This is a genomic window from Paraglaciecola sp. 25GB23A (assembly GCF_040012495.1).
Taxonomy (GTDB): domain Bacteria; phylum Pseudomonadota; class Gammaproteobacteria; order Enterobacterales; family Alteromonadaceae; genus Paraglaciecola.
On sequence record NZ_JBDYKM010000011.1, the window covers coordinates 1 to 57,671 of the forward strand.

The 57,671-nt window shown below is 42.1% G+C and carries 51 protein-coding genes (1 of these 51 running past the window's edge); 40 read left to right on the top strand and 11 right to left on the bottom strand.

Translation table 11 applies throughout. From position 1 onward, the window contains the following. The first annotated feature begins 211 nt into the window (after positions 1-211). Positions 212-1,480 carry a hypothetical protein gene (locus tag ABKW31_RS14420; RefSeq protein ID WP_348617255.1) on the top strand — a complete coding sequence of 423 codons (1,269 nt, stop codon included), beginning with the start codon at positions 212-214 and terminating at the stop codon, positions 1,478-1,480. A 1,083-nt stretch (positions 1,481-2,563) separates the two neighbouring features. Here the strand turns inward: ABKW31_RS14420 and ABKW31_RS14425 are convergent. Further along, positions 2,564-2,830 (bottom strand): uracil-DNA glycosylase family protein, encoded by a 267-nt coding sequence (locus ABKW31_RS14425; protein WP_348617256.1) that lies wholly within the window; start codon positions 2,828-2,830, stop codon positions 2,564-2,566. Between the two features lie 228 nt (positions 2,831-3,058). Between ABKW31_RS14425 and dnaB the strand changes: the two genes are divergently transcribed. Then, on the top strand, positions 3,059-4,465 hold the full coding sequence (gene dnaB / locus ABKW31_RS14430) for a replicative DNA helicase (RefSeq protein ID WP_348617257.1): 1,407 nt from the start codon (positions 3,059-3,061) through the stop codon (positions 4,463-4,465). A 119-nt stretch (positions 4,466-4,584) separates the two neighbouring features. Here the strand turns inward: dnaB and ABKW31_RS14435 are convergent, their stop codons facing one another. The 3 genes from ABKW31_RS14435 to ABKW31_RS14445 all read right to left on the bottom strand — a co-directional run bounded on the left by ABKW31_RS14435 (position 4,585) and on the right by ABKW31_RS14445 (position 7,081). Continuing rightward, positions 4,585-5,766, bottom strand: a complete 1,182-nt coding sequence (locus tag ABKW31_RS14435) for an OmpA family protein (RefSeq protein ID WP_348617258.1) — start codon at positions 5,764-5,766, stop codon at positions 4,585-4,587. Between the two features lie 359 nt (positions 5,767-6,125). Beyond that, the gene (locus ABKW31_RS14440) at positions 6,126-6,590 is read right to left on the bottom strand and encodes a chemotaxis protein CheX (protein ID WP_348617259.1); all 465 of its coding nucleotides are present in this window, start codon (positions 6,588-6,590) and stop codon (positions 6,126-6,128) included. Positions 6,591-6,646: 56 nt separating this feature from the next. Further along, positions 6,647-7,081, bottom strand: coding sequence for a transcriptional repressor (locus tag ABKW31_RS14445; RefSeq protein WP_348617260.1), 435 nt, complete (start codon positions 7,079-7,081; stop codon positions 6,647-6,649). A 320-nt stretch (positions 7,082-7,401) separates the two neighbouring features. Here ABKW31_RS14445 and nudC point away from each other — a divergent pair, with 320 nt between their 5' ends. Both nudC and hemE read left to right on the top strand, forming a co-directional pair. After that, the gene (gene nudC, locus ABKW31_RS14450) at positions 7,402-8,226 is read left to right on the top strand and encodes an NAD(+) diphosphatase (RefSeq protein WP_348617261.1); all 825 of its coding nucleotides are present in this window, start codon (positions 7,402-7,404) and stop codon (positions 8,224-8,226) included. Positions 8,227-8,469: 243 nt separating this feature from the next. Next, the gene (gene hemE, locus ABKW31_RS14455; protein ID WP_348617262.1) at positions 8,470-9,534 is read left to right on the top strand and encodes a uroporphyrinogen decarboxylase; all 1,065 of its coding nucleotides are present in this window, start codon (positions 8,470-8,472) and stop codon (positions 9,532-9,534) included. Positions 9,535-9,616: 82 nt separating this feature from the next. Here hemE and ABKW31_RS14460 read toward each other — a convergent pair whose 3' ends face one another. Then, positions 9,617-10,393 carry a S1/P1 nuclease gene (locus ABKW31_RS14460; protein WP_348617263.1) on the bottom strand — a complete coding sequence of 259 codons (777 nt, stop codon included), beginning with the start codon at positions 10,391-10,393 and terminating at the stop codon, positions 9,617-9,619. Positions 10,394-10,427: 34 nt separating this feature from the next. Further along, positions 10,428-11,798, bottom strand: a complete 1,371-nt coding sequence (mpl, locus tag ABKW31_RS14465; protein ID WP_348617264.1) for a UDP-N-acetylmuramate:L-alanyl-gamma-D-glutamyl-meso-diaminopimelate ligase — start codon at positions 11,796-11,798, stop codon at positions 10,428-10,430. 243 nt (positions 11,799-12,041) lie between these two features. On the opposite strand from mpl, the gene ABKW31_RS14470 reads away from it, so the two are divergent. The 4 genes from ABKW31_RS14470 (at position 12,042) to ABKW31_RS14485 (ending at position 16,208) form a co-directional block, all read left to right on the top strand. Then, positions 12,042-13,010 (top strand): class 1 fructose-bisphosphatase, encoded by a 969-nt coding sequence (locus ABKW31_RS14470; RefSeq protein WP_348617265.1) that lies wholly within the window; start codon positions 12,042-12,044, stop codon positions 13,008-13,010. A 235-nt stretch (positions 13,011-13,245) separates the two neighbouring features. Next, complete coding sequence (ppa, locus tag ABKW31_RS14475; protein ID WP_348617266.1) at positions 13,246-13,779, top strand: inorganic diphosphatase; 534 nt, start codon at positions 13,246-13,248, stop codon at positions 13,777-13,779. A gap of 218 nt (positions 13,780-13,997) precedes the next feature. Continuing rightward, positions 13,998-14,456 carry a DUF3299 domain-containing protein gene (locus tag ABKW31_RS14480; RefSeq protein ID WP_348617267.1) on the top strand — a complete coding sequence of 153 codons (459 nt, stop codon included), beginning with the start codon at positions 13,998-14,000 and terminating at the stop codon, positions 14,454-14,456. Between the two features lie 132 nt (positions 14,457-14,588). Continuing rightward, positions 14,589-16,208, top strand: coding sequence for a methyl-accepting chemotaxis protein (locus tag ABKW31_RS14485; RefSeq protein ID WP_348617268.1), 1,620 nt, complete (start codon positions 14,589-14,591; stop codon positions 16,206-16,208). Positions 16,209-16,285: 77 nt separating this feature from the next. On the opposite strand, the gene ABKW31_RS14490 is transcribed toward ABKW31_RS14485, so the two are convergent. Together ABKW31_RS14490 and uvrA are read right to left on the bottom strand one after the other, a co-directional pair. After that, the gene (locus tag ABKW31_RS14490) at positions 16,286-16,678 is read right to left on the bottom strand and encodes a thioesterase family protein (RefSeq protein WP_348617269.1); all 393 of its coding nucleotides are present in this window, start codon (positions 16,676-16,678) and stop codon (positions 16,286-16,288) included. Positions 16,679-16,680: 2 nt separating this feature from the next. Continuing rightward, positions 16,681-19,515, bottom strand: coding sequence for an excinuclease ABC subunit UvrA (uvrA, locus tag ABKW31_RS14495; protein WP_348617270.1), 2,835 nt, complete (start codon positions 19,513-19,515; stop codon positions 16,681-16,683). A gap of 198 nt (positions 19,516-19,713) precedes the next feature. Between uvrA and ABKW31_RS14500 the strand changes: the two genes are divergently transcribed. The 5 genes from ABKW31_RS14500 to ABKW31_RS14520 all read left to right on the top strand — a co-directional run bounded on the left by ABKW31_RS14500 (position 19,714) and on the right by ABKW31_RS14520 (position 25,084). Beyond that, positions 19,714-21,057, top strand: a complete 1,344-nt coding sequence (locus tag ABKW31_RS14500) for an MFS transporter (protein ID WP_348617271.1) — start codon at positions 19,714-19,716, stop codon at positions 21,055-21,057. 11 nt (positions 21,058-21,068) lie between these two features. After that, positions 21,069-21,650, top strand: a complete 582-nt coding sequence (locus ABKW31_RS14505) for a single-stranded DNA-binding protein (RefSeq protein WP_348617272.1) — start codon at positions 21,069-21,071, stop codon at positions 21,648-21,650. Positions 21,651-21,876: 226 nt separating this feature from the next. Continuing rightward, positions 21,877-22,608, top strand: coding sequence for a glycosyltransferase family 2 protein (locus tag ABKW31_RS14510; protein ID WP_348617351.1), 732 nt, complete (start codon positions 21,877-21,879; stop codon positions 22,606-22,608). After that, on the top strand, positions 22,589-23,311 hold the full coding sequence (locus ABKW31_RS14515; RefSeq protein WP_348617273.1) for a VTT domain-containing protein: 723 nt from the start codon (positions 22,589-22,591) through the stop codon (positions 23,309-23,311). The genes ABKW31_RS14510 and ABKW31_RS14515 overlap by 20 nt, the downstream gene beginning before the upstream one ends. A gap of 24 nt (positions 23,312-23,335) precedes the next feature. Beyond that, on the top strand, positions 23,336-25,084 hold the full coding sequence (locus tag ABKW31_RS14520) for a glycosyltransferase family 39 protein (RefSeq protein ID WP_348617274.1): 1,749 nt from the start codon (positions 23,336-23,338) through the stop codon (positions 25,082-25,084). Between the two features lie 90 nt (positions 25,085-25,174). Here ABKW31_RS14520 and ABKW31_RS14525 read toward each other — a convergent pair whose 3' ends face one another. Both ABKW31_RS14525 and ABKW31_RS14530 read right to left on the bottom strand, forming a co-directional pair. Beyond that, positions 25,175-26,818 carry a phosphoethanolamine--lipid A transferase gene (locus ABKW31_RS14525; protein ID WP_348617275.1) on the bottom strand — a complete coding sequence of 548 codons (1,644 nt, stop codon included), beginning with the start codon at positions 26,816-26,818 and terminating at the stop codon, positions 25,175-25,177. Positions 26,819-26,912: 94 nt separating this feature from the next. Then, entirely contained in the window at positions 26,913-27,668 is a 756-nt protein-coding gene (locus tag ABKW31_RS14530) for a helix-turn-helix domain-containing protein (protein ID WP_348617352.1), read from the bottom strand. A 377-nt stretch (positions 27,669-28,045) separates the two neighbouring features. Here ABKW31_RS14530 and ABKW31_RS14535 point away from each other — a divergent pair, with 377 nt between their 5' ends. The 26 genes from ABKW31_RS14535 (at position 28,046) to ABKW31_RS14660 (ending at position 56,918) form a co-directional block, all read left to right on the top strand. After that, positions 28,046-28,975, top strand: coding sequence for an MSHA biogenesis protein MshI (locus tag ABKW31_RS14535; protein WP_348617277.1), 930 nt, complete (start codon positions 28,046-28,048; stop codon positions 28,973-28,975). After that, complete coding sequence (locus tag ABKW31_RS14540; protein ID WP_348617278.1) at positions 28,972-29,595, top strand: PilN domain-containing protein; 624 nt, start codon at positions 28,972-28,974, stop codon at positions 29,593-29,595. Before ABKW31_RS14535 ends, ABKW31_RS14540 begins: the two co-directional genes overlap by 4 nt. After that, positions 29,582-30,265 (top strand): type II secretion system protein GspM, encoded by a 684-nt coding sequence (gene gspM / locus ABKW31_RS14545; RefSeq protein ID WP_348617279.1) that lies wholly within the window; start codon positions 29,582-29,584, stop codon positions 30,263-30,265. Before ABKW31_RS14540 ends, gspM begins: the two co-directional genes overlap by 14 nt. Further along, complete coding sequence (locus tag ABKW31_RS14550) at positions 30,266-30,598, top strand: hypothetical protein (protein WP_348617280.1); 333 nt, start codon at positions 30,266-30,268, stop codon at positions 30,596-30,598. Further along, positions 30,588-32,246 carry a pilus (MSHA type) biogenesis protein MshL gene (gene mshL, locus ABKW31_RS14555; protein WP_348617281.1) on the top strand — a complete coding sequence of 553 codons (1,659 nt, stop codon included), beginning with the start codon at positions 30,588-30,590 and terminating at the stop codon, positions 32,244-32,246. The genes ABKW31_RS14550 and mshL overlap by 11 nt, the downstream gene beginning before the upstream one ends. Before the next feature lie 2 nt (positions 32,247-32,248). After that, the gene (locus ABKW31_RS14560) at positions 32,249-33,157 is read left to right on the top strand and encodes an AAA family ATPase (RefSeq protein WP_348617282.1); all 909 of its coding nucleotides are present in this window, start codon (positions 32,249-32,251) and stop codon (positions 33,155-33,157) included. Then, positions 33,154-34,266 (top strand): tetratricopeptide repeat protein, encoded by a 1,113-nt coding sequence (locus tag ABKW31_RS14565; RefSeq protein WP_348617283.1) that lies wholly within the window; start codon positions 33,154-33,156, stop codon positions 34,264-34,266. Before ABKW31_RS14560 ends, ABKW31_RS14565 begins: the two co-directional genes overlap by 4 nt. Then, positions 34,263-36,122, top strand: a complete 1,860-nt coding sequence (locus ABKW31_RS14570) for an ATPase, T2SS/T4P/T4SS family (RefSeq protein ID WP_348617284.1) — start codon at positions 34,263-34,265, stop codon at positions 36,120-36,122. The genes ABKW31_RS14565 and ABKW31_RS14570 overlap by 4 nt, the downstream gene beginning before the upstream one ends. Further along, positions 36,109-37,329 (top strand): type II secretion system F family protein, encoded by a 1,221-nt coding sequence (locus ABKW31_RS14575; protein WP_348617353.1) that lies wholly within the window; start codon positions 36,109-36,111, stop codon positions 37,327-37,329. Before ABKW31_RS14570 ends, ABKW31_RS14575 begins: the two co-directional genes overlap by 14 nt. Before the next feature lie 4 nt (positions 37,330-37,333). Then, positions 37,334-37,858 (top strand): hypothetical protein, encoded by a 525-nt coding sequence (locus ABKW31_RS14580; RefSeq protein ID WP_348617285.1) that lies wholly within the window; start codon positions 37,334-37,336, stop codon positions 37,856-37,858. 36 nt (positions 37,859-37,894) lie between these two features. After that, positions 37,895-38,530: a type II secretion system protein gene (locus tag ABKW31_RS14585; protein ID WP_348617286.1), complete on the top strand. Its 636-nt coding sequence runs from the start codon at positions 37,895-37,897 to the stop codon at positions 38,528-38,530. A gap of 139 nt (positions 38,531-38,669) precedes the next feature. Next, entirely contained in the window at positions 38,670-39,182 is a 513-nt protein-coding gene (locus ABKW31_RS14590) for a prepilin-type N-terminal cleavage/methylation domain-containing protein (protein ID WP_348617287.1), read from the top strand. Positions 39,183-39,277: 95 nt separating this feature from the next. Then, positions 39,278-39,817 (top strand): type II secretion system protein, encoded by a 540-nt coding sequence (locus ABKW31_RS14595; RefSeq protein ID WP_348617288.1) that lies wholly within the window; start codon positions 39,278-39,280, stop codon positions 39,815-39,817. Then, a complete protein-coding gene (locus tag ABKW31_RS14600) occupies positions 39,804-40,379 on the top strand; it encodes a type II secretion system protein (protein ID WP_348617289.1) in 576 nt (191 codons plus the stop codon). Before ABKW31_RS14595 ends, ABKW31_RS14600 begins: the two co-directional genes overlap by 14 nt. After that, positions 40,379-41,257 (top strand): type II secretion system protein, encoded by an 879-nt coding sequence (locus tag ABKW31_RS14605; RefSeq protein WP_348617290.1) that lies wholly within the window; start codon positions 40,379-40,381, stop codon positions 41,255-41,257. Before ABKW31_RS14600 ends, ABKW31_RS14605 begins: the two co-directional genes overlap by 1 nt. Beyond that, positions 41,247-41,672, top strand: a complete 426-nt coding sequence (locus ABKW31_RS14610; protein WP_348617291.1) for an MSHA biogenesis protein MshP — start codon at positions 41,247-41,249, stop codon at positions 41,670-41,672. Before ABKW31_RS14605 ends, ABKW31_RS14610 begins: the two co-directional genes overlap by 11 nt. 56 nt (positions 41,673-41,728) lie before the next feature. Continuing rightward, positions 41,729-45,172, top strand: a complete 3,444-nt coding sequence (locus ABKW31_RS14615; protein ID WP_348617292.1) for a DUF6701 domain-containing protein — start codon at positions 41,729-41,731, stop codon at positions 45,170-45,172. A 287-nt stretch (positions 45,173-45,459) separates the two neighbouring features. Continuing rightward, positions 45,460-46,503, top strand: a complete 1,044-nt coding sequence (locus ABKW31_RS14620; protein ID WP_348617293.1) for a rod shape-determining protein — start codon at positions 45,460-45,462, stop codon at positions 46,501-46,503. A 60-nt stretch (positions 46,504-46,563) separates the two neighbouring features. Continuing rightward, positions 46,564-47,427, top strand: coding sequence for a rod shape-determining protein MreC (gene mreC, locus ABKW31_RS14625; RefSeq protein WP_348617294.1), 864 nt, complete (start codon positions 46,564-46,566; stop codon positions 47,425-47,427). Beyond that, on the top strand, positions 47,427-47,903 hold the full coding sequence (gene mreD, locus ABKW31_RS14630; protein WP_348617295.1) for a rod shape-determining protein MreD: 477 nt from the start codon (positions 47,427-47,429) through the stop codon (positions 47,901-47,903). The genes mreC and mreD overlap by 1 nt, the downstream gene beginning before the upstream one ends. 7 nt (positions 47,904-47,910) lie before the next feature. Continuing rightward, entirely contained in the window at positions 47,911-48,474 is a 564-nt protein-coding gene (locus ABKW31_RS14635) for a Maf family protein (RefSeq protein WP_348617296.1), read from the top strand. Continuing rightward, positions 48,471-49,934: a ribonuclease G gene (rng, locus tag ABKW31_RS14640; RefSeq protein ID WP_348617297.1), complete on the top strand. Its 1,464-nt coding sequence runs from the start codon at positions 48,471-48,473 to the stop codon at positions 49,932-49,934. Before ABKW31_RS14635 ends, rng begins: the two co-directional genes overlap by 4 nt. Positions 49,935-49,952: 18 nt before the next feature. Beyond that, a complete protein-coding gene (locus ABKW31_RS14645) occupies positions 49,953-53,825 on the top strand; it encodes a YhdP family protein (RefSeq protein WP_348617298.1) in 3,873 nt (1,290 codons plus the stop codon). Beyond that, on the top strand, positions 53,818-54,645 hold the full coding sequence (locus ABKW31_RS14650; RefSeq protein WP_348617299.1) for a carbon-nitrogen hydrolase family protein: 828 nt from the start codon (positions 53,818-53,820) through the stop codon (positions 54,643-54,645). The genes ABKW31_RS14645 and ABKW31_RS14650 overlap by 8 nt, the downstream gene beginning before the upstream one ends. Beyond that, complete coding sequence (tldD, locus tag ABKW31_RS14655; RefSeq protein WP_348617300.1) at positions 54,638-56,080, top strand: metalloprotease TldD; 1,443 nt, start codon at positions 54,638-54,640, stop codon at positions 56,078-56,080. The genes ABKW31_RS14650 and tldD overlap by 8 nt, the downstream gene beginning before the upstream one ends. Before the next feature lie 121 nt (positions 56,081-56,201). Then, positions 56,202-56,918 (top strand): DUF4184 family protein, encoded by a 717-nt coding sequence (locus tag ABKW31_RS14660; protein ID WP_348617301.1) that lies wholly within the window; start codon positions 56,202-56,204, stop codon positions 56,916-56,918. 119 nt (positions 56,919-57,037) lie between these two features. Here the strand turns inward: ABKW31_RS14660 and yjgA are convergent, their stop codons facing one another. Beyond that, on the bottom strand, positions 57,038-57,577 hold the full coding sequence (yjgA, locus tag ABKW31_RS14665) for a ribosome biogenesis factor YjgA (RefSeq protein ID WP_348617302.1): 540 nt from the start codon (positions 57,575-57,577) through the stop codon (positions 57,038-57,040). Between the two features lie 79 nt (positions 57,578-57,656). Between yjgA and pmbA the strand changes: the two genes are divergently transcribed. After that, on the top strand, positions 57,657-57,671 hold the start of the coding sequence (gene pmbA, locus ABKW31_RS14670) for a metalloprotease PmbA (RefSeq protein ID WP_348617303.1). Its footprint extends 1,311 nt past the window's final position; the window shows 15 of its 1,326 coding nt (coding positions 1-15); the start codon lies at positions 57,657-57,659; its stop codon lies off the right edge, out of view.

The window sequence follows — 57,671 nt, forward strand, 5'->3', positions numbered from 1 at the left end:
CATTAGGGCTAAGTTACAATCGCGCACCCGTTTCTCTTAATTCAGCGACCCGCGCAAGAATTTAGCATATTCGACTAAGACTTAGTCAAACCTACTAACCTTTTATCGTTAAGCCTTCAGATTGAAGAATAACAATATATTTATCAATAGATTAACTATTGGTATTGGAATTGCTGTTCAGACAAACAACCAAATTTAAAACTGATTACCTATGCTTAAAACATTTATTTTATTTTCTTTCGCATGTGCTTCTTTCACTGCTCACCCCGTATCTCAACGTGATCAAAATTGGATAGAGGATGTTGAATTCCTTGTTGAACATGCACCTAAAGAGCACGTAAATTTTTATAAAAAACACGATGAACAACAGTTTCTGGATGCGGCAATGGCTTTGAAACAAGCGATCCCTGAACTTCAAGACCATCAGATAAAAGTGCGGTTGGCTAGTTTGCTAGCTTTAGCTAAGGATGGTCATTCATTTATCCGCTTTTATCATCCTTTATTTGAAAGCGAATTTGGTAATGGTATGCAGGTTAAACCCATTCCACTGCGCTTTGCAGCATTTGAAGACGGCATTTACGTTGTTGCTACCCATAATGATTTCACACAATATATGGGGGCCAAACTAATAGCAGTGAATGATGCTGATAGCATGAAAGCCATGAGTATTGTCAGCGCCATGTTTCCGATTGAAAATGAAATGAATGTTAAACAATGGGGAGTCTATGCCCTGTCTGCTCCAGAAATTTTGCATGCTTTTGCATTATCAAGCTCACCGCAATCAGCTAACTACACGTTACAGGTAGGTCAGATAAATAAGAAAGTCGATTTAGATAGCATAGATAACTGGCCTCAAGAGCAAAGGGGTATAGTAGTTGACGATAACTGGTATTCATTGTCTGATGAACAGCCGTTATATCTGCAACATTTAGATAGAATGGTTTGGTATACCTATCAACCTGCTAATAACTTGGTATACCTTAAACTCAACGGTTTCACAAAACCGGAACTAGGTAACATTGAGCAACAAGTGGCAGCTGCAATTGCCCTATCAAACGAAAAAATCGGTAGTAAATTAGTAATAGACATTCGCCATAATCCTGGGGGGGAAACTGGTTTAGTGAATGATTTAGTTAAAGCTATCGCTGCCAGTCATGCCAATCAGCAAAAGAATCTCTATGTAATACTCGGTGGTCGCACGTTTTCGGCAGCCCAACTTATGGCCACTGCATTAGAGCAATATACCTACGCAGTGTTTGTAGGTGAGCCTACAGGTATTAATGTTCATTTCTTTGCTAATGCGAGAAACCGCTTTGACTTACCCAATAGTGGCTTAAAAGTCATTGTTTCAACCAAGTTGTGGCAAACCACCAACGCAAATGACGACAGAAAATGGCAAGAACCGGATATTTATGCACCTTTGAGTTTCAGCGATTACTTGCAGCATATAGACCCCTCACTGAATAAAATTCTCAAATAGACTACAAACCCTGAAGATCCGCTTTCTGCTAAAAGCTCTAGTTCAGATGAATGTTGGTGAACGGCAGTAAATGGCACATGGCCGATATTCGACTTCGGGCGTTAAGCCGTTGGGTATTATTAGAGCAGCGTTTGGCCGAAGCTTATCTGACAGCCTTATACAAAGAACTGTTTCTAAATAAAAAGTGCCTATATAGTTAGGGGAAGATCAAAATAAATCTAAGAGAGTAAAATCCATGAAATCGGCTTTTGTATCAATGTCAGAAAGTGTAAATAGAGGTGAGGAATTATATCGACCACATCCCGGCGACGTTTTCAAAAGGCGCTGTCTTTCAAAGACGATACTTAAGCATCGGGAAGTCGCTGATCGGTTATGTATGTCGGCAAGACATTTATCTCGGTTCTTTAATGGGCATGTTACCGTAATAATAGATCTTGCAAGAAAGCTTGAGTCAGTGACTAACATCAGTGCAACTGCTTGGCATTTTTATCAAAATGCCTATGATCTTTACCTGACAGCTGATTGATCTTCCCCTAACAGTGATGACATATCGAAAGAAACGTTTTAGTTACTTCGACAGCACGATGAAAATGCATAAACAAAGCGGCACTGAAAGGCAAAGTGTCGTTGAACTATTTCATGAGCACCGCCGCAAAAAAATATCTGTATACAGATATCGAAATACCTAAGGTTAACCCCATTAAAATTGTGAGAGAAAAATGACGACAAACTTTTTGCTCATAGATAATGCTAATATTATTCACACTTTAACTACTTAAATTAATAAGGGGTTCTTTATAGTGGGTGTTAATGTCTACTTTCTCTGTATAGCCATTGTGCATTTTTCCGCAATTAATCGAACCACAGTATCTTATCTCTGGAGAATAGGAATACTCAAACTCCGTTAGCGTCTGTAATTTATCAACCTTGTTTTTAGCTAAAATTGGTGAGTAAATTTACGCGCAACGGTTGCGTCCTCAAAAAGATTAAAATTTTTCTGAAAAAATGCAAAATCGAATGTTCTTAATAGGTTTAATGTTAAAGCGCAACCAAAAATAGTAAAATTGTATTTGCAATAACTTGTTAACAAAATCCCATGGGTAATATGGCAACTTTTGACTCATCATAAAACGCCTCTTTAGATATACCCATCCAGCGGCGTAACCTATCTCCACTGGCGTCATCAAAAGGCAGTCCAGAGTCATGCGCCTGTCTACCTGGTGCTTGACCTGCAATGAGTATTTTTGCCTGAGGGTGAATTTGCAGAATGGGCTTTATGCCATGTTTTAGATGAGAGGCACATACTTGGCATGCTTGTATCGCATTGTGTAAGGATTCAAACGTCTGCATAGATAAGATGACTCGGCAGTGATTAGGATTAGGTGTGTATTGACACTTTAATTAAATAAAAAATTTATGATTCCTTTTACTTATGCCTCCTTTATCAAGTTACTGCTGTATATGACAATTATGCGCTTTTAGCCCAGAAAATAGAGGATGAGCACTGCCCTGTATCATTCAGACTTAACTTCCACTATTTAGCTTTTTGTCGCATAATCAACGGCCGTTATTAGCCTAATGATCAGCAAATCCGTGAAAGATACCCCGAGAAAAAGCGCCGATCCAAAAGTCGAACGATTAAAAATTCCTCCTCACTCAATTGAGGCCGAGCAGTCTGTGTTGGGAAGTATGCTTATTTCACCAGATGCCTGGGACAAGGTAGCAGAACTGGTTAATGACGAAGACTTTTATAATCGTTCACATCAAATAATATTTCGCGCCATATTGCGATTACTCCGCAAAAGCCAACCAATAGATTTAATCACGGTTTCTGAAGACTTAGAAGAGCTTAACGAACTTGAAGACGCGGGTGGTTTTGCCTATTTAGGTGAGCTCGCGCGCAATACGCCGAGTGCCGCTAACGTAATCGCTTATGCGCAAATTATCAAAGAACGAGCGGTGACTCGAGAATTAATAGGGGTTGCCCACGAGATAGCTGAGGCTGGTTATAATCCCGAAGGTCGCAACAGCGGCGAAATATTGGATATGGCTGAAAGTAAGGTTTTTGAAATTGCCGAAAAACGCACAGGCAAAGACGAAGGCCCCAAAAACATCGAATCTGTGTTGGGTAAAACCATCGATCGTTTAGAAATACTGGTAAAAAGTAATAAAGAGGTTACTGGGGTTTCTACCGGATACACCGATCTAGATAAAAAAACCAGTGGCTTGCAACCCTCTGATTTGATCATTGTGGCCGCACGTCCATCTATGGGTAAAACCACATTTGCAATGAATTTGTGTGAAAACGCCATGTTGCTCGAAACCAAGCCGGTGTTGGTCTTTAGTTTAGAAATGCCTTCGGAACAAATTATGATGAGGATGTTGGCCTCACTTAGTCGGGTAGACCAAACTAAAATTCGTACTGCCCAGCTTAATGATGAAGATTGGGCGCGCATTTCCAACACCATGGCGATGCTGAAAGATAAAGATAATTTATATATTGATGATTCATCGGGATTGACGCCGATGGATGTGCGAACCCGAGCGAGAAAATTAGCCCGTGACCGAGGTGGTATCAGCCTCATCATGATCGACTACTTACAGTTAATGCGCGTGCCCAGTTTAAGTGAAAACCGAACCTTAGAGATAGCGGAAATTTCACGCTCACTTAAGGCCTTGGCTAAAGAACTTGAAGTGCCTGTGGTGGCTTTGTCACAGTTAAACCGTGGTTTGGAGCAACGCGCTGATAAACGCCCAATCAACTCCGATTTACGTGAGTCCGGTTCCATAGAACAAGATGCTGATTTAATTATGTTTATATATCGGGATGAGGTTTACCACGAAGAAAGCACTGACAAAGGTATAGCTGAAATTATAATCGGCAAGCAGCGTAATGGTCCTATAGGCACCAGCCGTCTTACTTTTCAGGGGCAGTTTTCACGTTTTGATAATTATGCGGGCCCCGCAATCGCTGACGATTATTAAGCTTATTGGTAAATATATGGGCAAGTGCCCTGTCAGTTTTACACATCAAAACGTAGTTTTTACATAAAAAAAAGGAGATGCAATGCATCTCCTTTTTGTTTTTAGTCTATTTTAGTGGACTATTTTTCTACTTTAACCCGATTACTAGCTGTTACTTTAGCAGTAATACGACGGTTAAGTGCATTTGCCTGTTTAGTATTAGCGGTATCAAGCAATTGTGTTTCGCCATAACCCACTGCCTTGATGCGTGCAGCGTCAATACCGTATTTGGTAACTAGTAACTTACGCACTGCATCAGCACGTTTTTGTGACAACATCATGTTGTAATCATCGTTACCAGGCGCTGAAGAGTGACCTTCTATAACCGTATCGGTATTAGGATAACGATTCATGAAATCAGCAAAAGTTTGGAAATCTGGATTATTAGGATTACTGATAATTGAGCTATTATTGCCGAAGTTTATACGTAAGTTTTGGCTTACTTCTTCTTCCATAAATACGCTACAACCTACTGCGTCAACTTTATCAGACATTGGCGTGTTAGCACATTTGTCATCTGCATCAGCAACACCGTCGCCATCTTCGTCTGCACCTAATGCACAGCCATTGCTGTCAACTTTTGTTCCAACTGGAGTGTTTGGACATAAATCTAAGCTGTTTAATACGCCGTCTTTATCTTCATCAATATCACATCCTTTGGCATCAACTTGAGTACCTGGTGCAGTATTAGGACACATATCTAAAGTATCGTTAACGCCGTCATTGTCGCTATCTTTAGGCATAGCAGGAGCGCTGTTTCCAAAAGTATAGGCTAAGCCAACTTTAACACCAATATCATTATTGCCGTTTTCGAAATTATTGTAGGCTGCGACTTCTGTAATTACTTTGAGTTTCTCAGCGACAGTCCAATGCTTACCTAAACCAAGATTGTACATGGTATCGCTATCAGCAATTTTGATTTCTTTAACGCCACCAAAAATATACATAGAATCATTTGGTAAGAAATACATCGCGTCAAATCCCAAACGGCTACCAGATTTGTCCTGCCCTAGCGAAGATGCATCGATGTCTAACGATGAATATTCAATTCTCCCTGCCCACTGTGGCAAAAAACGAAAACCGAACTCGGCGCCTAAACCGGTGCCGTCGCTTAAATAATTTGGAAAACCTGATGCTTCTTGGTCGGTAGAGTAATATTCTGCAAAACCTGCAATCCATTTGTCGCCTTGTTGACCTGGATCAGCCAAAGCTTGTGTCGATAACGCTAACAATATACTTGTAGCAATTGATATCTTTTTCATGTGTACGTCCTTCTTAAAGTGTGTTCTGCTTGTAAAAAAATTAAATCATCAATACTTGCTTCATTTGATGAGCGCAACTATTGGGTGTATCAAATAAATAACGGTCTAACCTTTTAGTTTGTTTTTATCGTTTTTTGTGCTCACTTAATAAAGTAGCAAAGCAATTCCACTCTTTCGCTCTTGGGGATAGAGTATATTAATCGCTCAATTTACATTTTATTTATACCTAACTCAAGCTCTGCAGGAAATGTGCCAATACTGCTTTTCAGCTACGAAAATAAAAATTATAAAAAACGCCGCAAAGTATACGCCCTAAGCTTAAAATATACCTTTGTAATTACAATGTTTTTTTCCAGTATTTAATCATTGAAGCACATTTCTAAATACAGATTGCCTGAGATATGACTGAAGGGCAGTATGATTTTTTTGCCGTCGACCTGATGGTCTACCGTGTGATTTTTGCCTGAGACCACCATAGGTGTGGCCATTCCAAACTCAAAGCCTTTCTGACTTAGTTCATTTTTTGCGCCACCACAAATCATATTAGTGATTTCGCCGACCATATCTTTAACATCAGCATTAATGCTGGCGGGCCTTTCGCCTAACATTTTATCCATAATCTCGAGAACTAAATTTTCTTCAAAGGAAATAGATAATGAGCCTTTTATATTTTCACCCACCATACCGATAAGGCCTGATATATCTCCACCTGCCTTGTCATCACTTTTTCGTTTTGGTTTGCCAGGTTTAAGTTCTATTTGTGCCATAGTACTCATAACGTTAATTAAGGCACTGATAAAAGGGTTAATAAATTCAGCGTTCATAGCTCACAAATTCCTTACTGATGGGCGAATGGTTGGATGATGATATACAGATGACTTTATTTGCATGAAATGCACAAACCATGCGCTTCGATAGTTTGCTTGATAACATTAAATCCAACGGACTGTGCTTGTTTGTTGAGAGTTTCTTTAAGACCTTCTGATTGAATTTCTTGTACTTCACCGCAGCTGTCACAAATCAAAAATTGCACAGGATGGTTACAGTCAAAATGATGGCAAGCCACAAATGCATTGGTTGATTCCAGCTTATGAACCAAACCAAACTCAAGCAAAAAATCTAAGGTTCGGTACACAGTAGCGGGTTTGGCGCCAGGTTCACTGAGTTTCAGCGAGTCTAATAATTCGTAAGCCCCAATAGCTCCTTCTTGTTGCAACAATAGCGCATAAACTTTCTCACGGAGAGAGGTAAATCTTGCGCCTTTTTTCTCGCAAAAAACGCGCGCTTTATTTACATGCACTTCAATACTGGCCACAAACTATTCCTAAGGTGTTAACCGCTAAATAATACCACTTTTTTGCTAAAAAATTACTCATTTTTGTTGTGTGCACACTGCTATTTATTAGTTAAGTACTAATAATATAGTTTGAGCTTCTAAAAATATGTTGCAAATAAAAGACAGCCAATTGACTAGTCTATTAAAAACAGCCCCGTTTGTGGCTGAATACTATACATGCACATCCTTGCATAAATGTCTCAAATTGCATACAGCATTATTGCGATAATTATTAAGACCTAATTAACCCTTTTTTAATTTGTGTTAATCTTGCGCCCTAAAAATAGAAGAGCGCAGTTATGGTAGAGCAAAACATTAGGATACAAGCAGATCAACTGGCTATTTGGTTGATTATTATAGGTGACAAAGTAGTTCAACTTATCCATCAACCGGGCTATCTAAAAAGTGCGTGGCAGGATTTATCTTTTGTGCATGCCTACCAAGAACAAATAGTGAAAATTGGTGACTATGAAGACCATGCCTGTTTTCTTATCGATATGGGTAATGAGCAAATTGATAGTGACGCCATTGAATTGATCAGTTTACGGTCGATATTAATGCAAGTCGAAAAACCTTTTTTTGGTATCGCCGCTCGGGCCTGGCAAGTTGCCTTATTTATGCGCACCCATCGTTTTTGTGGTCAATGTGGCACCACTATGCAACAGATTGATTGGGAAATGGCAATGCATTGCTCACGTTGCAATCATCGTTGCTATCCGCGAATTTCGCCCTGTATTATTGTAGCCATTAGACATAAAAACAAATTATTGTTAGCGCAAGGTAAACCGCACCAATCAAGACAAATGTATTCAACCTTAGCCGGGTTTGTTGAAAGTGGCGAGACACTAGAGGAGGCGGTACACCGCGAAGTCATGGAAGAAGTAGGCGTTAAAGTCACCAATTTGCGTTATTTTGACAGTCAACCCTGGCCTTTTCCTCATTCATTGATGGTAGGATTTTTAGCGGATTTTGCTGGTGGAGACATTGTTGTTGATGGCCATGAAATCATAGATGCTCAATGGTTTGATATTGATGCTTTACCCCTTACTCCTCCTACTTTGTCTATTGCAGGACAACTAATTCAACGTACTATAGAAGAAATCAAGCAGGATCAATCGAGCTAGATTAGTTAAATTTCAAGCAATAAAAAACCCCACAAAGTGTGGGGTTTGAAAATACTAGCGTCTTGGTCTCGTCAACGAGATTCTTAGTTTTGTAATGCTTTCGCAACACTTTTATAACAAGGTCCAACCAGTAATGCAAGTTTTTAGCAAATTTAACCAAGATAAGCCTGTTTAAACCAGTCAAAGTCGCTACAATATTGCCTTTTTACTGCTTTTTAGCAGATCGTTCCGGTAGAGGATTCAATGCAAAAATTACAAAATGATCGATATTTAAGAGCCTTATTACGCCAGCCGGTGGATGTCACTCCGGTTTGGATGATGCGTCAGGCTGGTCGATATTTACCAGAATATAAAGCAACACGAGCAGAAGCGGGGGACTTTATGTCTCTGTGTAAAAATGCAGAGCTTGCCTGTGAAGTCACTTTACAACCGCTGCGTCGTTTTGACTTAGATGCCGCTATTCTTTTTTCTGATATTTTAACTATTCCGGATGCAATGGGACTTGGTTTGTATTTTGAAAATGGTGAAGGACCAAAATTTGAACGGCCGCTTACATCACTGGCCGAAATTAAAAAACTAGGCATACCCGATCCAGAAGTAGAATTGGCTTATGTCATGAATGCGGTACGCACTATTCGTAAGAACCTAAAGGGTAGTGTGCCATTAATTGGATTTTCTGGCAGTCCGTGGACCTTAGCTACCTACATGGTAGAAGGTGGTTCAAGTAAAGCTTTCACTAAAATTAAAAAAATGGCTTTTAGTGAGCCTCAGGCCTTGCACTTGTTACTGGATAAATTGGCGGATTCAGTCATTTTGTATTTAAATGCCCAAATTGCTGCAGGTGCCCAATCGGTGATGGTATTTGATACTTGGGGTGGGGTATTGTCTGGTCGAGACTATAAGGAGTTTTCGCTCCAGTACATGCATAAAATTGTTGACGGATTGACCCGTGAAAATGATGGTAGGAAAGTGCCTGTAACCCTATTTACTAAAAATGCAGGTTTATGGCTTGAATCTATTGCCGCTACAGGTTGTGACGCAGTTGGTATCGATTGGACGGTTGATATGGCTGATGCTAAACAACGAATTGGTCATAAAGTAGCGCTGCAAGGCAATATGGACCCTTCAATGTTATATGCCCCATCTGAACGTATCGAACAAGAAGTACAGCTTATCTTAAATGGCTTTGGCACAGGCGATGGCCATGTATTTAACTTAGGCCATGGTATTCATCTTGATGTACCACCAGAAAATGCCAAAGTGTTTGTTGACGCTGTACATCGCTTAAGTCGTCCATTTCATCTGTAAATTAGTCATAAGACTTTACCTGCTTGGCGATTAAAGCAGGTAAAGTTAGCTGTATTAATGGTCTGATTTTATCGAGAGTTGTTTATTTAAACACTTGATTTAAATAAGCGGCAATACGCACCCCACCCATTTGTAAACGCTGTTGCACAGTCGGCATTTGTTGATACAAATAGTCCCACGACAGTTTGTTGCTGCTCGGATATATGGTGTCTCTAATGGCACCACTTTCTTTTATCCATACTTGTGGATCAGCGACTAACCACTCTTTGGCTTGCTGGGTTGAAATTTTTCTACTAAGTATTGTTGTCCATTCAGTGTAAGACAATTCTCGCCTGTCAATTAATTCAGAATCCCATACACGATGAAGGTTTGAATCTTGCCAGAAAAACTCAAGTTTGACATCGTTGCCGCCTTTGTCAGTGCCATTGCCAACATGCAATGGTTGATGTAAATCACCGATAATATGCACAATAAAACGCAGGGCTAACTGTTTATCCGCTAAGCTGGCCTGTGGGTCTTTCAGACTTGCAGTAAATTGGCTTAAGGCGGTTAATGCATCACCTTCTTCAGGAGCACCGACTTCTTGATAGGTCTTATTCGCAGGTACGGTGACATAGTGCCAAGGATTGGCGGTCTTTTTCCAAAACTCACTAGGGTCCGCACGCATTTCGTCGGGGTAAGTCGATGCCTCGGCTAAATCTTCGTTAACCAATATTTGTGAAATGGCTTGTTGAGCTTGCGGTGTAAGATACTGCTCTGCAATTGCCCCTGTGACACGATGACCGTTTTGGCCCCAAGCCACTGCTTGGCCACTTAAAGCGATTGAAGCGATAGCGATAACAATAGTTTTTATTTTCATAGTTTTTCTTAATGTTAGATTGTCGATTAATGGTTTAGTTTTGCGCAGTGGCCACTGGCGTTTCTGCTAATTTGTCTAATAATAACTGGTGAATGCCACCAAAACTGCCGTTGCTCATCACCACAATATGATCACCTGGCTTAGCATAAGCAACAATAGATTTTACTAATTTATCTAAGTCTTTATACAACAAAGCAGTTATATTACTTTGCGCGAGTAAGGCTTCCATTGACCAGTTTAAATTGCTCGGCTCAAATATAAATACTTGGTCAGCCGCTGACCAAGACTGAGCTAAGCTGTCTTTGTGCACGCCCAACTTCATCGTGTTTGAACGCGGCTCCAACACAGCGAGTATTCGCTGTTGCCCCACTTTTGCACGCAAACCTTTCAAGGTGGTTTCTATTGCGGTCGGATGGTGGGCAAAATCATCGTACAGAGTAATACCATTAATCTGTGCTTTTAGTTCCATGCGTCTTTTGACATTAATAAACTGCCCCAACGCGTCTAACGCAATCGAGGTGGGCACGCCTACATGATGGGCCGCAGCAATCGCCATAATTCCATTATTTATATTATGTTGACCGAGTAAATTCCAACACACTTTGCCTTGCAGTTCACCTTTCAAAAATACTTCGAATTCACTGCCATCGTCTGCCACATGACCTAATTGCCAATCTTTTCCAGTCATTTGCACGGGCGTCCAGCAACCCATATCCAATACCCGAATAAGGTTTTCATCTGTTTGTGGAATTAACACTAAACCATTATTAGGTACGGTTCGCAGCAAGTGATGAAACTGTTTTTGAATATCTGCAAGACTGTCGAAAATATCCGCATGATCAAATTCTAAGTTATTGAGCACAACGGTACGTGGATGGTAGTGAACAAATTTCGAACGTTTATCGAAAAAAGCACTATCGTATTCATCCGCTTCAATAACAAAAAACGGACTTGCACCTAAGCGTGCCGATACGGCAAAATTTTGCGGAATGCCACCAATTAAAAATCCGGGATGCATGTCAGAGTATTCTAAGATCCACGCTAACATGCTGGCCGTTGTTGTTTTGCCATGAGTACCCGCCACGGCCAATACCCAGCGGTCTTTTAGCACATTTTCAAGCAACCATTGAGGGCCACTGACATAGGGAATATTGCGATCCAATACATATTCTACTGCGGTATTGCCTCTTGATAGCGCATTACCAATAACCACTAAATCAGGTTGGGGTGTAAACTGATCAGTGGAAAAACCTTCCGTCAGATGTATACCCAGCGATTCTAGTTGTGTGCTCATCGGCGGATAAACGTTAGTATCGCTGCCGGTAACATTATGTCCAAGAGCTTTGGCGATTGCCGCAATTCCGCCCATAAAAGTGCCACAAATGCCGAGGATATGAATATGCATAATTTAACGAATCAATTTTAAGTTTAGGCTAAGACTATCAGAACAGCAGGCTACAACCCAATCACTAGTTGGAAATTAATTTGCTGTAAATAAGAATTTTAACTTTATACATTCAATTTTTTCGGTATTGTTAACAGCGTTTTTTGCTTATACCCGTTATGATCGAAAAAAACTGACAGCACTCAAAATAATAATAAGCTGATCTACCTCTACCCTACATTTTTAAAAAGGTATACACACACTATGAAACGTTTGAACTCTCAACTTCAGGATGATGGGGCTCCTATGGAGCTAATTCTGCTAATCAGAACTTTATTGGCGGGCTGCAAAGAAATTGCTTTTAGGGTAAGTCAAGGAGCACTAGCAGGTGTTCTAGGCTCTACTTTGAGTGAAAATGTTCAGGGAGAAACTCAGAAAAAACTAGATGTCATTTCTAATCAAATTCTTAAAGATATTCTAAAAGATTCTGGTTATGTCAAAGCGATTTCTTCAGAAGAAGAAGATGATGTAGTGGCATGTAATCCTGACGGCAAATATTTGGTGAGTTTTGATCCCCTTGATGGTTCATCAAACACGGATATCAATAGCTTGATTGGGACTATCTTTTCTATTAGTCATGCCCCGCAATGGATGAAACCCGACGACCCCTCAGCTTTTTTACAGCCGGGCACTCAAAGTGTTGCTGCCGGTTATGTATTGTATGGCCCTTCTGCGATGTTAGCTATGACCACTGGACGCGGCACCCACCTTTACACGCTTGATAAGACCCATGGTGGTTTCCTGCTGACTAAGGCTAATGTGAAAGTGCCCGAACAAACCAGCGAATTCGCGATTAATACCTCGAATCAGCGCCATTGGGAAGAGCCGATTCAGCGTTACGTCAGTGATCTAATTGCAGGCGAAGATGGCCCACGCGGCAAAGATTATAATATGCGTTGGGTTGCCGCCATGGTGGGTGATATCCATCGAGTATTGAGTCGTGGTGGTATTTTTCTTTATCCTTTTGATAAACGAAATCCGGAAAAACCTGGAAAGTTGCGCCTGTTATATGAAGCTAATCCAATGGCATTTTTGATGGAACAAGCAGGTGGATTAGCTGATACAGGCACGGGACGTATAATGGAAGTCATGCCTACTGAGATTCATCAACGAGTTCCGGTATTGTTAGGTTCAAAAGAAGAAGTTGAAGCCTGTCTAAACTATTATAAGTAGTCTAAAAAGAGACTCGTGGCAAGACGACGATTGAGCTTGTATTTGTCACGAGCTATTAGATTGGAATGATATTGCTTTTTGACTATTGATATAAAAAGATGTGTTGTTGCACAAAAGTGCTTTAAAACTTCGATGAATTGGCGATTTGCGACACAATATTTATGACTTGTCATTTCATCTTCATGCTCTAGCCTTTATAATCCGGCGAAATTCAAAGTAAAATATAGGAAATAATATGAGTTTAAATGACGTACCTGCAGGTAAAAATTTGCCTGATGAAGTCAATGTTATCATTGAGATACCAGCCCATTCTGACCCAGTAAAATACGAAGTAGATAAAGACAGCGGCGCTATTTTTGTTGATCGGTTTATGGCTACTTGTATGCATTACCCAACCAACTATGGTTATATCAATAACACCTTGTCAGAAGATGGTGACCCTGCTGACGTATTAGTCATGTCGCCGTTTCCCCTGTTAGCCGGCTGTGTCATTAAGTGTCGCCCTGTGGGCGTATTAAAAATGACCGACGAATCAGGTACAGATGCTAAAATTTTGGCAGTACCTGTTGATAAATTATCTACGATTTACCGCGGCATTACTGATATTGATCAAGTACCTGAATTAACCAGACAGCAGATTCAACATTTTTTTGAACATTACAAAGACCTTGAACCTAACAAATGGGTTAAAATTGATGGCTGGGAAGATGCAGCATCAGCGAAAGCAGAAATTATTGATAGTGTTAAGCGCTACGAAGCTAACAAATAACAGTAATGTTTGAGTGCCTTATAAAGCCGACGTTTGTCGGCTTTTTTGTTGGATCTAAGTTATTCTCAAGCTCACCTTGTAAGGTATTTTACCTTGCGACTAAATTTACTGTATGCTCTATCCTTATTATCTCTACACTCAGCCAATCATAGGCAATGAGGTCGATTTAACTTTATTGGCTTGCTCGGCAATATTCAAAATTAAAAGTGCAATAAAAAATGAAAAAAATCTTAATTTTAATCTACTTTTTGACTGTTAGTGTTCAAGCAGAAACGTTAGAGCTGTTTTGGGAAGACATGATCCCTAAAGATTATATTGCTCCTCAGCAGCAAGTCAGTCACGATGGCAGCATGGTACAACAAAATTTAGATGCGCCAGTTGTTAGGTCGCTAAACGGTAAAGTGGTTAAAATTCCCGGATTTATTGTGCCCTTGGAGGGCGATAATGAACTGACCCGTGAATTTTTACTTGTTCCTTATTTTGGTGCTTGTATTCATGTGCCCCCTCCGCCCCCTAACCAGATAGTCTATGTGAAGTTTTCAGGCGGGGTGCCGATAGATAACTTATATGATGCTGTTTGGGTCACGGGCACGCTTTCCACCGATGGATGGGAGGGCGAAATAGCCAATGTTGGTTATAGTCTAACTGGCATAAGCGTAACGCCATATGACGGATAAAAACCTTAATTAAATATTATTACAGCGATATTTTGAGTTGCCTTGAACGGAATTCTGGCGATATTTGGTTTTGTGGTATAGCTTGTTTATAAACAGTTTTTTAATAGTTTGATATTACAAAAAGGTAGCTCGATGAATTTCTTAACCAAGATGTCTATAGCGCAAAAGTTATTTCTCATTCCAATTATTGGGACGGTTGGTTTTCTGCTTTACTTGGGGATCACTACGATTACTGGTTTGAGGAACGTCGAACTACTAGACGACATCATTGAAGTGCAATACCCCGCTTTAGATGCGACCAATAGTGCTTTAGTTAAAATTGAGAAGGTACGAGATACCTTAAGTAGTGCAGCGATTACTGGCGATGAAGACGCACTCGATACAGCCAAAACTATTGCCAATGATACTGAAGCTTTACTTAAAAAAATTCAGTCAATTAATCCTAATTTGGCCAGTGAAGCCAATAGAATTATAGAATTATTTGACCGCTATTTTGAATTTGCCTTTGGTATTTCCGAATCTATGGTCAATCAAACGGCTGACATGTCTAAATTGGGCCAAAGTTCAGTGCGTATGAATGATAATTATGCAGAAGTGGCGAAAGCACTTACTGCTTTTCGCGAAGCACGAATTAATGCCTTTCAAAACGGAATTAACGCTTCTAAAGACAGTGGTACAAACCTAATTACGGTAGGCGTAATTATGGCAGTGTCTATTATCATATTGCTATTTGCTACCGCCATTCCTATCGTAACGGGTTTACGAGGTAGTGTTGCACAGGTAGTGAGTTCACTGAAAGACATAGCCCAAGAAGATGGTGATTTAACTGTGCGGCTGGTGACTAAAAATCAAGATGAAATTGGTGACTTAGTTTATTGGTTCAACCAATTTATGGAAAAATTACAAGGTGTTGTCAAAGACATCGTTAATGCTTCATTACCTCTTTCTGAATTAGCCCAAAATTTAAATCAACTGACCGATGATACTAACAAGACTATTGATGTGCAGCAGCGCGCAGCAGGTGAAGCTAAACGTGCCGTAGATGATATGACTGCTAGCGTAAGTGCTGTTGCGACCAGTGCGGCTGAAGCAGCGAGTGCTGCCGGCGACGCTTCTTCTGCCGCTGATAATGGACAACTAGTAGTAAATCATACTGTGCAAAGTATTCGTCAACTGGCCGAAAATGTTGAAGAAACGGCTGAAGTGATCAGAAAATTAGAATCAGACTCAAATCAGGTCGGTGTGGTGCTGGATGTTATTAAAGGTATTGCAGAACAAACTAACCTGTTGGCCTTAAACGCCGCCATTGAAGCGGCAAGGGCGGGAGAACAAGGCCGCGGTTTTGCTGTGGTAGCAGACGAAGTACGTACCTTAGCTTCGCGTACACAACAATCGACAGAGCAAATTCAAAAAACTATTGAGCAGCTGCAAAATGCCGCACGTTCTGCCGTGAATGTTATGTCTAAAGGCACAGAGCAAGCTACCAACAGTGTTGAAACCGCTAATAAAGCGGGTCAAAGTCTGTCGGTTATTACTGAGACCATAAGTCGAATTACCCGAATGAATGACCAAATTGCTCATTCAACTGGCGAACAACAATCAGTTGCTAAAACCATCAGTACCAATGTGGATGAAATTCATCAACGCACGGTTGAAACGTCTAATAGCTCGGCAAAATTAGCATCTGTTAGTAGTGAGTTGGCACAGTTGGCGCAACATCTAGAAGCGATTACTAAGCAGTTCAAAGTTTAAAGATAATTGACTGTTAGTTTTACAAAAAAGCCGCTTTACAAAGCGGCTTTCTATTGAGGGTTGGTTAGCGCTAATAATTACTCTTTTGGATGCTGTAGTAACTGGTTTTTAACCGCCTCATTTATCCGCTTGGAACTGGATGTAGCGAAATCAAAGTGGACTAAGGTGGTTGTGCCCGAAGCGCAGCATTGTGAGTTTTGCCATAATTCTTGATAAACATCAAAGGAGCTGTTGCCTATACGACTTATATAGGTGCGCACTTCAACCCCATGACCGTAAAAAATTTGCTGTAAAAAATCAACCTTATAGCTGGCCAAAATTAAAGGCCAGTTTTTCAAATCTAATTGTGGATTAAACATGCGAAAAATCGGTTCGCGCGCAGTTTCAAACCACTGCACTAACACCGTATTACTGACGTGGGCTAAGGCATCAGTTTCACAAAATCGAACTTTAAATGATTCACTTAACATAATTACGGCTCCTTAAATAATAAGGGCTTTAAGAAACGTGCGGTATGCGAAGCCTCAACCTGACAAATATCTTCAGGCGTACCTTGAGCGACAATTTGACCGCCACCTGAACCTCCTTCAGGCCCTAAGTCCAGAACCCAGTCTGCAGTTTTAATGACATCTAAATTATGTTCGATCACAACGACAGTATTGCCGTGGTCACGCAGTCTATGCAAGACAGCGAGTAATTGTTTGATATCGTGAAAATGTAAACCCGTGGTTGGTTCATCTAGAATATACAATGTTTGACCTGTATCGCGCTTGGATAATTCCTTGGCGAGTTTAACCCGTTGCGCTTCGCCACCCGACAAGGTCGTCGCCGCTTGTCCTAGGCGCACATAAGACAAACCTACATCGATCAGTGTTTGTAGTTTGCGAGCAATAGCGGGAATGGCATCAAAGAAAGGTCTGGCTTCTTCAATCGTCATATTAAGTATCTGATGAATGTTCATGCCCTTGTATTGAATTTCTAAAGTTTCGCGGTTGTAGCGTTTGCCTTTACATACATCACATGGCACATAAACATCGGGTAAAAAGTGCATTTCGACTTTAATTACGCCATCACCTTGGCAGGCTTCACAGCGACCACCTTTGACGTTAAAGCTAAATCGACCTGCTTGATACCCCCGCGAACGAGATTCGTGGGTACCGGCAAATAATTCGCGAACCGGTGTGAAGATCCCTGCATAAGTGGCAGGATTAGACCGCGGTGTACGACCAATTGGACTTTGGTCAATGTCGACCACCTTATCCAAATATTGCATACCATCAATGCTCAAATATGGCGCAGGTTCACCCGTTGTCGCGCCATTTAATTCACGATGAGCAATGCGATAAAAGGTGTCATTAATCAGGGTTGATTTACCTGAGCCCGATACCCCTGTGACACAGGTCATTAAACCAATAGGCGCCCTAAAGGTTACATTTTTTAAATTATTACCACTTGCTCCCACCAATTCGATCCATTTGCTTTGGTCGATAGGTGTTCTTTTGCTCGGTATCTCAATACGTTCACGGCCAGATAAATACTTACCGGTCAGTGAATGCTCACTATTCTTAATGTCTTCTATAGTGCCTTGAGCGACAATTTGTCCGCCATGCACACCGGCACCAGGACCAATGTCGAGTACAAAGTCTGCCGCTCGAATCGCATCTTCATCGTGTTCAACCACGATCACGGTATTGCCCAAGTCACGCAAATGAATCAAGGTTTGTAGGAGTCGTTCATTGTCCCGTTGATGCAAGCCAATAGAGGGCTCATCTAAGACATACATAACGCCGACTAATCCTGCTCCTATTTGACTGGCCAAACGGATCCGCTGTGCTTCACCGCCGGAAAGAGTGTCGGCACTGCGTGATAAGGATAAATAATTGAGGCCTACGTTGACCAAAAAGGTGAGTCTGTCGTTGATCTCTTTAAATATTTTCTCAGCAATTTGCTCACGGCTGCCGGTTAAGCTGACATTTGCAAAAAATGCAACGGCATCAGCAATCGACATGTCAGTGATAGTGGGCAAAGGGGTATCACCAATAAAAACGTTTCTGGCCTCTAAACGCAAACGTGTACCACCGCAACTGGTGCAGCTTTGTTGACTTAAATATTTAGCTAGCTCGTCACGAACGGCGTTAGATTCAGTTTCTTTATATCGACGCTCCATATTAGGAATAATCCCTTCGAAGGGATGTTTGCGTTCCATGATATCGCCGCGATCATTGATGTATTTGAATTTCAGTGACGTGCCTTTGCTGCCATACAAAATTAAATCTTGGGCTTTTGCATCAAGCTCTTTGTAGGGTTTAGTTAGATCAAATTTATAATGGTCGGCTACCGCTTGTAGCATTTGAAAATAATAATAACTGCGTTTATCCCATCCGCGGATGGCTCCGCCTGATAAACTCAATTCATCATTAGCTAGGATACGTTGTGGATCGAAAAATTGCTTGGTACCTAAACCATCACATGTTTGGCATGCGCCCGCGGGGTTATTAAATGAAAACAAACGTGGCTCAAGTTCCGCCATACTATAACCACATTTTGGGCAAGCAAAATTAGACGAAAAAACCAGTTCTTGTTTACTGGGCTCGTCCATAAAAGCCACCTTCGCCGTGCCAGCCGATAGGTTGAGTGCGGTTTCAAATGATTCAGCCAGACGCAATTTTAGGTCTTCTCTGACTTTAAACCGGTCTACAACCACTTCAATGGTGTGTTTTTTATGTAAGTCTAAAGGCGGAGGATCGGTTAAATCACAGACCTCGCCGTCTATCCGTGCACGAATAAACCCTTGTGCGGATAAATTCTCCAGGGTCTTAACATGCTCACCTTTGCGGTCTTGTATGACTGGAGCCAACAACATCAATTTAGTCTCTGGCTCCATTTCTAGGACCCGGTCGACCATTTGACTAATAGTTTGCGCGTTTAAAGGTAGATGGTGATCAGGGCAACGAGGTTCACCAACGCGGGCATAGAGCAAACGCAAATAATCATAAATTTCGGTGATCGTCCCAACCGTCGAGCGCGGATTATGGGAAGTTGACTTCTGCTCGATAGAAATGGCTGGTGATAGCCCTTCAATATGATCGACGTCAGGTTTTTCCATCATCGACAAAAACTGTCTGGCATAGGCTGACAGTGATTCTACATATCGACGTTGGCCTTCCGCATATAAAGTATCAAAGGCGAGGGAAGACTTACCGGAGCCTGACAACCCGGTGATAACAGTCAATTTGTCTCGAGGAATATCTAAACTTATGTTTTTCAGATTGTGGGTGCGAGCACCACGAACTTCAATTCTGTCCATTTCTAACCAAGTTTGAGAGCAAAAGAGTAGTATTACATACTCTGCAAAACAGCTCTATGCCCAGTGTGATTATCTTTTACTGACTATTAAGTTTAGCCCCTTAAGCTTATTTTCGGCTATCGGTAAAGCCTCAAGTTATGCTAGAATCTCATGCCCAAATTACGCTTAATTTATCACTTAAACTGAATAGTAATTACTTTGAATTCAATTGAACTTCGCGCGGCATTTTCGCTCGCTTTTATCTATGTGCTGCGCATGCTTGGGCTATTTATGATTATGCCTGTCATGGCAGTGGCTGCGCGTGAATATCCTGATTATTCTGCTATGTTGGTGGGCTTGGCCATCGGAGGTTATGGCTTGACCCAAGCATTGTTACAAATACCCATGGGCGTGCTATCCGATAAGATCGGTCGAAAACCAATTATTATTTTTGGTTTATTGATGTTCGCCATAGGCAGTTTAGTTGCGGCTTTTGCAGATACCTTAGTATGGGTAGTCATTGGTCGTTTTTTGCAAGGCGCCGGGGCTATTGCGGGTGCGATCATGGCTTTAGCTGGTGATTTAAGTCGTGAAAAACAGCGACCTAAAGTCATGGCTATTATTGGTGTCGCCATCGGTTTTTCATTTTATATAGCCCTATTACTGGGGCCAACCATCGCTAATATTTATGGTTTAAAGGGCATATTCTTAGCAACTGGTGTGCTTGCCATTCTGTGTGTTTTTATGGTGTTGTGGGTTGTGCCAAACGCCAAGCATGTCGCACCCAAAGGCGACACACTGCCGGTTATTAAAGATATTAAGGTATTGTTGGCCCATCCACAGTTGATCCGTCTTGATATGAGCGTGTTGATTTTACACATGCTTATTACCCTGCTGTTTGTGCATATTCCGAAGTTTTTTGTGGCTCTTAATTGGCCTTTATCTTTGCATTGGCAGTTATATCTTGTGGTCCTTTTAGTTTCTATTGTTGGACTGGCGCTCATGATGGCCGCAGCTCGCAAAATTAATCAAGTAAGCTTGTTGATGGCTAGCGTTTTTGGCCTAGGCTTAGTGTTTGCTATGCTCAGTATTGAACATAGCTCCTTGCTATGGTTATTGGTTTTAGTCAGCCTGTTTTTTACCTGTTTTAACTACCTTGAAGCAAATTTCCCTGCCCTTGTTTCTAACATTGCACCAGCAGGTAAAAAAGGCTCAGCGATGGGGATTTATGCCAGTTGTCAGTTTTTTGGGGCATTTTTAGGCGGAGTATCTTCATCGATGATTAGCCAGTACTTTGGCTCTCAGTGGGTATTTGCGCTCGCAGCGGTGTTATGTGTGCTTTGGCTGTATTTAATCAAAGGTTTGCATAGTACACAGCGCTTAAAACGTTATACACTTAAGACTACTAGCCACAACGCCGAGCACACTCTAGGACAACTGAGTGACTTAGATGGTGTTGAAGATGCTAATTTTATACCCAGTGAAGGGGTAATTTACATTAAAGTGGATGGGCAAAAATTTGATATTCAGCGGGCTCGCGAGTCCCTGAATTTAGAAGAATAAGAGGAGTAAAAATGGCAACTAAAGGTGTAAATAAAGTAATTTTAGTCGGCAATTTAGGACAAGATCCTGAAGTCCGCTATATGCCAAACGGTAATGCAGTAGCAAATTTGAGCTTGGCCACCAGTGAAAGTTGGAAAGATCAAGCTGGACAATTACAAGAGCGTACTGAATGGCATAGAATTACCATGTATCGAAAATTGGCTGAAATAGCCGGTGAGTACCTGCGCAAAGGTTCACAAATTTATATTGAAGGAAAACTGCAAACTCGCAAGTGGCAAGACCAACAAGGTCAAGACCGTTACACGACCGAAATCATTGCTGATCAGTTGCAAATGTTAGGCAGTAAAGGCGGGCAAAGTGGCGGCCAATCTGAGGGTGGTTTCCAAGGGCAACCGCGTCAAGCACCCCAGTCTAATTCAGGTAATCAGGGCGGTTATAATCAAGGCCAGCCGAGCTATCAGAAAATGCCTAATCAAGGTGGCACTAATCAAGCTGCGCCTAATCAAGGCTTTAATCAAGCGCCAGCTGGGCAGAAAAATCAGCCGCCCATGGTTGAACCTGATTTTGATTTTGACGATGATATTCCCTTCTAGGCTCTGCCTAGAATGTAGCACGAATGATAAAGCCTCTAATTTATAGAGGCTTTTTGCTGTCTAATTCAGGCAGTTTTATGGCTATAGTTTTGACCATGCCAGATGCCGTTATTTACAGCTTTTATTGCTTGAATAAACGTGCGTAGTGATTTAATGATGACTTAAGTTTTCTTAAGTATTCTGTAGATTAATATAAAATTTAGAGCAAACAATGATTAAAAAGACGGTGGATGTTTCGGTTGTTATCCCGGCCAAAAACGAAGAGGAAAATGTCGCTCCAGTGATTAAAGCTATAGTGGCGGCATTGAGTAACAAAGTTTCCTTTGAAATTGTTTATGTGGATGATGGCAGTGATGATAACACCTACGCTGAACTGCAACGTTTAATGAGCCAAGGCATCGAACAAATTTACCCGGTTAAACATCGTTTTTCAGTGGGTCAAAGCACCGCTATTCACACTGGTGTCAAAATGTCGCGAGGTCAGCTAATAGTAACGCTTGATGCTGATGGGCAAAATGATCCCGCTGATATACCTAAATTGCTTGAACAAGCCATGTTACAACCGCTTGGGAGCGACTTTTGTATTGCTGGTTATCGAAAAAATCGCAAAGACACAAGTTGGAAGCGATTTCAGTCAAAAATTGCCAATAAAGTACGTAGCACATTATTACATGATGGCACCCCTGATACAGGCTGCGGCTTAAAAGTGTTTCCAAAAACCACTTTTATGAAATTACCTTATTTTAATCATATGCATCGCTTTTTACCTGCTTTAGTGCGCCGTTTGGGCGGTAAAATAGTTGTTGTCGAAGTCAACCATCTAGACCGTCAACATGGAGTATCTAAATACAATATGTTGGGTCGTTTAGGTGTGGGTCTAATTGATATGTTTGGTGTGATGTGGCTACAGCGCAGAGTAAAAATAGCTGAGGTAGTCAGTGTCGACCAAGATCACTAACACCCGACTGTTTGCTGCACCTTGGTTTAAGAGCAGTCTCATTCTTCTGCTAGTTTGTGCCTTGGTGGGTTTTCTTGTCAGCTTACTGCCCTATAACGAAGTGCTCAATAAAAACTGGGTTGACGTGCATATACGTAATAGTGGTATTACCGGCATGGTGATATTTCTATTAATTGGAGCGGGAGCTACCGCCCTTGGCGCTCCGCGGCAGATGGTTGCGTTTTTAGGCGGTTATGCCTTTGGATTTATAGCGGGTTGTTTATTGGCGACTCTGGCCACGGCGATAAGTTGCTTAGTCACTTTTAGTTTTTCACGTCAATTGGGCCGTCGTTTTATTCAACAACGTTTTGCGCGCAGAATTCAGCGTATTGACCGATTTTTGCATCACGATCCCTTAACCAAGACTATCGTGATTCGCTTATTACCTGTGGGTAACAACTTAGTGACTAACCTTATCGCTGGGGTTACCCATGTAAGAACTGCGCCCTTTGTCATTGGCTCCTTTATCGGTTATCTCCCGCAAATGGCGATTTTTGCTTTAATGGGTAAAGGCATAGTGGTGCTCTCAGCATGGAAAATTATCTTAAGTGTCGTGCTTTTTATCATTTCAGCAGTGTTGAGTCTGCGTCTGTATAAACAATATAAAGCTGCGCGTTTATTGGATGATGAATCCGTTGAAAGCGTTGCAGACTCGTCTGTTTAATAAATCTGAGGTCCACTTAAACTAATGAATTTGAAATCTACCAAGCCATCGTTGTTTTCGTTTAATTCAGACTTTGGTCATGATCATGTAAGCAACTTATATTGTTTGTTTGGCCTAGCCATATTGATGATTTTTATCGGTTTGGGCCTTAGAGATCCTTGGCCTGCTGATGAACCCCGTTTTGCCCAAATTGCCATGGAAATGGTGCATTCGGGGCAATGGTTTTTCCCAAGCCGAGGCGGTGAATTATATCCAGATAAACCCCCTATCTTCATGTGGTCGATAGCCCTGTTTTATTGGTTAACGGGTTCAATCAATATTGCATTTCTATTACCTTCGGCCTTATCTGGCCTGGTCACTGTTTATTTAGTTTACAGTCTGGGTCGCAAGTTGTGGACTAATCAAATTGGCTTTTATGCTGCATTGTTACTGATATTCAGTGTGCAGTTTACTCTTCAGGCAAAAACCGCTCAGATCGATGCCATGGTATGTATGTGGATCACCCTAGGTTGTTACGGTTTGGTGCGCTTCTTACTCATCGATGGTCTATGGCGCTGGTATTATATGGCCTGGTTTTTTATGGGAATTGGCGTTATCACCAAAGGTGTCGGTTTTTTGCCGCTGCTGATGTTACTGCCTTTTGCCTTATTACGTGGATTTAAAGTCCAAAACTGCCAAACCGGTGCGCCAAACATAGTAGGGCGTTGGCAGTGGGCCTTAGGTCCAGTTGTGATGCTACTTGCTATATGCTTGTGGTTTTTGCCGATGTTATTATTAGTTGAACATAGCCAAAATCCCTTGTTTGAAACCTATCGCGACAATATACTTTTTAAACAAACGGTCAAACGATATGCGGACTCATGGCATCATATCAAACCGTTTTATTATTATGTGAGCTCGGTAATACCGGTGTTTTGGTTACCTATCAGTGTATTGCTGCCTTGGTTAGTTGTGCATTGGAAACGGGCGAGTAAAGCGGGTGACTATCGCATTATTTTGCCTCTGGTATGGATAGTATTAGTCATCGTATTTTTTAGTATCAGCCCAGGCAAAAGAGGGGTTTACATCCTACCGGCTCTGCCTATGTTGGCTTTGATCAGCGCCCCCTATTTATTGGCGATACTTAAAAATAAATGGCCTAGTCGTATTTTATGGTTACTTGTGGGTTTGCTCTCCTTGCTGATGACTTTTTTGGCTATTGCGGGGTGGCTTGAGGTTAAAGCGAGTGTCAAACTTGTCGAACAATATCAAATTGAACCTTGGGGCTTTTTAGCTACTATTGGCCTAGCAGGGTTGGCTGTTTTTGTTATCACCTGGTGGAAAAAAGCGCAGATTAAGTTGCTGGCTTGGCCCTTATTTATTGCTGTTTTGTGGTTAGTGTATAGTACGTGGGGATATACCTTACTCGGAGAAGTAAAAACTCCAAAATCGGTGTTTGCAGAAATGTCTCAACTTATTCCAGATGATGCGCAATTAGGTTTAGTGGATTTTTCTGAACAATTTATCTTGTTTTCTCCCTACCCTATTACCCATTTTGGATACCACACCGATAATGATGAGCAGCTCAAAGCGGCGTGGCAGTGGCAAGCTGAGGATGCAAAAAATTATATTCTGATTAATGAAGCCTTGATCAGTCAATGTTTTGATAGCACACAAGCCTTAGACGCGGGTTATGCCCATCGTGTTCATTGGGTCTTGTTGGGGCCAAATAGTCGGCTACCACAATGCGACATGCCGAATGAAGTGGTCAGGCAATATCACTACAGCAATTAAACTTATTTGAAAGACGTCCTGAGCGGCATTACTGCCGCTTTTACCTTTTGTCTATGCCCGCCAATAAACAAGATTAAGCAGTTACAAGCCCTACTGAGCTTGTTTGAATTTGACCAAATTCGGTGCAGAGTTAAATTTCACATCTGTTTGAATGTCAAACAAAGAGATCAAGGTCTTAGCTAAGGCATCATGGGAATTAGCCTGTGTTGCCAACTCCCGAGTTTGCGTTAAATCAATGTTCGATCCATCATCACTCCACAATATGATTGGCACATGTGTCTGACTATCAGGCGCAAAGGCATAGGGCAATCCGTGTAAATAGATGCCGTTTTCACCCATTGATTCCCCATGATCACTGACATATAACATGCTGGTCTGAAAATCATCTGTATTGGCTTGCAGCAGCTCAATAATTTTTGTTAAAAAATAATCGGTATAAACAATGGTATTGTCGTAGGCATTTATAATTTCTTGATCGCTACAGCTTGATAGTTCAGCTGTTTGACATGCTGGGGTAAATTTCTCGAATTCTTTGGGATAGCGCTTGTAATAAGAGGGTCCATGACTGCCCATTTGATGTAATACAATAAATATATCTTTAGGCTGACGATTAATAAAATTCTGTAAGTCACCTAACATTCTGGTATCGCGACATTCATTTTCACATTCTGCATTTTTGTCTGCTGTCCTAAAATCTTCAAATAATTGCCGAATAGCCACACCTTTCGAGTCAGAATTATTATCACGCCACAACACACTTACGCCGGCCTTAGCGATAATATCAAGGGTATTTTGCGTGTAAGAAGCAGAGTCAATATCAAAGTCATCTTTTGCTAACAAAGAAAACATACAAGGCACTGAAATAGCGGTTGAAGTACCACAGGAACTAATCTGACTATAAGTAACAACGTTTGCCTGCTGACTTAACAGTGGGTTTGTCTCTCTAACATAGCCATTCAGGCTTAAATGATCTGCTCTTGCCGTTTCGCCAACCACCATAATAACTAATTTTTTACTTTTACTGTCTGGTGGTAACAAAGCATTGTCAGTCAGAATCACATAATCCTGTGGTCCTGTATTCTTAAACTGGCTGGCCATATATTTGCCGCCCGAATAAATAGCTTGAATAGGATTGATGTAATAACGCAGCTCTTTATGCTCACGAATGAAGCTAGTAAACTGAGCGCTGTATATGGCGATACACATGATAATCAGTAACAATGAAATACCCAAAGAAGCCGCCACAGATTTGAGCTTAACTAGCCATTTAGCTGAACCTAGTGTTGCCTTAATAGGCATCAGGCTCAGTATGACGATAGGCACAATCGCTAACAGCGTTAGTCGGAACAACAAATTCAAAGTCAATAAATCAGAGGCTTCAGCCATATTCGTTTGTAAGCTATTACGGATCATCTCTACGTCTATCACTATGCCAAACTTATCGGAAAAATAGCCGCATATTGCACTCAGTATCATCATCACGGCCACTGACCACTTCAGTGGCAATAGCAGGTAAATAATGCTGGTTATCAGAATGTTTAAGGCAAAAATAATCACCATAAGCGCAGATAAAAAGCCGAAATTATTATTAATTTCATATTCTTGAGCAAAATGCTCAATAAAACTGAAATTACTGGTGGCTGTAATAAAGAAGCTAGCCACTAAAATAAACATTAGAGGCGCGAAAGTCACACTGCGTAGCGGTGCTATTATCGAACGTTGGATGAAAGACATTGAATTTACTACTATTTGTTACGGAAGACTTTTGTTGAGCTTAAACTAATTGTTTTGTCTTAAGACAAGCTTAATAGATGCTTTAACTTGTCTGCTACTCAGCATCTTTATACAAGTTGTCACGTAATTGTGAAGGTAAGGTGCCAAACAGAGCTTTAAACTGTCGACTAAAATAACTGTGCTCCGAAAAACCGCAGCGATAGGCGACTTCAACAATTGGCAATTTTGTTTCAATAAGTAGACGTCGGGCATTTTCTAAGCGAATTTCATTAATAAATTGTTTGGGCGTTTTTAATAAATATTTCTTAAAACGCCGCTCCAATGCACTCACCGATAAAAAGGCAGATTGCGCTAATTGCTTGATACAAATATCTTTATGAAAGTTTTCTCGTACAAACTCAACCGGCGCTTTAATCGCATCTATGCTGGAAAGAACCTGTGAGGTGCGATTCATTAATTGGGTAAAACCGTAGGAACCAACGATATGCTGATTTTGATCATATAAGGGACGTTTAGAGGTAGAAAACCAGGCAAAATCACCTGTTTTCAGCATATTCAGTTCGATCCTGTCGCTAATAACCTGACCATTCATAACACTTTGATCATCATTGATAAATTGTTTAGCGATGTGGGGCGGGAAAAAAGCCATGTCTGTTTTGCCTAATACTTGCTGGAGTGAATGCCAGCCTATATGTTGCACAAACTTATTATTGGCATACAGGATCCGACTCTCTGCATCTTTAATCCAAAATATGATATCCGGTAATAAGTCGAACATCTGCAATATTTGGTTAATGCCCAATATTGCTTGCAGATCAGCTTGCTTATCTGGGGGGAGTTTCTCGTCCATCGTCTTGTTAATTTCTCTTATTCGAATACGCCGAATAGTTGGCATCGCTTTGCATTCAGTAAACCACTCATCACTAGGTTGGTTCAAGTCTCTTATACTTGTTACTCTAGCCTCATGGTTGTTATTGTGTGGGGAGTTTGCTGTGTAATAGCGGCTAGGTAAACGCAAAGTATAGCGAGTTTATTTTTAGCCTAAGCCGATAAAACACTGATCTGTATATATTATTAATAGCCGGGGTAATAGTGATGCAAGGCTGAAAATACGCTACCGATAATCTCAATACTAAGCTCGGAAACGATTTCTAAATAACTGATATAACTGGTACTTTTTCAATAACTTTGCTGTAATGATAAAAAAGTCAGGAACAAGCAAATCAAATGCAAATAGGGTGGCGAGAATATATTAAACGCCGGTTCACAAAAGCCTCTTCGTACCACAGTGTGGGTATAGAATACGGTATTAATGAGCTACATATTGCTACTCTGCAGCGTTTGAATGGTGAATTGACTTGGGTAAAACAACATAAGATTATTGGCGCTGATTGGGCCGCCCAGCTCAGCATTTATGTTAAACAACAGCATCTTGAAAACACTCAATGTTATGTCAGCCTATCCTTAGCCAAATATCAATTGCTGCAACTTGATAAACCGCAAGTACTCGCTAGCGAAATTACCCAAGCCTTACAATGGACAGTTAAAGAGCAGTTGGCCACAGACGAAGAGTTAGCCATTGACTACTTTGACTTACCTGCGGCGCCAGCCAATGCCAAAAAACTCAATGTCGTTGCTTTGGGTAAACAGGAGTTACGGCTGCTGCGTGATGCGGTGCTCGGCGCTGGTTTGCAACTTGCAGGCATTACCATAGAAGAACTATCAAATTGTAATTTGCTGGAGGCCAATGATCAGGCTGCTATTGTGCTGTATCAAAATGTGGGTGAGCAAATTAGTCTTAACATCGTAAAAAATGGCTTATTATACTTTTCGCGTCGTTTACGAGGTTATGAAAACTTAGCGAGTTTCTCGGCGCAAGAACTACAATTAGGTATCGCAGATAATCTGGCCTTAGAAATTCAGCGCTCGATGGATTATTTCGAAAGCCAATTGCGCCAAGCACCGATAAAACAGGTTTATTTATCACTTGATACTCTCTATCAAGCAGAGCTAACTGAATTGATTAAAGCATTAATATTTATCAATGTGAGCGACTTGAAGCCATCGATAAAACACAAAGAGGATTTGATTTTTTCAACTCAGGTTTATGCCAGCATCGGCGCAGCAATGGAAAATGTCAGTGAGATTGCTCGATGAAAACCAAGGTCAATTTATATTCGGCAGAATTTCAACCGACATTACGGTTGTTGTCTGTAGGTATTCTTTTGTCAAGTTGGTTACTGATGGTCGTGGTTTTACTGACATTCTGGGCGGTTAAGCTAAATCAGCAACAAACGCTCACAGACCAGCTTAATAAACTTAATCAGCAAAATGAAGAACAATCTACCTTAGTGGCCACCTTGCAAACGGGTTTGGCTAACCGTCAATCCGATCCATTATTGTTGCAAGAGGTGAATAAAAAAGTTTCAGAGTTGGGAGTAAAAAATCGGGTATTGCAGGAGCTGCAAGGTCAAGAAGACCTCAAAACTAATGGCTTTTCTACTCTTATGCTTGATTTGGCCAATCACCATCAAACGGGCCTGTGGTTAACGCAAGTTTCACTTGATGGCCATCAAGTTAAGTTAGTCGGTAAGACGCTTGATTCGTCCTTGGTGCCCTCTTGGATTAATAGCCTTGGCACGACCGCCTATTTCAAAGGACAAGAATTTGCCGAAACCCGATTGTTTCGAGATGCAGAACAACAATTACACTTTAGTCTTTCCAGCTCACCTAGCGAGGGCGCATTAGTGACAGAGGGAGGGAATGGGCGTGAATAATACCTTGCACAGCGAATTCGCCAAACTAAATACAAAGTTTGACGCTATTACCTCCCGCGAACAAATTATGGTACTTATCTGCGGTTTTATGCTGCTGGCTATTGTGTTGCATATGCTGTTGCTTGAGCCACAGTTGCTGAGTAATAACGCGTTAAAAGAAAATATTCAACGCAGCCAGAATGAGTCTCAATCACTGCTGCAACAAACCCAAGAGCTCAGTCAAGCCTTGCAGCTCGACCCTAACTTGTCAGTTAACACTCGTATCGCTGAACTGCAATTGCACATTATGCGAGTAGAACAACAGTTAGCGCTGTATACCGCCAATTTGGTTCCCGCTAATCAAATGCCCCGTATGTTGGAAAATGTGTTAGCCAGCTCAAGCGGTTTAAAAGTGATTAGTTTGCAATCCATTCCTCCTACCCCAGTGTTAAAAGTCAAAGAAAATGACTCTGTTGAACAAAACGCTGCAGGGGGCCTATATCGGCATGGTGTTAAGCTCATTGTTGAAGGACAATATTTTGATATTCAACGTTACTTAGCCAAACTTGAAGCACTTGACTGGCAATTTTATTGGAAAAAATTTGATTACAAAGTCAGTGAGTACCCTTTAGCCGTGGTTGAATTAGAAATATATACATTAAGTACTAATAAGGCATTCATAGGTGTATAAATGATAAAAATAGTCTGTCTTATGGTCTTACTCACTTTTCATTGTGGGGTGAGTGCGCAAGTCTTACCTGACCCAACTCGTCCTCAAGAAGCTAATAGTGCCGCCCGCAGCAGTGGGCAAGTTGATTCATTGTTGCTCTCAGCCATTTTTATCAGTGAACAGTCAAAACAGGCAATTATTAATAATAAAAGCTTTGTGGAAGGGCAGATAATTCAGGGCTTTACCATTTTCTCAATAGCCAAAAATAGGGTGGAATTGCGCGGTCCAGAGGGGCATAAAATTCTTCAGCTTATTAATAATGATATTAAAAAAGATGCTAACGATGATTTCTAAAATAATAGTTTTATTGGTATTGAGTGCAGCATTGGCTGCCTGCCAAAGTCCCCAAAAGTCTACGCAATCGAGTATTGCGATGGATTCGGCACTGGCTGAGTATCAAGCGCCAAAGATAGATAAAAGCCAAGAGCTAAGTGCCTTACCAGAAGCAGTTAGCCAAGCGTTGTTGCCAGATGTGGCAAGTGGCGATAATCCACTGTTTGGTCAAAGCAAATATGATATTAATGCCCAGCAAATTGATGCGGCCACCTTTTTTGCAGGCATAGTAAAAGATACGCCCTACAGCGTCGCCGTTCATCCTGATGTTACTGGCTCCATCTCGTTAGACCTAAAACAAGTGGCTTTAGACGAGGTGTTTGAACTGGTTTCAGAAATGTACGGTTATCAAATTGAACGGAAACAAAATATTTATCGCATTTATCCTGCAGGGTTGCGGACAGAGACGTTTGCGGTTAATTATTTATTGATGAAGCGCGATGGTATTACTCAAACCAGTATTACCTCTGGCGGTGTGTCTCAACAACAAGGCAATAATAGCAGTAGTTCGCAAAATAATTTTTCCGGCAACTCCAGTGGCAATAACAACAGCAGTAATAACAGTAATAACCTAAATGGCAGCAACAATGCCAATGGCACCAATATATCCACTCGGACTGAAACGGACTTTTGGACTGAATTATTGACCACGCTAAAGTCAATGATCGGTATTGCTGAGGGTAAAACCGTAACGGTTACTCCTCAAGCAGGCCTTGTTACGGTTAGAGCTATGCCCGATGAAATCCGGGCGATTAAGCATTTTTTACAGGTTTCTGAAGAGATTATTCAGCGCCAAGTGATACTCGAGGCGCGCATCATAGAAGTTTCCTTAAGTGATGGGTATCAACAAGGCATTAATTGGGGACAAATACTGGCCAATGTGGGCAGCACTGAGTTTCAGTACTCAACGTCTTCAGGCAGCATTGGCGACAATATTAGTGCTGCGTTAGGCAATATCACCAGTCTGTCTTTTGTTAATAAAGACTTTTCGGGTGTCCTGTCATTATTAGCAACCCAAGGCAATGTGCAGGTTTTATCAAGCCCTAGGGTGACGGCCGTTAATAATCAAAAAGCGGTGATTAAAGTGGGCGATGATGAATATTTTGTCACCGACGTATCAAGCCAAAGCACTATCTCCGCGAGTACCACCTCTGTCGTACCGAATATTGAATTGACCCCCTTCTTTTCTGGCATTGCCCTCGATGTTACCCCGCAGATCGATAAAGACGGTGTGGTTCTGTTGCATGTGCATCCTTCAGTCATTGAAACGCAAGAACAAGAAAAAATAGTGACGCTAAATCAAGAGCAATATATTTTGCCTTTAGCGCAAAGTAATATTCGTGAGTCTGACACTATTATCCGCGCCCGTTCAGGCGAAATTGTGGTGATAGGCGGTTTAATGCAGTCGATGATTACCGATTCAGAATCGAAAACCCCGCTACTAGGTGATATTCCATTTTTCGGAAACTTATTTAAATCGATAAAACAGACCGAGGTAAAAAAAGAGTTAGTTATTTTGCTAAAACCAACCGTGGTTGATGCCCAAACATGGCGAAATCAGTTACAACGTAGCCGCGACCAAATGGCCGATTGGTTGCACGTGGAGTAACTATGTACCTTTACCATTTTGGTATTAAAGAGCTGCCCTTTACCTTAACGCCAAATACGAGTTACTTTTTTGGCTTGCCGAGTCATAAAGAGGCGCTCAATGTACTGATGACGGCACTTAAATGTGGCGAGGGTTTTATAAAAGTGACGGGCGAAGTGGGCACAGGTAAAACCCTGATTTGTCGCAAGTTACTGAACGAACTTCCTCAGCATTTTGTTGCGGCTTATATCCCTAATCCTTGTTTGACACCCACTGAGTTGCGCCGCTCTGTGGCCAGCGAACTCAATGTTGAATTGACGGCCTTGGCCGATCAACAAGAATTTACTCAGCGTATTCAACAACGTTTAATCGATATTCATCGGCAAAACCGCTCCGCGGTATTAATTATTGATGAAGCCCAGGCTTTGCCCATCGAAAGTATCGAAGCGCTGCGCTTGATGACCAATTTAGAAACGGAATCTCGTAAGCTTTTACAAGTGGTGTTATTTGGTCAACCTGAACTGGATGAAAAGTTGGCTTTGCCTGAATTACGTCAGCTTAAACAACGTGTGACGTTTTCCTATGTTTTACGCTTAATGGACGCTGATCAAGTGTATCAATATGTCAGGCACAGGATGTTCGTCGCCGGGTACCGCGGCGCTGAAATTTTTTCCAAGAAAAATTGTAAATTGCTATTTAAGGCCAGTAAAGGTACTCCGCGAATTGTCAACGTGTTATGCCATAAAAGCCTGATGTTGGCTTATGGAGAAGGGCAGCAACAGGTTAGTTCAAGGCAAATCAATGCCGCTATAGTTGATACTGAAGCCGCCTACCTGAGCTCGTCACTAATGTTAAAAATTAGCTTAGGCCTTTGTTTGCTGAGTGTATTATCGGCAGCTCTTTATTACGCTTATCAAAGGTTTTATTTATGAGTGTAGTCAATAAAATGCTGCAAGACTTAGAGGCTCGCCAGGCAAGTGATACCTCGGTGTCTGCTGATTATCAAGCACCTCAGCGTCGAGTCCATTGGTGGTGGATACTCAGTTTATGTCTGTTAGTTGTGCTGGCTGGTGCTTACTGGTTATTAAACAGCAGTGGTTCTCTTTTGAAGTCATCGCAGCCTATATCTGCTGATACGGCCGAGCAAAACGTCGGCCAAGAGACTCAAGCTCCAAGTAAACCAATGTTAGTGGCTGCCAGCGGTTCGCAGCTTGAACAGGTTCAATCTGCAGAGCAAAATACTTCACTGAATGTGCCTACCCAGCGAATTGGTGATAAGCAAGCCAATACTATTTTGGTCTCAGACGTAAACCAAGCAAACGACTTCGAGGAAACCTTACCCTCGGCATTGGGTTTACCTGCCGAAACTCAACTGGTTGCAGTAGCTGCACCCCCAGCCCCTAAAGTTGCAGCGATTGATCCCGTGTCAGCGCCATCGGTATTTAGCATGCAAAGTAGTAGTCAGGCTAATCAGACGGCGAGTTTACGGGCCAATATAAAAGATGCCTTAGCCAACAATAATGATGCCTTAGCCATTACATTATTAAGCACTTTGCTTGAGCAGGAGCCAAATAATCTTAGCTTGTTGAAAAAGCTCGCTTCATTGCTCTTTGCTAATAATCAGCGGCAAAGAGCAACAACCTTATTGCAATCTAGTATTCAACAAAATTCACGGCGTGGCGATCTTCGACTGATGTTGGCCCGCTTATATGTGCAACAACAACAATCACCCAGCGCGTGGACATTACTTAATGAAATAGAGCCTGAACAACATATTGAAATTGATTATTGGGCTTATCGCGCAAACCTAGCACAACAATTAGGCCATTATTTACTTGCCAAACGTGATTATATTGCCTTGACTCAAGCACAGGCATATCAAGCAAGATGGTGGCTCGGCTTGGGTATTACACAAGAAAAATTAGGTGCACAAAGCCTAGCTAAAGAGGCTTACCAAAAGGCCTTAAGTTTGGCTCAATTCGATGCCCCAGTAAGCGATTTTATTGAACAAAGGCTGCAAATATTGGTGGGTAGGCCATGAACCCAAAAACTAAGATCCGCTTAGGCGATTTATTGGTTCAACAAGGCATTATTACTGAACAGCAGTTGATGCAAACCTTAGCGACGCAAAAAGAGTCCGGTCGCAAGCTTGGGTATGTACTAATAGAACAAGGATTTGTTACTGAAGCGCAATTAGTGAGTTTTTTGTCACAGCACCTGAAGGTGCCCTTGGTGGATATCAGCCAATACAATGTGTCGGTTAGCGCAGTTAATAAGTTGCCAGAAGTGCAAGCTCGCCGCCATCGCGCCCTAGTGTTAGATGACAAAGGAGATCATTTTCTGGTCGGCATGAGTGACCCCGCTGACTTGGCTGGGGTAGACGTATTGTCTGGCCTATTGCACAAACCCATCAAAGTTGCGGTTGTTAGCGACAGTCAGTTATTAGATGCCTACGATACCTATTATCGGCGCACTGAAGAAATTGCTTCTTTTGCTCAAGAATTGGCAGAAGAATATCAAGAAGGGTCTGAATTCGAAATAGACAGCGGCATTGGTGATGAGCAAGATACTGCTGTAGCGCGTTTACTCCAATCTATTTTTGAAGATGCGGTACAAACCAAAGCTTCAGATATTCACATTGAGCCAGATGAAAATCTGTTGCGCATACGCATGCGTGTGGATGGAGTGTTGCAAGAAAACGTTATTCAAGAAAAAAACGTGGCGTCGGCCTTGGTGCTGCGGCTTAAATTAATGTCTGGCTTAGATATTTCAGAAAAGCGCCTACCACAGGACGGTCGTACCAGCATCAGAATTAAAGGGCATACTATTGATGTGCGGGTGTCCACCATGCCTATTCAAAATGGCGAATCAGTGGTTATGCGTTTGCTTGATCAATCTGCTGGTTTGTTGACCTTAGATCAAACGGGCATGCCGCCCAGTATATTGAGACGTTTTCGTAGTTTATTGAAACACCCTCATGGCATGATTTTGGTGACCGGTCCAACAGGCTCAGGTAAAACCACAACCTTATATGGAGCCTTAAGCGAACTAAATCAGGCCTCTACTAAAATTATTACCGTGGAAGATCCAGTAGAGTATCGGTTACCACGTATTAATCAGGTGCAAACTAATAACAAGATTGGCTTGAGCTTTGCCAGTGTGTTGCGCACTACCTTACGCCAAGATCCTGACATTATTATGGTCGGCGAGATGCGTGATCAAGAAACCGCCGAAATAGGTCTACGGGGGGCCTTAACTGGCCACCTTGTACTGTCAACATTACATACTAACGACGCTGTCAGCAGTGCAGTGCGTTTGCTGGATATGGGCGCACCAGGTTATTTGGTAGCAAGCTCACTTAGAGCCATTGTGGCACAGCGTTTAGTGCGTAAAATTTGTGAAAACTGTAAAGTTCCTTATCAGCCCCATGCTGAAGAGTTATTGTGGTTAAAAAGTATTGATCCCTTGCTTGGTGAGGTGAATTTTTATCATGGCAAGGGGTGTTCAAGTTGTGGAAAGTCAGGTTACAAAGGCAGGTTAGGCGTCTTTGAATTACTCGAAATGAGTGAAAGCATGATGAATGCCCTAAAAGTTAACGATACGGTATTGTTTGCTGATGTAGCCAAGCAAAGTCCTGGATTTGTGCCTCTGGCAAAAGTCGCCCTAACGTATGCAAAAATGGCGATCACAACCATAGAAGAAGTACTCAAACTGATTGAATTAGTATTAGACGAGCGTAGTTTGAGTGATGCTCATGGTGCTGATTTACCCTTGGAACAAGAATTGGCAGCTGCTAGTAAAGCTAAGACATTAAGTTCGCCTACTTTCTCAAATGAATTTTCTTTTGAGCTTGAGCCGCAGGCAAAGCTAAGTGATGGCGAAAATGGCCCAGTTTAGTTACAAGGCGCGCAAACCTGGGGGGGAGTTAACCACTGGTGTATTGGAAGCAACTGATGCAGCTTCTGTTGCTCAAATTTTAGTTGGCCGCAGTGTTATACCTTTGGAAATAAGTGAATTTTCTGCCCAAAAAGTCAACAAACCTGAAGGCGTAAATTTTTTAACTCCGCAGGTCAAACTCGATGATTTAGTTATTTTTGCTCGGCAGATGTATTCTTTGGCAAAATCGGGTATCCCGATATTACGCGCAGTTAAGGGCTTAGCTGACACCTGTGGTTCTAAACGCATGGCTATTGCATTGCAAGATGTCGCCAGCCAGTTAGAGCGCGGGCGCACACTATCGAGTGCCATGCATAAACACAAAAGTATCTTTAGTCAGCTTTTTGTTAGCATTGTGCATGTGGGTGAGAACACCGGTAAGTTAGACGATGCATTTTTGCAACTATCATTTTATTTAGAACGAGAGCAAGAAACACGCAAACAAATAAAAGCAGCAACACGCTATCCGCTATTTGTTATTTTTGCCATTGTTATCGCGATGGTGATTATGAATATCGTGGTCATTCCAATTTTTGCCGATATGTTCACCTCACTTGGCGCAGAACTGCCATTAATGACGCGGGTGTTATTAGCCTCTTCCCATTTTTTTGTGACGCAATGGGCTTATATATTAGTGGGAATTATCGCCAGTATTTATTTTATACGGCGTTATTTGCAAACCCCACAAGGCCAGTATAAATGGGACAAACTTAAACTGCGTTTACCCATTGTCGGCAGCATTTTTGAACGCACTCTGTTAGGACGTTTTTCCCGCAGTTTTTCCATGATGTTAGTGGCAGGCGTGCCCCTCACTAGCGCGTTGAATTTGGTGGCTGAGGCGGTCAATAACTCTTACATGGCAGCGCGTATAATTGCTATGCGTAAAAATATTGAAAAAGGCGAGAGTTTGTCGCGAGTTGCTGCCAGCAGTACCTTATTTACTCCACTCGTTTTGCAGATGATCAACGTGGGTGAAGAAACGGGGCGTGTAGACGAGCTATTAGCAGAGGCCGCTGACTTTTATGAGCGAGAGGTGGATTACGATTTGAAAAGCTTAACAGCCAAAATTGAACCGGTACTCATTTCACTGGTTGCAGGTATGGTATTGGTGCTCGCACTTGGTATATTTACTCCAATGTGGGATATGATGGGGGCTATAAAGGGCTAAGTTTATGCAGAAAAATCAAGCCACAGAAGAGCGTAATCGTTCAGTGTTTTTTAATCTCAGTGTCATTGTCATATTTGTCGCCTTGATGCTAAGTTTTATTTTGTATTTTTATAAAACATCACCGAGTATTAAACGGGTGAATTTAGACAATTTGGCCAATAGTTTTGCGACTAGTGTTAATAGCGCACATTGGCAGTGGCAGGCTCAAGGACGACCTGAAATTATTATTATGAGTACCTTTGCACCTCGATTAGATGACGAAAAGACCTTAGTTGAGGTAGATAAACATCCTGTTTTTATGAGTGCAAATGGATGGCCTAAAGCGGCGCAAAGTGGCAAAGGTTGTGAAGATATTTGGAATATGGTGCTTAATATTCCCCTAGATAGTGACGGGTTTAGAGTCATTGCTGAGTTTTATGACGGGGTAAGACTTAGCGGTGATGTCGAACAAAGTCGTTGTCGCTATCGCCTGTCTAGTGGCTCGTACTTTGAATACAAAGTATTTACCGGCGAAGTAATCAAAAATTAGCCAGCGACACATAAATATACTCAATAAGAGGTTTAAATGAATAATAAACAGACTCGACAACCCACATTCAATCTATCGAGAATGCCTCAGGTCCAAGGTTTTACCTTAATTGAGTTAGTGATTGTGGTGGTTATTTTAGGCTTATTGGCGGCCACCGCTCTCCCTAGGTTACTGGATGTCACCAAAGATGCGGAAGATGCCACAGTTGATGGGGTCGCGGGTGGTTTTGCATCTGCAGTAGGTTTAGTGCGTGCGCAATGGGAATTAGAAGGTCGACCGCAAGAGAACAACGGTACCAACTCTACCTTTGTCACCATTAACAGCATTCAAATTGGGATTGACAAAGATACGGGTTATCCCACTGGTCAACTCGATACTGATAGTAGCAGTGAAGACAATCAGTTGAGTACCTTAGATTGCGAAAGTATCTTTAATTTAATAATGCAAAGCGCTCCAACGATTTCGTCAGATTGGAACGATCGTCCATTTAAAAACTATCGTTATTTTACCAATCTTCGAGCAGGTAGCGGTTCTGGTGGCAATGACGTGTGTTATTACTACTTAACCCAAACGATCAAGAATCAAAACAATGAACCTGTAGATAACCTAAGTGGCAATGGTTTTATCTATGACCCAAGGATCGGTCAAGTCATCGTATATAGTAATAATTAGGCCCAGTTACACTTAATTATACATACCTTGTTATGGTATTGACTCACAATACTCACTAGCGCCAACAATGAGTTTAGTGTTATAAACTACTGATATGTTTCAAAAATAAAATTTAAAATCATCCATTGAGGACAGTAACATGCAACAACAAAAAGGTTTTACATTAATCGAATTAATTATTGTGATTGTCATTTTAGGTATATTAGCGGTCACCGCAGCACCTAAATTTCTCGATATTCAAAAAGATGCTAAAGCCAGTACAGTAAAAGCGGTAGAAGGAGCCATTGGTTCTCTTAACTCTATCGTATACGGTAAATCCTTGATTGCCGGACAAACAGGTGCAACGGGTACGGTCACAATTAGTGGCGTTGACTATGCTACGGTTTATGGTTATTTAGCGCCTTCTGTGGACTTAACCGCACTAGTGGATGTTGATGCTGACATGTTTCCTGCATTTGAAGCGGGCGGAGGAGCTGCAGCAACGGGTAGACCACTGGCTGGCACCTCGACCCTGCGTTTTTATAACTTTGTGGATACGACTTTTAGTTATGGTTCCCCGGCTGCTGATACCGGCTGTTTAGTTATTTACAAAGCTTCTACAGGTCCTAATGTACCCGCTACCGTAACGTCATATACTGGTGAATGTAACTAATTTATTTGCTGTTACCCAAACTAGTTTTAAGGCCATTAATGTTGTATTAGTGGCCTTTATTTTTTGGGCAACAATAAACATATCTGAGCATGAAAATGAATAATAGTCATAAGACTCAACGAGGTTTTAGTTTATTAGAGCTGATTATTATGATTGTATTATTAGGTATTCTCGCCGTTACCATTGGTAGTCGCTTCAATGGCACACGGGGTTTTGCTGAGTTTGCCTACCAAAGTAAACTGGTGTCCAGTTTACGCACTATGCAAACTCGGGGCATGCAAGATACCCGCAGGGGCTTTTGTTTTAAGCTTAATTTTACCACCTTACCATCGGCGTTTGGGCCGCCCACGACTGAGTATAATACCTCAGATAGTAGTGCTTCGTGCGCCAACACTGTTGACTATGGACTCGCTAACAGCTTATCCACTTCTGCTACTGAAATGCTCGAGCAAAATGTCACGATTTCTTCTGTCCTTGATGCAACAACCGCCATTACTGCGATTGGTTTCGATAATTTAGGACGGCCCTTAACCAGTGCAAATAACTGCAGTAGTGGTTGTCGAATCGAGTTAAGCGGTGAACAAGTTGTTGCAGTTTGTGTGGAAGCTCAAGGTTTTATTCATGTTTGCCCATAAACAGACTCTGGCTAAGGGTTTTACCCTTATCGAACTGATTATTGGCATTGTCGTGTTTGCCGTGGCCTTGAGTCTATTTGCTTCATTGATAAAGCCACTCGCCACTCGGAGTGTTGAGCCGATCTTACAAGTTAAAGCGGCAGAATTAGCCCAATCACTGATGAACGAAATTTTTGCTAAGTCCTTTGATCAACAATCTAACCGCAGTGGCGGATTAGTGCGATGCAACGAGTTAGCGAATCCCTGCACTACCAGTAATAATTTAGGGCCAGATAACGAGTCGCGAGATAGTTACAATGACGTAGACGACTATCACGGTCTTGATCAGAGTGGTATTGCAATCTTAGATGCTAACGCCAACGTTATCGAAATTGATGGTCAGTCTTTTTACGCTGGTTTTAGAGCGCAAGTCAGGGTTTACTATGACGATAATATGGATGGTATTGATGATGCTATAGCGGGTGGTTCAGCTTATATTGGCAACACTAAGTTAATTCAAATTACGATTATCACCCCCAATGGCGAGCCTATAATATTTACTGGCCTGCGGAGTAATTATTGATGCAATATCAGCAGACCAATAAACTGTCCAATGGATTTACCTTGATCGAGTTAATAACGGTAATCGTGGTATTGGGCATTGTGTCTGTAGGGGTTTCCGGTTTTTTGCGCAGTGGACTGCAAATCTATAGCGATGCAAATGAGCGGGATCAATTATTAAGCCAATCGCGTTTTGTGATTGAAAGAGTGAGCCGCGAATTACGTGCGGCGATACCCAACAGTGTGCGCTTGCAATATTCGGCCAGTGCGGGTACCCAATGTTTGGAGTTTGTGCCCGCTTTATGGGCTTCCTACTACACCACCCTGCCTGTTATTCCCAGCACGGCAACCTTAGCCCGCGTAGTAGAACTTGCCGACAATGCTAATCAATACGCTTGGCAAGCGGGTGATTCCACTTTTGTTTACCCAACGTCGAACCAAGATGTGTACGGCAGTAATTCGTTGAAACGTCAGACCATTTTGGCCTGCAGTGATGATATGGATGCCGATGAAGACGGCAATCCTGATGGTGATGGTGACTGTAATACTGCCGATAGTACGAGTCATATTGCAGAGCTAGAGATCAGTGGCGCTTTTGCCGATTCGTCGCCTGCTTCTAGAATGTATTTTGCCCGCAATACCGTTAGTTTCTGTGCCCGCAATGGCAGTATTTTTCGCTACCAAGATAACATCAACAATAACCAAACCTTATATCAAGTGGGGGGAGATTTACTGGGGCAAAACCTGCACAACAATCTTACCCTGAGTAATGAGTTGCCTTTTCGTATCAGTGGGCCAACGTTAAATCGAAGTGCCTTGATACAGCTACGTTTAGCTTTTGAATTGCAGGGTGAAATCGTTAATTACAATACTGAGGTACATATTCCTAATGTACCCTAAACATCAACGCGCTCAACAAAGAGGCAGTATGTTAGTGATGGCCCTGTTTGTCATCGTCGTGCTGGCTTTTTTAGGCCTAAGTCTCAATAAAATTTTAGCCAGTTCGGCAGATGCCATTGTGCATGAAGTGCTTGGACAAAGGGCGCTCAATGCGGCAAAAGCAGGGATAGAGTGTCAAATAGCTGCAAATTTACCTATCAGCGCAGCGACGGCCCCCTATTGTAGTTCACCGACAAATTTTAGTTTTAACACCTTAGCGGGACTAGAAAACTGCCACTACACAAGCTCGTCGAACAGTAAGGTAATTCGAGATGGGATCTTAATTCAAACCTACTACCAAATTAGTAGTACTGGGCAATGTGTGGTTGGTGATATTGTGGTGAGCCGCACGGTGTATGTCGATCTGATGTTATAGGCATGGTCCAAGCGCATTCTCTAGGGTATGACCACATGCAATTCAAGGTAGCTCTGATGAAAAAAACTCTCTTCTTAATCACGATGCTGTGGTGTGGCTTGTCAATAGCAGGAGGCTTATCTGGAAACCTCACTGCAGATAATAGATTCGATGTTTACCTCAGTACTGACGATAGTGTGCAAGGCCTTTATATTGGTAGCGGCAGCAATTGGCGGAAAACCTATAATTTTAGTTACGACTTAATTGATGGGCAAGACTATTTCTTGCACATTGTGGCTGAAGATCAAGGCGGAATAGCTGGCTTTCTTGGGCAATTTAATCTCACCAGCGAACATTTATTTAGTAACAAACAAACCACTATTTATACTACACCAGAGCATTGGAAAGTCAGTAAAACCGGTTGGAGTAACTATGTAAACGCAGCTAAGGTCAATGGTAATAATGGTGTTAGTCCTTGGGGAACCCGCCCTTCTATCTCTGCCAATGCCACTTGGATTTGGTCTCAAGATGCCTACAATGACAATAAAGTTTATTTGTCATTGGCTATTATTGCTCAGGTTCCAGCCCCTAATGGGGGGCAATGTGAATCGGTGTTCTCCAACGGTGCTACAACCCATAGTGCCACTGGAAAAATTGACTTCGGCTACAACGCCCAACTGTTGGGTGCTGCAAACAATGTTCTAACTACCTCGAAGATTACCAGTAACAAGGGATCCAATAAAAAAACCTGCAGTACTCGTAATTGTGTCGCATCGGGTGGGCAATCTGCTGTGATTAATGTCAGCAGCTTTGTCAGTCGCAGCAGCACAGACAATGTGGTTATTGGCTATCAGGGCAGCGCTTCTATTGGTGTAAGTCCTTATCCTAGTAATAGTTATGCCCAGATCAATCCAAATTACGCCTCTGAGGCGAGGATTACTTTTTCCACTAATCACCGTGAATATTTTGTAGATACCCTTATTTTAGCTTACAAAAATACGCTTTATTTGCAAGGAGGGAGCGTTTATTGGATTAATCGTCTTGTTACGTCCAGCCAATCCCAAATCATTGTCAATGGCAGTGGTACAGCTATTGTCTATGTTAATCAAGCCCTTGCTTTTCCTTCCCCCGGCTTAATCAATTCACCCGCGGTCAATACCAGCGGTGTCGCCAGTAAATTAGTTCTGTATGCCTTTAATGATGTCTCCTTTAACAATCAAACAACTTTTAGCGGCAGTTTATACAGTCGAGGCGATATTACACTGGGGTCGGCGAGTTATGCCTTTGGTGCAATTAGCGCAAACAACATTACCTTGGGCAGTGAGTCCACCATTAATTACCAAGCATCAGCGGTGGCTAACACTAATTACGCCGGTTTGTGTTCATTCACTGATGCGGTGGACCATTTTCGCCTAGAGCATGATGGTCAAGGCCTGACTTGTGAGGCTGAACCCTTTATCGTTAAAGCCTGTGCCGATGCTAATTGCACTAGTTTATATCAGCAGCCGAGCACACTGACTTTAATGCCTGGTGCGATTGAGGGCGGCAATACGCTGACTTTTACCGGCTCTAGGGCTGTTAATTTGTCGATTGCCACAGCAGGAAATTATACATTGAGTAAAACCTTACCTTCAGATGCGGCTAATTTAAGATGTTTTGTGGGTGCCACTGAAACCTGCGATATAGGTTTTGTTGACGCAGGATTTGAATTTGTCGGTGCCACAGTGAGTGAGAAATTATTACCTGATCAGCTGGCAGAAACAGCCTTTACTAAGGTGCAATTGCGTGCGGTCCAAAATAACAATGGGGTATGTCAAGCAGCGTTAAGCGGTAACAAAACGATTACCTTTGGCTATGACTGTGACTCCCCTAATACTTGCTTAACAAGCTTGGCTGGTATCGCTATAACCAACGCCAACGGTGAAAACACAGGCGCTCTTAATCTTGTCTTTGATAGTGTTGGTTTAGCTTCATTATCTAGCTTGAATTACGCTGATGCCGGCCGCTTGAAACTCAGTGCCCAAACGAGCTTAAATAATGGCCAGATCCTACGTGGGATAGGATTGATTGATGTCTATCCAGCTTATTTGCAAAGTCAAGTCTCACCACTTTCCCTTGTAGCCAGTGATATTAATGATTCAGGTAAATACACCGCAGGGCAAACTTTTGAAATACTGATTGGTGCTTATGGGTATGCAGGCAATTTGCTACCAAACTATCAGGCTGAGGGGCTGCAACTTGAAGTGCAGCGTTTGGCGCCTATAGCCGCAGGTACCTCAGATGGCCAGCTTAAATATGCCAGTGCTGGCTTTGTCAATAGTTCGACGTCCCCAGGTTTATTAAGCAGTACTGGGTCTTTAACCTTCATTGGCGGACAGTATCGATACAGCGGCGCTTATTACAGCGAAACAGGTCAAATTTCCTTGGCTGCTCATGATAGTAGTTATTTGGGTAATCGCATCCCCAGCTATGCCTCGTTGGTGTTAGATCCCTTTATACCCGCTTATTATCAAGTGGCACCCATGCTTCCGCTGCCCGCTTTGGAAGATGTGCAAGCCAGTTTCACCTATATTGGTCAGGTTAATTCGTTTGCGCACAACCCTCAATTTGACATCATCGCCAAAAATGCCCTTGAGCAAACTACCTTGAACTATGACTCCTTAGAATGGAATTTAAAGCCGAGTCTTGCGGATGTTAACGATCAGAATAAACTTACTTATCTTGATAAAAGTATTTATAGCGGTGATGTGAGCGTTTTTAAGGGGAGCGCGCCTCTGCTAAGTGATGACAATAATTACGATGGTACTGTACATTTAGTCTTGCCAGATGCCACCATTCGCTACAACAAAGTCGATGTAAATAACACCATGTTTGCGCTGACGGACCCCTTCAGTGCGGTCTTTGATATTGTTTTTTACTCCCCATTTTTTACCGATAGCAATGGCGTCTGTTTCCGCGACGATGCATTAGACCCAAGCTGTAATGATTTCATTTTTAGTGATGTAGGTGGTGCTAATTTGCGTTTCGGACGATTTAAACTCAACAGCGCTTATGGACCCGAAACTGAGCCTCTAACTGTCGGGTTTGCAGCACAATACTACCGAGCCGGAAGATGGTTAACTAATAGTCTAGACAATGAAACCCTTATTGATTTTAGTCAAGCAAACGCTCAACTCATTTTAAGTAAAAGAGGTGCTACCTCAGCCAATGATCTAAGTGGATCATTTGCTCCTATTACTAGCGACGGCGCTTTATTGATGGGAGTACCCGATAGCCTCAATGATTTTTATTTTAGTGCGCCTGGCCAGACGGGCGAAGTCTTATTGCAACTTAATCCGCAAACTGAGCCATTATTGTGGCCTAGTTATCTGAATTTCGATTGGAATGGTGATGGTCTCATTTGTAATCAGACTAGTGTTTGTGGCAATGCATACCCAATAGATTATCCCAGTGCCATTATTAGTTTTGGTCAATTTAGGGGCAATGATCGGGTCATTCAATGGCGTGAATTATTTAATTAAACGAAAGCTTCTGCTTTAATTTTTAATGTTTAGGGTAAAAAATAACTCTATTTAAGTCATTTATACCCAGAGTGCACCTGAGTACCAAGTAAAGCCCTGTTAGCACTTCGCTGCTTATTATTTAAGCAATTTGGAGTCAAGTTTTCACTTATTGCAAAAAAGTCACCAATATATTGCGCTAAACCCTGTTTTTTGCGCTTTTGTTTTACCTGTTTGCTTGCCCAATCAGGGGCCTGTTGGTAAAGTTGCTGATTATCTCTCTCACCAACTAGGATGCGGTTTCTTCCATGTTCAAAAAGCTTCGAGGAATGTTTTCCAACGATTTATCAATCGACCTCGGCACAGCCAATACGCTGATTTATATTAAAGACAAAGGTATCGTCTTAAATGAGCCTTCGGTTGTGGCAATTCGTCAAGAAAGAGCAGGGGGCCCAAAAACTGTTGCGGCCGTAGGGACCGAGGCCAAACGTATGTTGGGTAGAACCCCAGGTAACATAAAAGCGATCCGTCCGATGAAAGATGGGGTTATCGCAGATTTTTATGTGACCGAAAAAATGCTGCAGCATTTTATTAAACAAGTCCATGACAATAATTTTTTACGCCCCAGCCCACGTGTTTTAGTATGTGTACCTTGTGGTTCTACCCAAGTAGAGCGCCGTGCTATTCGTGAATCTGCCTTAGGCGCCGGTGCACGTGAAGTGTTTCTGATTGATGAGCCCATGGCTGCAGCAATCGGCGCAGGTTTACCGGTTTCAGAAGCAACGGGTTCGATGGTGGTAGATATCGGTGGTGGTACCACTGAAGTGGCCATTATTTCACTCAATGGTATTGTTTATTCCTCATCGGTACGTATCGGCGGTGACAAATTTGACGAAGCGATTATCTCGTATATTCGTCGTAACTTTGGCTCACTGATCGGTGAAGCAACAGCTGAGCGTATTAAACATGAAATCGGTGCGGCTTATCCGGCTGAAGAAGTGAAAGAAATCGAAGTCCGTGGTCGCAACTTGGCTGAAGGTGTACCGCGCAGTTTTACCCTTAATAGCAATGAAATTCTTGAGGCCTTGCAAGAACCCTTAACCGGTATTGTTTCAGCGGTTATGGTCGCACTTGAACAATCTCCACCTGAATTGGCTTCTGATATTTCTGAACGTGGCATGGTTTTAACCGGTGGTGGCGCTTTATTAAAAGATTTAGATCGATTATTAATGGAAGAGACTGGTATTCCTGTTGTCATAGCAGATGACCCCTTAACATGTGTAGCCAGAGGTGGTGGTAAAGCCTTTGAGATGATTGACTTACACGGGGGCGATTTGTTTAGCTACGAATAAACATTGATCTAAGGTGGCTTGAAAGCCAATACATTCAAGTCACCTCACTGGCATTACTTTATGAATCCAATTTTTTCTACTGGTCCCTCGCTGTTAAATAGACTCGCTCTTGGCTTGATTTTATCCGTATCGCTTATTATTTTTGATCATAAATTTAATGGTTTTGGTACCACTAGGGTCTACCTCAATTCTCTGGTTAGCCCTTTGCAATATTTAGCTAATTTGCCAGGTGAATTAATCAATGCCAGCCTGACACGTTTGAGCTCCCATGAACAATTATTAGATGAAAATGCTCAACTGACCCTGCAAGCCACCTTAATGAGTCAAGAGTTACAAAGGATGGCATTTTTAAAAGAAGAAAATATTCGTTTACGTAGATTACTAAATTCACCTTCAAAACAGAATACTCGTAAAGAAGTGGCCGAATTAATGGCAGTCGATAATAATCCTTATAGCCATCAAATTGTGATTAATAAAGGCGCACTAAATGGTGTCTATGAAGGACAAGCCGTATTAGATGAGAAGGGTGTGGTTGGACAAATAATGCAGGTGAGTTCAACCAATAGCCGCGTATTATTGATTGCTGATATCACTCACGCTATTCCAGTGCGTGTGGCACGTAATAATTTGCGGCTGGTAGTTTCAGGTTCGGGTAGCTTAGACGAGTTACATATTCAACATGTCTCCCATAGTGCAGATTTACAAGTGGGCGATTTACTGCTGTCTTCTGGTTTAGGCAGAGTGTTTCCTGAGGGCTACCCTGTGGCTGAAATCACCTCTATTGTGCGTGATGAAACCCGACCTTTTGCCATTGTCAGAGCTAAACCGGTGGCTCAACTTGACCGTCTAAAATATCTACTTCTGTTGTGGCCGGAAGAGCCGAACAGCAATGCGCAACCAAGCTCTGAGGAGGATCAGCCCTAATGCAATTCAGAGCCTACCTAATCACTTTCAGTTTAATTTGTGCTTTGGTGCTACAAATTATGCCGATGCCTGCCTCGGTTGATTTATATCGACCTGAATGGGTGCTATTGGTCCTCAGTTATTGGACCCTGGCTTTACCCCACAGAGTGAACATTGGAGTGGCGTTTATTAACGGTCTAGTACTTGATATCTTGTTAGGCTCAAGTCTTGGTGTACATAGCTTTGCAATGTGTGTGAGTATTTACGTACTGGCTGCCAACTATCAACGTTTACGTAATTATTCAGTCTGGCAACAGGCTATCGTCATCGGCGTTACTTCAGCCTTTTATAACTTAATTGTTTTTTGGCTACAGCATCTATTAACTGACGTGTATTTTTTGTTTACCTACATGTGGCCGGTTGTTAGTTCAATGGTCATTTGGCCTTGGCTATTTTGGTTGTTGCGTAAATTGCGGCGCCAAATGCGTTTAAGTTAAGCCCGCGATGTTATTACTCGCCTCACAATCACCACGACGAGCAGAATTGTTAAAGCAAATGGGGCTGGTGTTTCAAACAATGCCAGTCGACTTGGATGAAACAATCTTGAGCAACGAAGCCCCTTTGGATTATGTCAGACGCCTAGCCTGTGGCAAATCGGCTTTAGGCTGGCAAAAGTCAGGGCAAAATATGCCAGTACTCGGTGCTGATACTGTAGTGGTGATTAATCACTTGGTCTTAGGTAAACCTCAAGATAAAGCCGATGCTCAGCGAATGTTAAGGTTACTGTCTGATAATATTCATCATGTTTACACGGGTGTTGCATTAACCACAGGCGAAGGCCAAGTTTATTGTGTGGTAAAAACCCAAGTAAAATTTGCCGCTTTGTCAGTCCAACAAATTGACGATTATTGGCACAGCGGTGAGCCCGTTGATAAAGCAGGCAGTTATGCTATTCAGGGTCTCGGTGGGCAATTTGTAGAGAATATTCAAGGTAGTTATAGCGCCGTTGTGGGTTTGCCACTTTTTGAAACTCGCCAATTACTAAATAAAATAGGGTATCAGCCATGAGCGCAGAATTACTGATCAATGTGACACCATCTGAATCTCGTGTCGCTTTAATCGAAAATGGCATATTGCAAGAAATTCATATTGAACGTCATACTAAACGCGGTCTGGTAGGTAATATCTATCGTGGTAAGGTCAGTCGAGTATTACCTGGTATGCAAGCCGCCTTTGTTGATATAGGTCTGGACAAAGCTGCGTTTCTGCATGCTTCAGATATCGCTATTCATAGCGAAGTCGAAGAAGAAGTAGCCAGTAGCCATCTGCCTAAAAAAGATATCCGAGATCTAGTCAGGGATGGTCAAAATATTGTGGTGCAAGTGGTTAAAGATCAAATTGGCACCAAAGGCGCACGTCTTACCACTGACATTACGATTCCGTCACGTTATTTAGTGTTTATGCCAAGTGTGACTCATGTGGGTGTATCGCAACGCATTGAAGATGAGCAAGAGCGTGAACGTTTAAAATCGTTGGTGCAGTGTTTTTGCAGTGAAAATGGTGGGTTTATTCTGCGCACAGCCGCCGAAGGGGTAAAAGAACAAGAGCTGGTCCAAGATGCCGACTTTTTGCGGCGTTTGTGGGAAAAGATTCGTTCTCGTATGAAAAATAAATCCCATATTTTGTATGAAGATTTGCCGCTAGCTCGCCGTGTATTGCGCGACTTCGTCGGCACGACTCTCGACCGTATTCGTATCGACTCTAAATTATCCTTGCAAGAGCTACAATTGTTTACCAAGGAGTATGTACCAGAGTTAAATCGTTTACTGGAATACTATCCGGGTGACCGCCCGATTTTTGATTTGTACGATGTAGAAAATGAATGTCAGCGTTCTTTAGAGCGCCGAGTTGATTTGAAGTCTGGTGGCTATTTGATAATCGATCAGACAGAAGCCATGACCACTATAGATATCAATACCGGTGCTTTTGTTGGCCATCGTAACCTTGAAGAAACCATATTCAATACTAATATCGAAGCGACTTTAGCCATCGCCCGTCAGCTACGTTTGCGTAATTTGGGCGGCATGATTTTAATCGATTTTATTGATATGACCGACCAAGACCACCAGCGCCGAGTGATGCATAGTTTAGAAGCTGCTACTGCTAAAGATCGGGCAAAAATTAATATTCATGGCTTTACTGCTCTTGGTCTCATTGAGATGACGCGTAAAAGAACGCGAGAAAGTTTGGAACATATACTGTGTGGTGAGTGTCCAGTATGTAAGGGCCGCGGTTCGATCAAAACCGTTGAAACTGTATGTTTTGAAATAATGCGTGAAATTGTCCGGGTTAATCGCGCTTATGAGGCTGATAAATTTGTGGTTTATGCTTCACCTGCCGTGGCTGAAGCCTTGTTGGGTGAAGAATCTCATATGTTGGCTGAACTAGAAGTTTTTGTCACAAAACAAATTAAGGTACATACTGAATTGTTATATAACCAAGATCAATTTGACGTCGTAATGATGTGAGGAAAGCAAACCAGCGTAATGTCTAAGCCTTCATTTTATATTGCCTACATAGTCAGAAAAATCTGGGCGCTATTTGCTTTGAGCTTGGTGCTGGTCGCTGTTGCGCTGAGTTTGTTGCGTTTTTCGCTGCCTTACTTAGATCAACAAAAGCAGTTTTTAGAAAACTATCTTAGCCAACAATTTGAAACAGAATTGAAGATTGGTAGCATCTCAGCTAAATGGCAAGGTACAGGCCCAGCCATCGTTTTAAAGGATGTAGTCTTAGTTCAAGATGCTGAATCGCCGGTACAACTGGATATTGCTGAAACAGTGATTGAGATAGATTTTTGGAACTCGATTTTACAAAGGCAATTTCAGTCTAATAAGTTTGATTTACAAGGCATGCGTATCACCCTTAACTTGGGCTCCCTAAGGCAAGAAAACAGTGACTATCCCATTGTTGCTGCCCTCGAAAAACTGTTTCTGCAACAACTTCAGTCTTTCTCTATCAGTAACAGTAGCTTCTTATTGATCACGCCTAATGACACGCAAACTGTGCTCATTGACCAAGTCTCGTGGATAAACAAGAATGATCGACATCAAGGCAAAGGCCAGTTACAAGTAGAAGAAATCGCCAGTAACTCGGCATCCTTTATTCTCGATTTATACGGTCAAGAAGATGAATTGTCCGGTACATTTTTTGCCAAAGGTGAAGAGTTGGATTTATCACCTTGGATCAATCAATGGCTTAAAACATCGTATACCTTAACTGAAAGTCGTGGCAGTTTTGTGATGTGGGCGAGCATTGCACAAAAATCCCTAAGCTCGATTCAGCTTGATGTGTCAAATAGTCGTTTTAGTTGGGCAGTCGACGATAAGATTGTGCGAGCTGCGGTCTTGGGCGGGCAAATGAATGCTGCACCTGATGCGAGCGGCTGGGTGATGAATCTAGATAACTTTTCATTGCAGATTAACGATCAATTATCGAGTACCAATTGGTTAACTCGACTAGATAAAAATGGCAATGTCAGTATCACCAATGCAGAACCTATAGACTTAAGTCCCTACGTGGCCCTCATGCCCTTGCTGATGGACCCCAGTGCCAGTGAACTCATAAATAAATTACAACCTATGGCTAGACTCGATTTGATCCAGTTAGGTCTTAGCTTAAGTGATGGCGTAAACGTATCTGCGGCTATAAGCGACATTTCCTGGCAACCATTACAGGCAATCCCGGGCGTTGCAGAGGCCCGCGCGGACATACTCTGGTCCAATAACAATGGCAAAATTAGTCTACAAAGCAGTGATAATACTTTGGCTGTTGATAGCCATTTGCCGCAAAACATTGATTACGCCGATCTATCCGCAACACTATTTTTAGAAACCAGCCAAACCGGCCTAATCATTAGTAGCGATGATGCTGTGTTACGCAGCAAAGAATTGGTGATCACACCGCAATTTTACTTTCGCAGTCAGGACCAGTTTTTGGCTATTAGTGCCAATGTCGCCGAAATGGATGTAGCCAATTTAGCCCACTATTATCCTGCAGAATTAATGGGTGTCGATACCCAGGCTTATTTAAGTTCGGCGCTTAAAACAGGGACAGTTAAAGGCGCTCAAGTTTTATGGTCTGGGCAATTAGATCAGTTTCCGTTTACCCAGCAACAAGGTGTTTTTCAGGCCAGTGTTGATATTCAAAATGGCAAACTGAAGTTTGGTTCGGATTGGCCGGCTTTAACTGAACTCGATATTAATTTGTTATTTGAAAATGAAGGTCTGTGGATGTCCAGCCAACATGGCAAGCTCATGGATGTTGAATTAGCTGGCTTACATGCGGCCATTCCATCATTGTCGAAAGGCGCAGTGCTGACCATCGATGCCAAAGGCTTAGCAAGTGGTAAACAAGTACGCGATCTAATGGCGCAAAGTAGTCTGGCTGATAGTCTGGGTAAGGCCCTGCAGCAAGTTCAAATTGAAAACCAACTTGAAGCGAGTTTGAATTTAGTGATCCCCTTGGCCGAACCCGATGTGGTCGCCAGCGGCAAGGTTAAACTGGCTGACAGCAAGGTAACTATTGCCAGTTTAGGTTTGCAGTTAGATCATGCCAAAGGAGAAGTCAGTTTTGTTAACGACAAGGTTAAATTCAGTAATTTAAGTGCAAAATTATTAGGACAGCCAGTCTCGGTTTCATTTAATGGCGAGCAGCAAAGTCAACACTACCAAGCAGATATTAAGTTGAAGGGCGATTGGCAGGCAGAGCAGTTGTTAGCCTCTGTATACCCCAAAATGACGCCCTATTTGAAGGGGAAAAGCCAATGGTCAATCGATGTTGCTTTGTCATTGCCTGCAGATGGTTACGAATACACTGCAGTTTTAAGTTCTGACTTAGTCAATTTGAACTCTTCATTTCCTGCTCCGTTCAACAAAAGTGCTGAACAAAAACGCCCACTAAGTGTTGAAGTTAAGGGCAATATGCAAGCCAGCACGGTAAAAGCCACTCTTGGCAATGACATTACCTTTAATGGCAATTTGCCCCATGAGAGTATGCAGTTTTCTCGCGCCCATCTGTCTATTGGAGAGTCTGATATGGTCGGGATGGGTCTTGGCTTTAGTATTTCAGCCAAAGTTGAGCAGCTTGATAGCAGTGCTTGGTATCAAGCCATTGCGCATTTGCTATCTGACAGCAGCGATAGCGAAAATAAACCGACAATTATAGACGCGCCTAAACGTATCTATATCAGTGCAGACAGTGCATTGTTGGCAGGGCAAAAGTTAACAAATTTAGAACTGGTAGCCAAAAACACCAGCGACAGTTGGTTATTTGATATCAATGCCAAAGAAACGAGAATGGAAGTCGCTTTGTATAAAGATTGGTTGGCGCAGGGCATCAATATTAACGCTGATTTCATCGATATCCCTACTTGGCAATCAATGGAGCCTGTAACTGAGCAGGATGCTAAATCTGACTTTAACCCTAATCGTTTTCCGCCCATAAATTTCTCATGCAAACGCTGTAGTATTCTAAATAATCAACTAGGTAAAGTGGATTTTGTGTTGGCTCGCTCTGCCAGTGGTATGCATATTGAAAGCCTTCGACTTAACAACGACCACGGTTTGTTGTATGCCGAAGGAGATTGGTTTATCAATCAAGGCCAAAGTAGTACGCGTTTTAAAGGTGAATTTAGTAGTTCAGATTTTGGTGCCTTACTTAAGGGTTTCCAGTTTAACTCCGGCATTAAAGACTCCAAAGCCAGCGCTAAGTTTGATTTAAGTTGGCAGCAAGCTCCTCACGAATTCAATTACGCTAGCTTGAGTGGTGAGATGGACTGGCGTTTGACCGATGGCTATTTAACCGAAATCACCGACAAAGGCTCGCGAATTTTCAGCATCTTAAGTCTGGATTCCTTGGTTAGAAAACTTAAACTAGATTTTAGAGATGTATTTGCTAAAGGATTTTTCTACGAAAAAATGACTGGCTCATTTCAAATCCAAAACGGTGTGGTGGAAACTCGAGATACCTTTGTTGATGGTGGTGCAGGCGAAATTAATATGCTCGGTTTTACTGATTTGAATAACCAAGAGTTAAATTATCAGATTTCTTTTGTGCCAAACGTAACATCCAGTTTACCGGTTATCGTGGCATGGATGGTTAATCCAGCAACCGCTCTGGCGGCTTTAGCCCTCGATCAAGTATTAACCTCAGCCAAGGTGATCTCAAATATTAAATTTTCTTTAACTGGCACCTTTGACGAGCCTGTGATTGAAGAATTGGGCAGAGATAGTAAAGAAATCACTTTACCGGCTCGTATTACTCCGTCAGATGTCGAAGTTAACCCTAAACTGCAAGGCAGTAGTGTTGATAGTCAACCTGTGGGCTTGCAAATTATCACAGAGGAGTTAATCAGTGGCTAAATTAGTTGCACTGCAAATGACCTCAAGTCCGGTGGTAGCAGACAATATTAAGTTTGTTGAGCAACAGCTTCAGCAGTTAAGCGTGAGTGAAGCTACCCTGGTGGTTTTGCCAGAGTGTTTTGCCTGTTTTGGCGGCGGTGACAAAGCACAATTAGCCGTTGCAGAAACACCTAATGATGGGCCTGTACAAACACAATTATGTGATTTGGCTCGTCAATACAAGGTCTGGCTGGTGGCCGGCAGTTTTCCACTTAAAAGTGCAACTGTTAATAAATTTACCGCCTCTTGTTTACTGATTGATGACCACGGTCAGATTCAAGCTGAATATCAAAAAATTCATTTATTTGATGTTCAGGTGGCCGATAATACGGGAAGCTATTTAGAGTCTCGCAGCACTGAAGCAGGTAAACACTTAGCCGTGATTGATACCCCTTTTGGCAAGTTGGGTTTAGCCATTTGTTACGATATTCGTTTTGCCGGCATGTTTCAGGCCATGAATCAATTGGCTCAGCTTGACGTATTAGCGTTGCCAGCTGCCTTTACTTATCAGACTGGGCGTGCTCATTGGCAGGCTTTGATCACCGCTCGTGCCATTGAAAATCAGTGTTATATCGTCGCCGCCAACCAAAGTGGTGAACATGCCAATAAGCGACAAACCTATGGTCACTCCAGTATTATTTCGCCATGGGGCGAGACCTTGGCGCAATTGACTACGGAAACAGGTACAATTAGCGCAAATATAGACACTCAGGCTTTGGCCACTATTCGTCGCAATATGCCTATTGCCCAACATAATCAATTCAGGAGTTACCTTGTCTAACTTGGTAGAAGCAAACTTACTTGACGCCTCAAATCTAAATCGTTCATCACTGTCTTCAGCGTTAGATATTATTTATCAGCACGACAATGATTTTGCCGATCTGTATTTTCAATCTAGCCAACACGAAACTTGGGCGCTTGAAGACGGCATTATTAAAGAGGGTAGCTATAACATCGAACGTGGTGTTGGTGTGCGCGCAGTCAGTGGCGAAAAAACCGGTTTTGCATATTCCGATGATATTTCGCCTGAGGCTTTAATTAAAGCAGCAACCGCAGCGCGTTCCATTACCGCCAGCGGTGGTCGACATAAGGTCGCGCCGCTCAACGAAATTAAAATCGATCCGCGCTATTACCAACAAAATCCATTGCTGGGCATGCAAGAGCAAGAAAAAATCGCCTTATTACGGGCAGTTGATGAATATGTGCGTAAAGAAGAACCTGCTTTAACTCAAGTCAGTGTCAGTATCAGCGGCGTCTACGAAGAGATACTTATTGCTGCCACTGATGGGACCTTTTGTACCGATATTCGCCCCTTAATCCGTTTAAATTGTTCAGTACTAATGGAAAAAGACGGTCGCCGTGAAAAAGGCAGTTCAGGTATGGGCGGGCGTTATGCCTATGATTATTTTATTCAGCAAGAAGATGGTCGCAAACGTTACGAACAGTTAGCCGATGAAGCCATTCATATGGCGCGGGTCAATATGCAAGCGGTAGCCGCACCTGCAGGTAAAATGCCAGTCGTACTCGGCAGTGGTTGGCCGGGTGTATTGCTACATGAAGCCGTTGGCCATGGTTTAGAAGGTGACTTTAACCGTAAAGGGGCGTCAACATTTAGTGGCCGTATTGGTCAACAAGTGGCGGCCAAGGGCTGTACGATTGTCGATGATGGCACCTTAGCTAATCGCCGTGGCTCCTTAAGTGTAGATGATGAAGGCACGCCCACTCAATATAACGTATTGATTGAGGACGGTATCTTGAAAGGCTATATGCAAGATAAACTCAATGCGCGATTGATGGGGGTTAAACCCACCGGTAATGGCCGGCGTGAATCTTATGCTCAATTGCCTATGCCACGCATGACTAATACCTATATGTTAGCGGGTCAGTATTCTCCTGAAGAGATTATTGCCTCTATTGGTAAGGGTATTTATGCACCCAACTTTGGTGGTGGCCAAGTGGACATCACCTCGGGCAAGTTTGTATTTTCAACCTCAGAAGCCTATTTGATTGAAAACGGCAAGATCACTAAACCAATTAAAGGCGCTACTTTGATTGGTAACGGCCCTGAAGCCATGCAAAAAGTGTCTATGATCGGCAATGACTTGTCATTAGATAAAGGGGTTGGGGTGTGTGGTAAAGATGGCCAATCTCTTCCGGTTGGTGTCGGTCAGCCCACCTTAAAAGTGGATGAACTAACCGTAGGTGGCACAGCATAATCCCTGTGCTTATGTAAGACCACCCGGTAACCGCTGTTATATAGGCGGTAGGTCTGTAAAAGCCAAAAGCTAAGCGACTGTCACCTCGTTTAGCTTTTGATAATGCGAGATAAACGACACAATGCCCTACACACCAGCGCACGCTATTATCTCGCTACCTATCAGTGCGCTAAGTCGCGGTAAAATTCCCCTAGCCTCATTAATTATAGGCAGTATGTCACCTGATTTACCGTATTTGCTGGCTCTTAAGACTACTTATGCGCCAGGTCACTCGTTACTTGGTGTACTCATTTATTGTCTTTTACCGTCTATTCTTGTTCTATTCCTTTGGTACCGCTGGCTTGAAAAGCCGATTCTGCATTTGTTTAAATTACCTCATACACCAGTCACCTTTAACAAAACGACATGTTTTTTAATACTGATTGGCATATTAGTGGGTGCATACAGCCATGTAATTTGGGATGCAAGTAGTCATTATAATGGCGTTTTTGTGGTCGATAGCCATTTTTGGAACAAAGAAATATTTTCACTGCCTGTTTATCAATTGAATCAATATGGTAGTGGAATACTAGGCTCAATCGCTCTCGTTATATGGTATGGGCGTGCTCTGACAAAAAACGCTCAGAATGCCTACCAAGGGCACCTAATACTTGGTTTAAGCATTTTTATACTCAGCATTATTTGCTTTATGGTGCTTGCAAATCTTATACATCATTCAGATACCACTTTAGACTTCCTAGTACGTTCTTCTATCGGTTTAATCAGTGGCAGTATTATCGCAGCATGTTTGTATGCTTTTGTCGTTAAGCAGTTTAAAAGTCAAACCGCGGTGAGCTGAGAATATCAAACGCTACATAAAACGATAAAAACCCAAACTAAAAAGGGCCGCTAATAATAGGACCCTTTTACCAAATAAAGATATTTTACTTTTCTGTTGTGGCTCTCAGCCCTTGGGCTCTAGCGATTAATTGCGATTTGCAAATACTTAAACAACTCACGCGCAGCTTTGGGCGCTTTGTTTGTGGTTTGTTCTTTATTCGCCTGACGAGATAGCTGACGTAATTTTTGTCTATCTAGCGAAGGGTATTTTTCGATAGCCTCTTCAATTTTTTCATCACCAACTTTGATGATGTTATCACGCAATACTTCGATTTTATGAAAGGCGGCGCTTGAGGTTTGATGGGCTGCTTTAATGACAAGAATGGCTTGTTCAATCACGTTGTTGTCACGATGGCGCATCATTTTACCAATTAATTGTAATTGGCGGCGATAACCTTCTTTTTTGCCCGTGATACGACGCGCTAACAAAACTGCATCCAGCAGCGCTTCGTCCATAGGGATTTTAGCCAATTCATTTGGGCTGAGTTCAATCAGTGATTCACCCAATTTTTGCTGCTCTAGCATTTGGTTTTTAATCTGAGTTTTACTTAGAATTTCAGTTTCATTGTCTATTTGAAATTCGCTTTCTACATCTTTGTTCTTTTTAGGGGCGGCCATGTGATGATCTTTAGTGTTACACTATGTGCAGATTGTAACCTTGAAAGCACTATTAATATAGTTCGATAACGCAGGTCGTATGCAGCAACAACTA

Bases quoted from the DNA above. Each gene is read 5' to 3' on its own strand.
- ABKW31_RS14645 (WP_348617298.1), top strand. From the start codon at position 49,953: ATGTCTAAGCCTTCATTTTATATTGCCTACATAGTCAGAAAAATCTGG.
- ABKW31_RS14505 (WP_348617272.1), top strand. From the start codon at position 21,069: ATGGCAACTAAAGGTGTAAATAAAGTAATTTTAGTCGGCAATTTAGGA.
- ABKW31_RS14610 (WP_348617291.1), top strand. From the start codon at position 41,247: ATGTACCCTAAACATCAACGCGCTCAACAAAGAGGCAGTATGTTAGTG.
- ABKW31_RS14635 (WP_348617296.1), top strand. From the start codon at position 47,911: ATGTTATTACTCGCCTCACAATCACCACGACGAGCAGAATTGTTAAAG.
- ABKW31_RS14575 (WP_348617353.1), top strand. From the start codon at position 36,109: ATGGCCCAGTTTAGTTACAAGGCGCGCAAACCTGGGGGGGAGTTAACC.
- rng (WP_348617297.1), top strand. From the start codon at position 48,471: ATGAGCGCAGAATTACTGATCAATGTGACACCATCTGAATCTCGTGTC.
- ABKW31_RS14550 (WP_348617280.1), top strand. From the start codon at position 30,266: ATGATAAAAATAGTCTGTCTTATGGTCTTACTCACTTTTCATTGTGGG.
- ABKW31_RS14620 (WP_348617293.1), top strand. From the start codon at position 45,460: ATGTTCAAAAAGCTTCGAGGAATGTTTTCCAACGATTTATCAATCGAC.
- ABKW31_RS14435 (WP_348617258.1), bottom strand. From the start codon at position 5,766: ATGAAAAAGATATCAATTGCTACAAGTATATTGTTAGCGTTATCGACA.
- ABKW31_RS14605 (WP_348617290.1), top strand. From the start codon at position 40,379: ATGCAATATCAGCAGACCAATAAACTGTCCAATGGATTTACCTTGATC.
- ABKW31_RS14585 (WP_348617286.1), top strand. From the start codon at position 37,895: ATGAATAATAAACAGACTCGACAACCCACATTCAATCTATCGAGAATG.
- ABKW31_RS14440 (WP_348617259.1), bottom strand. From the start codon at position 6,590: ATGAACGCTGAATTTATTAACCCTTTTATCAGTGCCTTAATTAACGTT.
- dnaB (WP_348617257.1), top strand. From the start codon at position 3,059: ATGATCAGCAAATCCGTGAAAGATACCCCGAGAAAAAGCGCCGATCCA.
- ABKW31_RS14425 (WP_348617256.1), bottom strand. From the start codon at position 2,830: ATGCAGACGTTTGAATCCTTACACAATGCGATACAAGCATGCCAAGTA.
- ABKW31_RS14485 (WP_348617268.1), top strand. From the start codon at position 14,589: ATGAATTTCTTAACCAAGATGTCTATAGCGCAAAAGTTATTTCTCATT.
- ppa (WP_348617266.1), top strand. From the start codon at position 13,246: ATGAGTTTAAATGACGTACCTGCAGGTAAAAATTTGCCTGATGAAGTC.
- ABKW31_RS14460 (WP_348617263.1), bottom strand. From the start codon at position 10,393: ATGAAAATAAAAACTATTGTTATCGCTATCGCTTCAATCGCTTTAAGT.
- ABKW31_RS14565 (WP_348617283.1), top strand. From the start codon at position 33,154: ATGAGTGTAGTCAATAAAATGCTGCAAGACTTAGAGGCTCGCCAGGCA.
- ABKW31_RS14525 (WP_348617275.1), bottom strand. From the start codon at position 26,818: ATGTCTTTCATCCAACGTTCGATAATAGCACCGCTACGCAGTGTGACT.
- ABKW31_RS14560 (WP_348617282.1), top strand. From the start codon at position 32,249: ATGTACCTTTACCATTTTGGTATTAAAGAGCTGCCCTTTACCTTAACG.
- mreD (WP_348617295.1), top strand. From the start codon at position 47,427: ATGCAATTCAGAGCCTACCTAATCACTTTCAGTTTAATTTGTGCTTTG.
- ABKW31_RS14420 (WP_348617255.1), top strand. From the start codon at position 212: ATGCTTAAAACATTTATTTTATTTTCTTTCGCATGTGCTTCTTTCACT.
- ABKW31_RS14580 (WP_348617285.1), top strand. From the start codon at position 37,334: ATGCAGAAAAATCAAGCCACAGAAGAGCGTAATCGTTCAGTGTTTTTT.
- mpl (WP_348617264.1), bottom strand. From the start codon at position 11,798: ATGCATATTCATATCCTCGGCATTTGTGGCACTTTTATGGGCGGAATT.
- ABKW31_RS14520 (WP_348617274.1), top strand. From the start codon at position 23,336: ATGAATTTGAAATCTACCAAGCCATCGTTGTTTTCGTTTAATTCAGAC.
- nudC (WP_348617261.1), top strand. From the start codon at position 7,402: ATGGTAGAGCAAAACATTAGGATACAAGCAGATCAACTGGCTATTTGG.
- ABKW31_RS14480 (WP_348617267.1), top strand. From the start codon at position 13,998: ATGAAAAAAATCTTAATTTTAATCTACTTTTTGACTGTTAGTGTTCAA.
- ABKW31_RS14590 (WP_348617287.1), top strand. From the start codon at position 38,670: ATGCAACAACAAAAAGGTTTTACATTAATCGAATTAATTATTGTGATT.
- ABKW31_RS14535 (WP_348617277.1), top strand. From the start codon at position 28,046: ATGCAAATAGGGTGGCGAGAATATATTAAACGCCGGTTCACAAAAGCC.
- ABKW31_RS14530 (WP_348617352.1), bottom strand. From the start codon at position 27,668: ATGGACGAGAAACTCCCCCCAGATAAGCAAGCTGATCTGCAAGCAATA.
- ABKW31_RS14595 (WP_348617288.1), top strand. From the start codon at position 39,278: ATGAATAATAGTCATAAGACTCAACGAGGTTTTAGTTTATTAGAGCTG.
- ABKW31_RS14570 (WP_348617284.1), top strand. From the start codon at position 34,263: ATGAACCCAAAAACTAAGATCCGCTTAGGCGATTTATTGGTTCAACAA.
- gspM (WP_348617279.1), top strand. From the start codon at position 29,582: ATGGGCGTGAATAATACCTTGCACAGCGAATTCGCCAAACTAAATACA.
- ABKW31_RS14540 (WP_348617278.1), top strand. From the start codon at position 28,972: ATGAAAACCAAGGTCAATTTATATTCGGCAGAATTTCAACCGACATTA.
- ABKW31_RS14470 (WP_348617265.1), top strand. From the start codon at position 12,042: ATGAAACGTTTGAACTCTCAACTTCAGGATGATGGGGCTCCTATGGAG.
- ABKW31_RS14615 (WP_348617292.1), top strand. From the start codon at position 41,729: ATGAAAAAAACTCTCTTCTTAATCACGATGCTGTGGTGTGGCTTGTCA.
- hemE (WP_348617262.1), top strand. From the start codon at position 8,470: ATGCAAAAATTACAAAATGATCGATATTTAAGAGCCTTATTACGCCAG.
- mshL (WP_348617281.1), top strand. From the start codon at position 30,588: ATGATTTCTAAAATAATAGTTTTATTGGTATTGAGTGCAGCATTGGCT.
- ABKW31_RS14600 (WP_348617289.1), top strand. From the start codon at position 39,804: ATGTTTGCCCATAAACAGACTCTGGCTAAGGGTTTTACCCTTATCGAA.
- yjgA (WP_348617302.1), bottom strand. From the start codon at position 57,577: ATGGCCGCCCCTAAAAAGAACAAAGATGTAGAAAGCGAATTTCAAATA.
- uvrA (WP_348617270.1), bottom strand. From the start codon at position 19,515: ATGGACAGAATTGAAGTTCGTGGTGCTCGCACCCACAATCTGAAAAAC.
- ABKW31_RS14660 (WP_348617301.1), top strand. From the start codon at position 56,202: ATGCCCTACACACCAGCGCACGCTATTATCTCGCTACCTATCAGTGCG.
- mreC (WP_348617294.1), top strand. From the start codon at position 46,564: ATGAATCCAATTTTTTCTACTGGTCCCTCGCTGTTAAATAGACTCGCT.
- ABKW31_RS14490 (WP_348617269.1), bottom strand. From the start codon at position 16,678: ATGTTAAGTGAATCATTTAAAGTTCGATTTTGTGAAACTGATGCCTTA.